The organism is Cupriavidus sp. 96C5-1, assembly GCF_057798855.1.
In genome coordinates this window covers 170,744-224,132 of record NZ_JBYOJU010000007.1, presented here as the reverse complement: position 1 = coordinate 224,132, position 53,389 = coordinate 170,744, and the positions used below count along the sequence as shown (strand labels likewise).

General features: G+C 66.8%; 60 protein-coding genes and 1 pseudogene (2 of these 61 cut by a window edge). 30 read left to right on the top strand and 31 right to left on the bottom strand.

All coding sequences use genetic code 11. The features are described from left to right. The 3 genes from AC3FOF_RS11830 to AC3FOF_RS11820 form a co-directional block, all read left to right on the top strand. Positions 1–277, top strand: part of the annotated coding region (locus AC3FOF_RS11830; protein WP_488726661.1) for a glucose-6-phosphate dehydrogenase (NADP(+)) (this coding region is incomplete at its 5' end). The annotated region extends 593 nt beyond the left edge of the window; 277 of its 870 annotated nt are in view. A gap of 78 nt (positions 278–355) precedes the next feature. Then, positions 356–1,996, top strand: coding sequence for a glucose-6-phosphate isomerase (gene pgi / locus AC3FOF_RS11825; RefSeq protein ID WP_488726660.1), 1,641 nt, complete (start codon positions 356–358; stop codon positions 1,994–1,996). A gap of 41 nt (positions 1,997–2,037) precedes the next feature. Then, a complete protein-coding gene (locus tag AC3FOF_RS11820; protein WP_488726659.1) occupies positions 2,038–2,967 on the top strand; it encodes a carbohydrate kinase family protein in 930 nt (309 codons plus the stop codon). A gap of 97 nt (positions 2,968–3,064) precedes the next feature. On the opposite strand, the gene AC3FOF_RS11815 is transcribed toward AC3FOF_RS11820, so the two are convergent. Next, complete coding sequence (locus AC3FOF_RS11815; protein ID WP_276267509.1) at positions 3,065–4,033, bottom strand: tripartite tricarboxylate transporter substrate binding protein BugE; 969 nt, start codon at positions 4,031–4,033, stop codon at positions 3,065–3,067. 138 nt (positions 4,034–4,171) lie between these two features. Then, positions 4,172–4,798 (bottom strand): chalcone isomerase family protein, encoded by a 627-nt coding sequence (locus tag AC3FOF_RS11810; RefSeq protein WP_017225209.1) that lies wholly within the window; start codon positions 4,796–4,798, stop codon positions 4,172–4,174. A 187-nt stretch (positions 4,799–4,985) separates the two neighbouring features. Between AC3FOF_RS11810 and AC3FOF_RS11805 the strand changes: the two genes are divergently transcribed. After that, positions 4,986–5,879 carry an AEC family transporter gene (locus AC3FOF_RS11805; RefSeq protein WP_276267510.1) on the top strand — a complete coding sequence of 298 codons (894 nt, stop codon included), beginning with the start codon at positions 4,986–4,988 and terminating at the stop codon, positions 5,877–5,879. Here AC3FOF_RS11805 and queG read toward each other — a convergent pair. Beyond that, positions 5,872–7,107 carry a tRNA epoxyqueuosine(34) reductase QueG gene (gene queG, locus AC3FOF_RS11800; RefSeq protein WP_488726658.1) on the bottom strand — a complete coding sequence of 412 codons (1,236 nt, stop codon included), beginning with the start codon at positions 7,105–7,107 and terminating at the stop codon, positions 5,872–5,874. The two genes, AC3FOF_RS11805 and queG, sit on opposite strands and share 8 nt — an antisense overlap. A 16-nt stretch (positions 7,108–7,123) precedes the next feature. Between queG and tsaE the strand changes: the two genes are divergently transcribed. Further along, the gene (tsaE, locus tag AC3FOF_RS11795; protein ID WP_488726657.1) at positions 7,124–7,636 is read left to right on the top strand and encodes a tRNA (adenosine(37)-N6)-threonylcarbamoyltransferase complex ATPase subunit type 1 TsaE; all 513 of its coding nucleotides are present in this window, start codon (positions 7,124–7,126) and stop codon (positions 7,634–7,636) included. Beyond that, the gene (locus AC3FOF_RS11790) at positions 7,630–9,120 is read left to right on the top strand and encodes an N-acetylmuramoyl-L-alanine amidase (RefSeq protein ID WP_276266688.1); all 1,491 of its coding nucleotides are present in this window, start codon (positions 7,630–7,632) and stop codon (positions 9,118–9,120) included. The genes tsaE and AC3FOF_RS11790 overlap by 7 nt, the downstream gene beginning before the upstream one ends. A gap of 65 nt (positions 9,121–9,185) precedes the next feature. Here the strand turns inward: AC3FOF_RS11790 and AC3FOF_RS11785 are convergent, their stop codons facing one another. Continuing rightward, a complete protein-coding gene (locus AC3FOF_RS11785; RefSeq protein WP_017226387.1) occupies positions 9,186–10,214 on the bottom strand; it encodes a bile acid:sodium symporter family protein in 1,029 nt (342 codons plus the stop codon). A gap of 95 nt (positions 10,215–10,309) precedes the next feature. Between AC3FOF_RS11785 and AC3FOF_RS11780 the strand changes: the two genes are divergently transcribed. Then, complete coding sequence (locus AC3FOF_RS11780) at positions 10,310–11,215, top strand: LysR family transcriptional regulator (protein WP_017226386.1); 906 nt, start codon at positions 10,310–10,312, stop codon at positions 11,213–11,215. Positions 11,216–11,231: 16 nt separating this feature from the next. On the opposite strand, the gene AC3FOF_RS11775 is transcribed toward AC3FOF_RS11780, so the two are convergent. Next, positions 11,232–11,990: a class I SAM-dependent methyltransferase gene (locus AC3FOF_RS11775; RefSeq protein ID WP_488726656.1), complete on the bottom strand. Its 759-nt coding sequence runs from the start codon at positions 11,988–11,990 to the stop codon at positions 11,232–11,234. A 193-nt stretch (positions 11,991–12,183) separates the two neighbouring features. Here AC3FOF_RS11775 and AC3FOF_RS11770 point away from each other — a divergent pair, with 193 nt between their 5' ends. After that, positions 12,184–13,026 carry a helix-turn-helix transcriptional regulator gene (locus AC3FOF_RS11770; protein WP_276266692.1) on the top strand — a complete coding sequence of 281 codons (843 nt, stop codon included), beginning with the start codon at positions 12,184–12,186 and terminating at the stop codon, positions 13,024–13,026. 32 nt (positions 13,027–13,058) lie between these two features. Here the strand turns inward: AC3FOF_RS11770 and AC3FOF_RS11765 are convergent, their stop codons facing one another. The 8 genes from AC3FOF_RS11765 to AC3FOF_RS11730 form a co-directional block, all read right to left on the bottom strand. Continuing rightward, positions 13,059–13,817, bottom strand: a complete 759-nt coding sequence (locus tag AC3FOF_RS11765; protein WP_276266693.1) for a 3-hydroxyacyl-CoA dehydrogenase — start codon at positions 13,815–13,817, stop codon at positions 13,059–13,061. Between the two features lie 216 nt (positions 13,818–14,033). Continuing rightward, the gene (gene adk, locus AC3FOF_RS11760) at positions 14,034–14,699 is read right to left on the bottom strand and encodes an adenylate kinase (RefSeq protein ID WP_017231383.1); all 666 of its coding nucleotides are present in this window, start codon (positions 14,697–14,699) and stop codon (positions 14,034–14,036) included. Between the two features lie 358 nt (positions 14,700–15,057). Then, complete coding sequence (gene kdsB / locus AC3FOF_RS11755) at positions 15,058–15,867, bottom strand: 3-deoxy-manno-octulosonate cytidylyltransferase (RefSeq protein ID WP_276266694.1); 810 nt, start codon at positions 15,865–15,867, stop codon at positions 15,058–15,060. A 12-nt stretch (positions 15,868–15,879) separates the two neighbouring features. Further along, positions 15,880–16,068 (bottom strand): Trm112 family protein, encoded by a 189-nt coding sequence (locus tag AC3FOF_RS11750; protein WP_276266695.1) that lies wholly within the window; start codon positions 16,066–16,068, stop codon positions 15,880–15,882. Continuing rightward, on the bottom strand, positions 16,049–17,158 hold the full coding sequence (gene lpxK, locus AC3FOF_RS11745) for a tetraacyldisaccharide 4'-kinase (RefSeq protein WP_276266696.1): 1,110 nt from the start codon (positions 17,156–17,158) through the stop codon (positions 16,049–16,051). The genes AC3FOF_RS11750 and lpxK overlap by 20 nt, the downstream gene beginning before the upstream one ends. Positions 17,159–17,346: 188 nt before the next feature. After that, positions 17,347–17,775 carry an ExbD/TolR family protein gene (locus AC3FOF_RS11740; protein WP_488726655.1) on the bottom strand — a complete coding sequence of 143 codons (429 nt, stop codon included), beginning with the start codon at positions 17,773–17,775 and terminating at the stop codon, positions 17,347–17,349. A 6-nt stretch (positions 17,776–17,781) separates the two neighbouring features. Then, the gene (locus AC3FOF_RS11735; protein WP_017224055.1) at positions 17,782–18,402 is read right to left on the bottom strand and encodes a MotA/TolQ/ExbB proton channel family protein; all 621 of its coding nucleotides are present in this window, start codon (positions 18,400–18,402) and stop codon (positions 17,782–17,784) included. A 746-nt stretch (positions 18,403–19,148) separates the two neighbouring features. Next, positions 19,149–19,544: a hypothetical protein gene (locus tag AC3FOF_RS11730; RefSeq protein WP_276266727.1), complete on the bottom strand. Its 396-nt coding sequence runs from the start codon at positions 19,542–19,544 to the stop codon at positions 19,149–19,151. Between AC3FOF_RS11730 and xseA the strand changes: the two genes are divergently transcribed. Next, positions 19,459–20,844 carry an exodeoxyribonuclease VII large subunit gene (gene xseA, locus AC3FOF_RS11725; RefSeq protein ID WP_488726654.1) on the top strand — a complete coding sequence of 462 codons (1,386 nt, stop codon included), beginning with the start codon at positions 19,459–19,461 and terminating at the stop codon, positions 20,842–20,844. The genes AC3FOF_RS11730 and xseA overlap by 86 nt on opposite strands. A gap of 153 nt (positions 20,845–20,997) precedes the next feature. Then, complete coding sequence (gene sodB, locus AC3FOF_RS11720; protein WP_017227741.1) at positions 20,998–21,579, top strand: superoxide dismutase [Fe]; 582 nt, start codon at positions 20,998–21,000, stop codon at positions 21,577–21,579. A gap of 260 nt (positions 21,580–21,839) precedes the next feature. On the opposite strand, the gene AC3FOF_RS11715 is transcribed toward sodB, so the two are convergent. Continuing rightward, entirely contained in the window at positions 21,840–22,136 is a 297-nt protein-coding gene (locus tag AC3FOF_RS11715) for a hypothetical protein (protein ID WP_017227742.1), read from the bottom strand. A 174-nt stretch (positions 22,137–22,310) separates the two neighbouring features. Between AC3FOF_RS11715 and AC3FOF_RS11710 the strand changes: the two are divergent. Together AC3FOF_RS11710 and AC3FOF_RS11705 are read left to right on the top strand one after the other, a co-directional pair. Further along, positions 22,311–22,940, top strand: a pseudogene (locus AC3FOF_RS11710) (alpha/beta fold hydrolase); the annotation flags it as partial. Between the two features lie 176 nt (positions 22,941–23,116). After that, positions 23,117–23,314, top strand: a complete 198-nt coding sequence (locus tag AC3FOF_RS11705) for a hypothetical protein (protein WP_017227744.1) — start codon at positions 23,117–23,119, stop codon at positions 23,312–23,314. Positions 23,315–23,351: 37 nt separating this feature from the next. Here AC3FOF_RS11705 and AC3FOF_RS11700 read toward each other — a convergent pair whose 3' ends face one another. Both AC3FOF_RS11700 and AC3FOF_RS11695 read right to left on the bottom strand, forming a co-directional pair. Then, the gene (locus tag AC3FOF_RS11700; RefSeq protein ID WP_017227745.1) at positions 23,352–24,230 is read right to left on the bottom strand and encodes a lipid A biosynthesis lauroyl acyltransferase; all 879 of its coding nucleotides are present in this window, start codon (positions 24,228–24,230) and stop codon (positions 23,352–23,354) included. 238 nt (positions 24,231–24,468) lie between these two features. Next, complete coding sequence (locus AC3FOF_RS11695) at positions 24,469–24,708, bottom strand: hypothetical protein (protein WP_017227746.1); 240 nt, start codon at positions 24,706–24,708, stop codon at positions 24,469–24,471. Between the two features lie 380 nt (positions 24,709–25,088). On the opposite strand from AC3FOF_RS11695, the gene AC3FOF_RS11690 reads away from it, so the two are divergent. The 6 genes from AC3FOF_RS11690 to AC3FOF_RS11665 all read left to right on the top strand — a co-directional run bounded on the left by AC3FOF_RS11690 (position 25,089) and on the right by AC3FOF_RS11665 (position 27,888). Further along, positions 25,089–25,292, top strand: a complete 204-nt coding sequence (locus tag AC3FOF_RS11690; protein WP_006157950.1) for a cold-shock protein — start codon at positions 25,089–25,091, stop codon at positions 25,290–25,292. 94 nt (positions 25,293–25,386) lie between these two features. Beyond that, the gene (locus tag AC3FOF_RS11685; RefSeq protein WP_488726653.1) at positions 25,387–26,226 is read left to right on the top strand and encodes a S1 family peptidase; all 840 of its coding nucleotides are present in this window, start codon (positions 25,387–25,389) and stop codon (positions 26,224–26,226) included. A gap of 59 nt (positions 26,227–26,285) precedes the next feature. Further along, entirely contained in the window at positions 26,286–26,570 is a 285-nt protein-coding gene (locus tag AC3FOF_RS11680; protein ID WP_017227748.1) for a hypothetical protein, read from the top strand. Between the two features lie 156 nt (positions 26,571–26,726). Further along, positions 26,727–27,050, top strand: coding sequence for a hypothetical protein (locus tag AC3FOF_RS11675; RefSeq protein ID WP_035812841.1), 324 nt, complete (start codon positions 26,727–26,729; stop codon positions 27,048–27,050). Between the two features lie 53 nt (positions 27,051–27,103). Then, positions 27,104–27,388: a hypothetical protein gene (locus AC3FOF_RS11670; RefSeq protein ID WP_017227750.1), complete on the top strand. Its 285-nt coding sequence runs from the start codon at positions 27,104–27,106 to the stop codon at positions 27,386–27,388. Between the two features lie 125 nt (positions 27,389–27,513). After that, on the top strand, positions 27,514–27,888 hold the full coding sequence (locus AC3FOF_RS11665; protein WP_017227751.1) for a hypothetical protein: 375 nt from the start codon (positions 27,514–27,516) through the stop codon (positions 27,886–27,888). Between the two features lie 71 nt (positions 27,889–27,959). Here the strand turns inward: AC3FOF_RS11665 and AC3FOF_RS11660 are convergent, their stop codons facing one another. The 3 genes from AC3FOF_RS11660 to AC3FOF_RS11650 all read right to left on the bottom strand — a co-directional run bounded on the left by AC3FOF_RS11660 (position 27,960) and on the right by AC3FOF_RS11650 (position 28,763). Continuing rightward, positions 27,960–28,214 (bottom strand): hypothetical protein, encoded by a 255-nt coding sequence (locus AC3FOF_RS11660; RefSeq protein ID WP_017227752.1) that lies wholly within the window; start codon positions 28,212–28,214, stop codon positions 27,960–27,962. Positions 28,215–28,305: 91 nt separating this feature from the next. Further along, positions 28,306–28,527, bottom strand: coding sequence for a translation initiation factor IF-1 (gene infA / locus AC3FOF_RS11655; protein WP_006157957.1), 222 nt, complete (start codon positions 28,525–28,527; stop codon positions 28,306–28,308). Between the two features lie 74 nt (positions 28,528–28,601). Continuing rightward, positions 28,602–28,763 (bottom strand): isochorismatase, encoded by a 162-nt coding sequence (locus AC3FOF_RS11650; RefSeq protein ID WP_346430287.1) that lies wholly within the window; start codon positions 28,761–28,763, stop codon positions 28,602–28,604. 583 nt (positions 28,764–29,346) lie between these two features. Between AC3FOF_RS11650 and AC3FOF_RS11645 the strand changes: the two genes are divergently transcribed. Further along, complete coding sequence (locus tag AC3FOF_RS11645; RefSeq protein WP_017227754.1) at positions 29,347–29,547, top strand: hypothetical protein; 201 nt, start codon at positions 29,347–29,349, stop codon at positions 29,545–29,547. A gap of 28 nt (positions 29,548–29,575) precedes the next feature. On the opposite strand, the gene AC3FOF_RS11640 is transcribed toward AC3FOF_RS11645, so the two are convergent. Both AC3FOF_RS11640 and AC3FOF_RS11635 read right to left on the bottom strand, forming a co-directional pair. After that, a complete protein-coding gene (locus tag AC3FOF_RS11640; RefSeq protein WP_017227755.1) occupies positions 29,576–29,818 on the bottom strand; it encodes a hypothetical protein in 243 nt (80 codons plus the stop codon). Between the two features lie 222 nt (positions 29,819–30,040). After that, positions 30,041–30,310: a hypothetical protein gene (locus tag AC3FOF_RS11635; RefSeq protein WP_017227756.1), complete on the bottom strand. Its 270-nt coding sequence runs from the start codon at positions 30,308–30,310 to the stop codon at positions 30,041–30,043. A 220-nt stretch (positions 30,311–30,530) separates the two neighbouring features. Between AC3FOF_RS11635 and AC3FOF_RS11630 the strand changes: the two genes are divergently transcribed. Together AC3FOF_RS11630 and AC3FOF_RS11625 are read left to right on the top strand one after the other, a co-directional pair. After that, the gene (locus AC3FOF_RS11630) at positions 30,531–30,668 is read left to right on the top strand and encodes a hypothetical protein (protein ID WP_017227757.1); all 138 of its coding nucleotides are present in this window, start codon (positions 30,531–30,533) and stop codon (positions 30,666–30,668) included. A 69-nt stretch (positions 30,669–30,737) separates the two neighbouring features. Next, positions 30,738–30,959 carry a hypothetical protein gene (locus tag AC3FOF_RS11625; RefSeq protein WP_017227758.1) on the top strand — a complete coding sequence of 74 codons (222 nt, stop codon included), beginning with the start codon at positions 30,738–30,740 and terminating at the stop codon, positions 30,957–30,959. 424 nt (positions 30,960–31,383) lie between these two features. On the opposite strand, the gene AC3FOF_RS11620 is transcribed toward AC3FOF_RS11625, so the two are convergent. From AC3FOF_RS11620 to AC3FOF_RS11605, 4 genes are all read right to left on the bottom strand, one after another. Then, positions 31,384–32,886, bottom strand: a complete 1,503-nt coding sequence (locus AC3FOF_RS11620; protein WP_276266703.1) for a tripartite tricarboxylate transporter permease — start codon at positions 32,884–32,886, stop codon at positions 31,384–31,386. 357 nt (positions 32,887–33,243) lie between these two features. After that, positions 33,244–33,522, bottom strand: a complete 279-nt coding sequence (locus AC3FOF_RS11615; RefSeq protein WP_488726652.1) for a pentapeptide MXKDX repeat protein — start codon at positions 33,520–33,522, stop codon at positions 33,244–33,246. A 66-nt stretch (positions 33,523–33,588) separates the two neighbouring features. Beyond that, positions 33,589–34,362: a molybdopterin-dependent oxidoreductase gene (locus AC3FOF_RS11610; RefSeq protein ID WP_017227762.1), complete on the bottom strand. Its 774-nt coding sequence runs from the start codon at positions 34,360–34,362 to the stop codon at positions 33,589–33,591. Positions 34,363–34,413: 51 nt separating this feature from the next. Next, positions 34,414–35,052 carry a cytochrome b/b6 domain-containing protein gene (locus tag AC3FOF_RS11605; protein WP_035812845.1) on the bottom strand — a complete coding sequence of 213 codons (639 nt, stop codon included), beginning with the start codon at positions 35,050–35,052 and terminating at the stop codon, positions 34,414–34,416. A gap of 425 nt (positions 35,053–35,477) precedes the next feature. Here AC3FOF_RS11605 and hisN point away from each other — a divergent pair, with 425 nt between their 5' ends. The 4 genes from hisN (at position 35,478) to ppk2 (ending at position 39,919) form a co-directional block, all read left to right on the top strand. Continuing rightward, positions 35,478–36,269, top strand: a complete 792-nt coding sequence (hisN, locus tag AC3FOF_RS11600) for a histidinol-phosphatase (RefSeq protein ID WP_488726651.1) — start codon at positions 35,478–35,480, stop codon at positions 36,267–36,269. Between the two features lie 233 nt (positions 36,270–36,502). Continuing rightward, complete coding sequence (locus AC3FOF_RS11595) at positions 36,503–37,756, top strand: Hsp70 family protein (RefSeq protein WP_276266706.1); 1,254 nt, start codon at positions 36,503–36,505, stop codon at positions 37,754–37,756. Positions 37,757–37,867: 111 nt separating this feature from the next. After that, positions 37,868–38,887, top strand: a complete 1,020-nt coding sequence (locus AC3FOF_RS11590; protein WP_017227766.1) for a transporter — start codon at positions 37,868–37,870, stop codon at positions 38,885–38,887. Positions 38,888–39,001: 114 nt separating this feature from the next. After that, positions 39,002–39,919, top strand: a complete 918-nt coding sequence (gene ppk2, locus AC3FOF_RS11585; RefSeq protein ID WP_017227767.1) for a polyphosphate kinase 2 — start codon at positions 39,002–39,004, stop codon at positions 39,917–39,919. A 57-nt stretch (positions 39,920–39,976) separates the two neighbouring features. Here the strand turns inward: ppk2 and AC3FOF_RS11580 are convergent, their stop codons facing one another. Next, positions 39,977–41,068, bottom strand: a complete 1,092-nt coding sequence (locus tag AC3FOF_RS11580) for a substrate-binding domain-containing protein (protein ID WP_017227768.1) — start codon at positions 41,066–41,068, stop codon at positions 39,977–39,979. A 276-nt stretch (positions 41,069–41,344) separates the two neighbouring features. Here AC3FOF_RS11580 and AC3FOF_RS11575 point away from each other — a divergent pair, with 276 nt between their 5' ends. The 5 genes from AC3FOF_RS11575 (at position 41,345) to AC3FOF_RS11555 (ending at position 47,421) form a co-directional block, all read left to right on the top strand. After that, complete coding sequence (locus AC3FOF_RS11575) at positions 41,345–41,854, top strand: formate dehydrogenase subunit gamma (RefSeq protein WP_276266708.1); 510 nt, start codon at positions 41,345–41,347, stop codon at positions 41,852–41,854. Further along, entirely contained in the window at positions 41,851–43,404 is a 1,554-nt protein-coding gene (locus tag AC3FOF_RS11570) for a formate dehydrogenase beta subunit (RefSeq protein WP_276266709.1), read from the top strand. Before AC3FOF_RS11575 ends, AC3FOF_RS11570 begins: the two co-directional genes overlap by 4 nt. Before the next feature lie 71 nt (positions 43,405–43,475). Further along, the gene (gene fdhF, locus AC3FOF_RS11565; protein ID WP_276266710.1) at positions 43,476–46,331 is read left to right on the top strand and encodes a formate dehydrogenase subunit alpha; all 2,856 of its coding nucleotides are present in this window, start codon (positions 43,476–43,478) and stop codon (positions 46,329–46,331) included. Continuing rightward, positions 46,328–47,197, top strand: coding sequence for a formate dehydrogenase accessory sulfurtransferase FdhD (fdhD, locus tag AC3FOF_RS11560; RefSeq protein ID WP_488726650.1), 870 nt, complete (start codon positions 46,328–46,330; stop codon positions 47,195–47,197). The genes fdhF and fdhD overlap by 4 nt, the downstream gene beginning before the upstream one ends. Next, the gene (locus tag AC3FOF_RS11555) at positions 47,194–47,421 is read left to right on the top strand and encodes a formate dehydrogenase subunit delta (protein WP_017225997.1); all 228 of its coding nucleotides are present in this window, start codon (positions 47,194–47,196) and stop codon (positions 47,419–47,421) included. The genes fdhD and AC3FOF_RS11555 overlap by 4 nt, the downstream gene beginning before the upstream one ends. A 92-nt stretch (positions 47,422–47,513) precedes the next feature. On the opposite strand, the gene AC3FOF_RS11550 is transcribed toward AC3FOF_RS11555, so the two are convergent. The 5 genes from AC3FOF_RS11550 to AC3FOF_RS11530 all read right to left on the bottom strand — a co-directional run. Beyond that, complete coding sequence (locus tag AC3FOF_RS11550) at positions 47,514–48,209, bottom strand: transglycosylase domain-containing protein (RefSeq protein WP_017225998.1); 696 nt, start codon at positions 48,207–48,209, stop codon at positions 47,514–47,516. Between the two features lie 45 nt (positions 48,210–48,254). After that, entirely contained in the window at positions 48,255–51,305 is a 3,051-nt protein-coding gene (locus AC3FOF_RS11545) for a DUF4132 domain-containing protein (protein ID WP_276266711.1), read from the bottom strand. Positions 51,306–51,317: 12 nt separating this feature from the next. Beyond that, positions 51,318–51,758, bottom strand: coding sequence for a hypothetical protein (locus AC3FOF_RS11540; protein ID WP_276266712.1), 441 nt, complete (start codon positions 51,756–51,758; stop codon positions 51,318–51,320). A gap of 174 nt (positions 51,759–51,932) precedes the next feature. Beyond that, a complete protein-coding gene (locus tag AC3FOF_RS11535; RefSeq protein ID WP_017228861.1) occupies positions 51,933–52,982 on the bottom strand; it encodes an Ldh family oxidoreductase in 1,050 nt (349 codons plus the stop codon). A gap of 19 nt (positions 52,983–53,001) precedes the next feature. Continuing rightward, positions 53,002–53,389 carry the final stretch of a DASS family sodium-coupled anion symporter gene (locus AC3FOF_RS11530; protein ID WP_017228862.1) on the bottom strand. It continues 1,133 nt past the right edge of the window, so the window shows 388 of its 1,521 coding nt (coding positions 1,134–1,521); its start codon lies off the right edge, out of view; the stop codon is at positions 53,002–53,004.

Sequence of the window (53,389 nt, the reverse complement as noted above, 5' to 3'; positions counted from 1 at the left end):
GGACCTGCAACGCATGCTGCCGCGCGGGCAGGGCGCACGGCATGAGCGCAAGACCGGTGCTTACGAGCGCCTGCTGCTCGATGTCATCCGCGGCCGGCTTGGCTTGTTCGTGCGGCGCGACGAGCAGGCCCAGGCCTGGCGCTGGGTCGCGCCCATCCAGCAAGCCTGGGAGCAGAGCAACTTCGCCCCCAAGCTGTACACCGCCGGCACCTGGGGCCCGGCTGCGTCGAGCGCGCTGCTGTCGCGCGATGGCGCGGTCTGGCACGAAGAGCTGTAAAGGCCGTCCGAAGCGCATTTGAAGCATAACGTTGCGCCGGTCCATGCCAGCGCGGCGGCGAGTACAGGAGTCGAACCGATGTCTCATTCCCCACCTTCCCTGCCTGCCTGGCAACGGCTGCAGGCGCATGCGCAAGGCATCCGCCATGCCCATCTGCGCGACTGGTTCGAAGGCCGGCAGGGCGAAGCCCGTGGTGCGGCATTCGTGCTGGAGGCCGCCGGCCTGACACTGGACTACGCCAAGAACCGCGTCACCGACACCACCATGGCGCTGCTGTTCGCGCTGGCCCGCGAGGCAGGCGTAGCCGCGCGGCGCGACGCGATGTACCGTGGCGAGGCGGTCAACACCACCGAGCGGCGCGCCGCGCTGCATATGGCGCTGCGCGCCTGGCCGGAGGATGGCTTCCATGCGCAGGGCGTGCCGGTGGCCGGCGAGGTGGCCGCGGTGCTGGCGCAGATGGAGCGCTTTGCCGACGCGGTGCGCGGCGGCGCGTGGCGCGGCTGGGACGGCCGCGTGATCACGGATGTGGTCAATATCGGCATCGGCGGCTCGGACCTGGGGCCGCGCATGGTTTGCCGCGCGCTTGCGCACCTGGACAGCGATGGGCCGCGCATGCATTTCGTCGCCAACGTGGACGGCAGCGATCTTGCCGCCGTGCTGCCGCGGCTGGATGCGGCCAGCACGCTGGTGGTGGTCTGCTCCAAGACCTTCACCACGCTCGAGACCATGGCCAATGCGCACACCGCGCGTACCTGGTTCCAGCGCCATGGCGTGCCGCAGGCGCAGCTGGCGCGCCATTTCGTCGCGGTCTCCACCAACCGGGAGGCGGTGGCTGCGTTCGGCATCGATCCCGCCAATATGTTTCCGTTCTGGGACTGGGTGGGCGGGCGCTTCTCGCTGTGGTCAGCGGTGGGGTTGTCGATCGCGCTGGCGGTCGGCTTCACGCGCTTCCGGCAACTGCTCGATGGAGCGCGCGCCATGGACCGGCATTTCGCCGAAGCGGACATCCCGCGCAACATGCCGGTGATCCTTGGCCTGCTCGACGTCTGGTACCGCAGCTTCCTCGGCACCGGCAGCCGCTGCGTGGCGCCGTACTGCGAGCCGCTGGAACTCCTGCCGGCCTTCCTGCAGCAACTCGAGATGGAGAGCAACGGCAAGTCCGTGCGGCTCGACGGCGGTGCGGCCGCGCAAGGCACCGCGCCGGTGGTATGGGGCACCACCGGCACCAACGGCCAGCACGCCTACTTCCAGATGGTGCATCAGGGCTCGCACTGGATGCCGGTGGACTTTATCGCCACGCTTGAACCGGTGCACCCGATGCCTGGCCACCACAGCAAGCTGCTCGCCAACTGCTTTGCCCAGGGCGAGGCGCTGCTGCGCGGCCGTACCGCGGAGGAGGTCAGGGCGCTGGGCGTGCAGGACGAGGCGCTGGTGCCGCACCTGGTGTTCGAGGGCAACCGCCCCAGCAACACGCTGTTGCTGGAGCGGCTGGACCCCTATCACCTCGGCGCACTGGTCGCGCTTTCGGAGCACCGCACCTTCGTGCAGGGGGTGCTGTGGCATATCAACTCCTTCGACCAGTGGGGCGTGGAGCTCGGCAAGCAATTGGCCGCGCCGATCGCCAGCGAGCTCGATGGCGGGCCGGTCCGGCAGCACGATGCGTCCACCGCGGGCCTGATCCGGCGCGCGCTGGCCGCCGCGTCGGCATGGCAAGGGTAAGGCGCGGCGCACGCCGACGCGCGAACACAACAGAGGATGCAATGACAACGACACCATGGCCCACGTATGTGGTCTTCGGCGAAGCGTTGACCGATATGGTTCACCAGGGCGGCAACGACTGGCTCGGCCTGCCCGGCGGCTCATGCTGGAACGTGGCCCGGGTGGGCGCGCGGCTGGGCGTGCCGACCGCCTTCGCCGGTGCGATCAGCCGCGACACGCTGGGCGACCAGCTGGCCCAGGCCAGCGCGGATGCAGGCCTGGACCTGCGTTTCCTGCAGCGCGCGGAACGCTCGCCGCTGCTGGCCTTTGTCGGCGCGCAGCATCCGCCACGGTATTTCTTCGTGGGTGACGACAGCGCCGATCTCTACTTCGATCCCGCCAGGCTGCCGGCGGGCTGGCGCCAGGCCGCGCGCACCGTGCATTTCGGCTCCCTGAGCCTGGCGCGCCAGCCGCTCGCCGCGCGCCTGTGCGAAGAAGCCACGCAGGCCGCGGCGGCGGGCCGGCGCATCGCCTTCGATCCCAATTTCCGTTCGCCCATGCGCGCGCCGGAGTACCAGGCCGTGTTTGCGCACATGGCCGGCCTGGCGGACTACATCAAGGTGTCGGACGAAGACCTGCGTGGCCTGTACCCGGCGCTGGACGAGCCCGCCGCGCTGGCCGCGCTGCGGGCGCTGGCGCCGCAAGCCCGCGTGCTGCTGACGCGCGGCGCGGCCGGCATGACGCTGTTGCACGGCGGCCAGGCGTGCGAGCAGCCGGTGTTTGCCGTCGATGTGGTCGACACCGTGGGCTGCGGCGATGCCGCCATGGGCGGCTGGATGGCTGGCTTGCTGCTGGATCCCGACGCGACGCTGGCGCGGCAGGCGCGCTGGGCGGCGGCGACAGCCGCCGTGGCCGCTACGCGCGCGGGCGCATACTCCCCCACCGTGGCGGAGGTGCGGGCGCTGCTGGAGCGGGCGGCGGTCGCGGCGTGAGGGGGCCGGCCGCGCTTGCGCACAAAAGAAAGAGCCCCGGAGCCTGGCTCCGGGGCTTTGGCGGGCGCAGGCTGGCATCAGGCCAGCCGGCACGGCATCACTGCTCCAGCTTGATGTTCTGCACCTTCACCAGGTTCTTCATCTTCTCGAATTCCTTCTTGATCTCGGCCGCGTGCTGCGCCGGGGTGTTGCCCGAAGGTTCGGCGCCGGCGGTGCGCAGGCGCTGCTGGAAGTCCTTGTCCTGCAGTGCCTTGACGGCGGCTTCGTTGAGCTTCCTGATGACGTCGTCGGGCGTGCCGGCCGGGGCTACCAGGCCGTACCAGGCCGGGTCGTTCGGCTCCTTCAGGCCCAGTTCGCCGAAGGTCGGCACGTTTGGCAGCGCGTCGATGCGCTTGTGCCACGCCACCACGATCGGGCGCAGCTTGCCGGCCTTGATATAGGGCATCGAGGAGGGCAGGTTGTCCACCATGATCGGCACCTGGCCGGCCAGCACGTCGTTCAGCGCCGGGCCCGCGCCGCGGTAGGGGATATGAACCATGAAGGTCTTGGTGGAGACCTTGAACTGCTCGCCCAGCATATGGCCAAAGGCGCAGGTGCCGGAGGTGGCGAACGAATACTTGCCCGGATTGGCCTTCAGCACGGCGAGGAATTCCTTGTAGTCCTTGGCCGGGAAGTTCGGGTTGACCGCGATCACGTTGGCCACGTTGGCCAGGTTGGTGATCGGCTTGAAGTCCTTGATGGGGTCGTACGACAGCTTGGGATTGCAGGCCGGGTTGACCGCCATCGTGGACACCGTGGAGATGCCGATGGTGTAGCCGTCCGGGGCGGCCTTGGCGATGGCATCGGCGCCGATCGAGCCGCCCCCGCCGGCGCGGTTTTCCACCACCACGGGCTGGCCCAGGATGCGGCTCATCTGGTCGGCAGCGCCGCGGCCCACGATATCGGTGGTGCCGCCGGGCGCGAACGGGATGATCAGCCGGATCGGCTTGCTCGGGAAATTGTCCGCCTGGGCTACGGAGGCGGCGGCTGCCAGGCTCAGGGCCAGGGCGATTTTGCTTGTCTGCATGAGATCGTGTCTCCCGTCAAAAGAGCGGGCGGGGATGTCCCGCCCGAAGTAAAGAACGCCGGCCGGGCCCCCGATGTGACGGGCGGCCTGGCCGGCGGCGTGAGTCCTGGCGGGCAGGCCGCGCGGGCCGTCCCGGGGTCAACCGCCCAGCAGTCCGCGCTTGAGATCCCGGTCGACCGGGTGGTCGCCCAGGAAAATGCGCAGCACCGCCTGGTAGAAGTCCTCGCCCGGGATCGGCTTGCCGCGCGGCGTGCCGTTGATGGCGACCACGGTGCCGCCATCGGGCGAAAAATCGAAATTGATCACGTCGCCCTTGCGGGCGGTACCCATCTGCTCCATGGTCTGTTCGAGCTGGAGCAGGCGGTCGGACAGTCTCAGGAACTGGGCCTCGCTGTGGTTTTCGCGAATCCCCTCGTTCAGGGCCTTGATAAACGCGTCGGACGCCACTTCGCGCAATGGCCGGATCTGCAGGCGCTTGGGCCCGTGGTCGCCCAGCACCACCGTGGCATTGCGGGCCTTTTCCGGCAGGTAGAGCGCGGCCACATAGCCCTTGATGATGAACATCGAGCGCAGGCCCGTGCCATTCAGTTGCAATTCCTTGCCGCCGACCCGGGTGGCATCGTCGATACGCATGCCCTCGATTTCGCTGGCGCGCGCGGAGCCCGGCGGCATGGCCATGAGCGCGCTCACGCAGAGGGTGAGTGCGAGCTGGCTGGCGCGGCGGCGCAGCGGGGCGCGCGCAAACGGGGTACGACGGGCAAACATGAAGGGTAGACGGTACGACGGAACGTGCGATGTTCGATGATTTCTGAAACAATACCAATCGGTATCTGCCCTAGTCTGCACTCCGTAGGGGCAAAGCCGGTTGTCCGCACTCGCCTGCCGGCGGGAGACAAGCGCAGCCCCAAGGCGCGGCGGTCATCTGAATACATAGAATAAACAGAACGAGACGATGTCTTCTGCCCTCCTGCTGGTGCCGGATTTCAGCCTGATCCTGATAGGCTGGCTGCTGGTGCGCTACACGCCGTTCGACCGTGCCTTCTGGTCAGGCGTGGAACGCCTGGTCTATTTCGTGCTGTTTCCCGCGCTGTTGCTGCAATCCACCAATAGTGCCAGGTTCGATTTCTCTTCCACTTCGGCGATGCTCGGCCTGGCGCTGCTGACCACGGCGTTCGGCATGGTCGGCGGCTACGCCGTCAAATGGGCGTTGCGGCCGGCTCCGCTGGATTTCGCCTCGGGCCTGCAAACCGCGTTCCGCTTCAATTCCTACATCGGGCTGGCGCTGGCCTCGCGCCTGGGCGGCAGCGAGGGACTCGCGATGATGGCGGTGATCGTCGGCTGCACGGTGCCGCTGTGCAACGTGGCGGCGGTATGGGCGCTGGCCCGTCACGGCGAAACCCGGCTGTGGCGCGAGCTGGCGCGCAATCCGCTGATCCTGGCCACTGCCGGCGGCTTGCTGACCAACCTGATCGGCCTGCATCCGCCCGAGGTGCTGGGCATGACGCTGGCCCGGCTGGGTTCCGCGTCCACCGCGCTGGGCCTGATGACGGTCGGCGCGGGCCTGCAGATGAGCGGCGCCACCGGCGCGGCGGGGCCGGTGGCATGGTGGAGCGGCGTGAAGCTGCTGGCCATGCCCTGCTTTGCCTGGGCGGTGGGGCGGCTGTTGCCGCTGACCGAACTGCAGTCGCAGATCGTCGTGCTGTTCGCCTCGCTGCCGACCGCGTCGAGCGCTTACATCCTGGCGGTGCGCATGGGCGGCAACGGGCCGATGGTGGCGGCCACCATTTCGGTGATGACCGTGGCGGCCATCGTCACCACGCCGTTCTGGCTGGCGCTGGTCAGCTAGCGGGGGCCGGTTTGGCGGCATCGGGTGCGCCGTCCTGCGCCAGCGCCCAGTCGATATGCTCGCGTACCAGCGGGCTGGCCCCGGCCTGGCGCGCGCCAAGCGCCGCGCGGATGCGGGCGGCGAGCGCCGTGTCGCCGCCGGCGCAGGCGGCGCGCAGGCTGTTGCCCAGGCCCACGGCCAGGTTGCGCAGCCAGCGTTCATGGCCGATGCGGCGGATCGGGCTGCCTTCCAGCCGCTGATTGAATTCCGCCTCCGTCCAGCCGAACAGCGCAGCCATGTCGGGCGCGTCGAAGCCGTTGCGCACATCGAAGTCGGGCAGCGTGGCGCGGTGGGCGAACTTGTTCCAGGGGCAGGCCAGCTGGCAGTCGTCGCAGCCGTACACGCGGTTGCCCATCGGCGCGCGCAGTGCCTCGGGGATGGCGCCCTTGTGCTCGATGGTCAGGTAGGAGATGCAGCGGCGCGCATCGATCCGGTACGGCTCCAGGATGGCCTGGGTCGGGCAGATATCGATGCAGCGGCGGCAATTGCCGCAATGGCCCGGCTCGGGCGCGTCGGCGGGAAAGGGCACATCGACCAGGATTTCGCCGAGGAAGAACATCGAGCCGCCTTCGCGGTCGAGCAGCAGCGTATGCTTGCCGCGCCAGCCGAGCCCGCCCTGGGCGGCCAGCGCCACCTCCATCACCGGTGCCGAGTCGGTAAAGACGCGGTAGCCGAACGGGCCGATGGCGGCTTCGATGCGGCTGGCAAGCTGCTGCAGGCGGTTGCGCAGCACCTTGTGGTAGTCGCGGCCACGGGCATAGAGCGAAATCATCGCGGTGGCGGGGTCGTCGAGCCGCGCGAACTCGTGGGCTCGCCAGTCATCCGGGCCCGCCGCCGGCAGGTAAGGCATGCGCGCCACGATGGCGCGCACCGTGCCGGGCACCAGTTCGGCGGGGCGGGCACGCCGTACGCCATGGTTCGCCATATAATCCATGTCGCCGTGGTAGCCCTGCGCCAGCCACGCCATCAATCCTGCCTCTGCCCGGCTGAGATCGACTTCGGCGATGCTGACCGCGTCGAAGCCTAGCTCCGCGCCCCAGGCCCGGATCGAGCGCGCCAGTGCCGCCAGCCCGGCGGCATCCGTGCCCGGACGTGCAAGGGGAGGGTCAAGGCGAGGCGCACCCTGCGGGGCGGCGCCGCAGGCAGGAGGGGGCGAGGCGGTTGGCGCCTGGGCTGCTCGGTCGATCATTCCCGAATTGTACGCAATGCCCCTGCTCGAAGAACGCACATTGAACCTGCCCGACGAAGCGGCCACCGCCAGGCTTGGCGCCGCCCTGGCCGGCGTCGTGCGCAACCTGCCGCCCCGGACGGTGCACCTGCAGCTCTCGGGCGACCTCGGTGCCGGCAAGACCACGCTGTCGCGCGCGATCCTGCGCGCGCTCGGCCACGCCGGCAAGGTGCGCAGCCCTACCTACACGCTGTGCGAGCCCTATTCGGTCACGCGCGCGGACGGTTCGCCGCTGACCGCCTATCACTTCGACCTGTACCGTTTCGCCGATCCGGAGGAGTGGGTCGATGCCGGTTTCCGCGATTGTTTTGCCGAGCCCGCTTTCAATCTGGTCGAATGGCCGGAGAAAGCCGGGCACCTGCTTGGGGAACCGGACCTTCACCTGTTGCTCCAATCGGACACAAGCGACGCCGACGATGCTGCTGAACGCCGAATCGTTACGCTTCGTGCCTATACTCAGACTGGACTTACCCTGCTTTGCGCATGCTGATCAAGCGACTCGCCACCGACCGACCCGACCAAATCCAGCTGGCCCGCCGCAAATGGCTGGGGCAGTGCCTCAAGGCCGGCGCCGGCACCGTGGTGCTCACGCTGGCGGGACCGCAAATCGCCTTTGGCGCCGGCATCGTCGCGGTACGGGTCTGGCCCGCCGAGGAATACACCCGCGTCACCATCGAATCCGATGAGCCGCTGGCCGCCGTCCACCAGATGGTCCACGGCCCCGACCGGCTGGTGGTGGACATCGATGGCCTCGACCTCTCGCCCACCTTGCGCGAGCTGGTGGCCAAGATCACCTCGAACGACCCCTATATCCAGACCGTGCGCGTGGGCCAGAACCGCCCGCGCGTGGTGCGGCTGGTGTTCGACCTGAAGGAAGACGTCTCGCCGCAGGTGTTCACGCTGGCGCCGATCGGCAGCTACCGCAACCGCCTGGTATTCGACCTTTACCCGGTCAACCCGCCCGACCCGCTGTGGAAGCTGGTGCGCGATACCGAGGACAAGCAGCGCCGCTTTGCCGCTGCCCCGGCGCCGGCCGGTGCCGACGGCGTGTCCGGCGCGCCCGCCACGGGCGAGGAAGACGCCATCGGCGCGCTGGTGCGCAAGTTCGAAGACAAGGGCCCCAATCCAGTGCCGGCCTTGCCGCCGATGGCCGCCACCCGGCCCAGGCCGCCGGCGCCTTCGGCCACGCCGCCCCTGGCGCAGAACAATCCGCCGCCGGCCCTGCCGGCCAACAACCCGCCGTCGGACCGTCCCTTCAAGATGCGCCGCCTGCTGACCGTGGCGATCGATCCCGGCCATGGCGGCGAGGATCCCGGCGCCACCGGCGCAGCCGGCTCGCGCGAGAAAGACGTGGTGCTGCAGATCGCGCAGCGGCTGCGTGCCAAGATCGATGCCCAGCCCAATATGCGGGCCATGATGACGCGCGACGCGGATTTCTTCGTGCCGCTCAATGTGCGCGTGCAGAAGGCACGCCGCGTGCAGGCGGACCTGTTCGTGTCGATCCACGCCGATGCCTTCCTGTCGCCGGAAGCCAAGGGCGCCTCGGTCTTCGCGCTGTCCGAGCGCGGCGCATCGAGCAGCGCGGCGCGCTGGATGGCCAACAAGGAAAACGCTTCCGACCTGATCGGCGGCGCCAATATGGGCAACAAGGATGCGCAGGTGGCGCGCGTACTGCTGGACCTCTCCACCACCGCGCAGATCAACGACAGCCTGCAGGTGGGCAAGGCGGTGCTGGCGGAGATCGGCGGCGTCAACCGGCTGCACAAGGGCAGCGTGGAACAGGCCGGCTTCGCCGTGCTGAAGGCGCCGGATATTCCGTCCATCCTGGTCGAGACCGCGTTCATCAGCAATCCGGAAGAGGAGCGCAAGCTCAACGACGAATCCCACCAGGACCAGCTGGCCAACGCCATCCTGCGCGGCATCAGGAACTACTTCGCGCGCAATCCGCCGCTGTCGAAGAATCCGTCGGTGTAGGCGGCGCGGGGAAAACAGAACGGCCGGCATTTTGCCGGCCGTTTTCATGCTGTGCTAGCGTGGCATCACGCTTGTGCGCGTGCCGTGGCGCCGCCGGGCAGCGCGTCGCGGCTGGCGTAGCGCGAGGCGATCACCGAGCACACGATCAGCTGCAACTGGTGGTAGACCATCAGCGGCAGCACCAGCAGGCCCAGCGCCGGATGGCCGGCGAACAGGATCTTGGCCATCGGGATGCCATTGGCCAGGCTCTTCTTGGAGCCGCAGAACACCGCGGTGATCTCGTCTTCCACCGAGAAGCCCATGCGGCGCGCGGCGAAGGTGGTGGTGGCCAGGATCACCAGCAGCAGCACGGCCGCCAGTACCATCACGGCGCCGATGGTCTCCCAGCTGTACTTGTGCCACAGCCCGGCCGCGGTCGCATCGCAGAAAGAGGAATAAACGATCAGCACGATCACGCCGCGGTCGATCTTGTTGGTGATCTGCTTCTTCCCGGCCAGCCAGCTGCCGATCAGCGGGCGGGCCAGCTGGCCCAGCGCGAACGGCAGCAGCAATTGCAGCGCAACGCCGGTCAGGGCCTTGCCCAGCGGCATCGAAGCGCCGCTGGCGCTGATGACCAGGCCGATCAGCAGCGGCGTCACCGCCATGCCGATCAGGCCGGAGATGGTGGCGTTGAAGATGGCGCCGGGCACATTGCCGCGCGCCATCGAGGTCATCGCCACCGATGAGGACACCGTCGAGGGCAGGGCGCACAGGTAGAACACGCCCAGCAGCAGTTCGGCCGGCAGGACCTTGCGCAGGCCGAACATCAGCGCCAGCCCGACCACCGGGAAGACGATATAGGTGAAGCTCTGGACGAAGGTATGCAGGCGCCAGTGGCGCGCGCCGGCCACCAGCTTGTCGCGCGACAGCGCGGCGCCGTGCAGGAAGAAGACCAGCGCTACGCCCAGGTTGGTGACCATGCCCAGGTGCAGCGGCCCGTCGCCGGCGCCGATTTCGGGCGCCAGCAGCGCGATGCCGATGGCGGCGAGCATGATCAATACGAACCCGTCGATCAGGTCGTAGATTTTCTTGAACGGTGAGAGGATGGCGGACATGAGGGCGAGCCTGGATGCGGATTTTGCCTAGTATTGGACTGCACCGAAGCCTAGAATGCAAATTCATTTATCGCATCCATTCATTTCCTAAACGCATGAATTACACCCTGCGCCAGTTGCGTGTTTTCCTGGCCGTGGTCGGGCATGGCAGCTTCAGCCGCGCGGCGGATGCCGTTGGCCTGACGCAGCCCGCGGTCAGCCGTGGCGTGGCAGAGCTTGAAGAAGCACTTGGCGTACGTCTGCTCGACCGCACCACGCGGGAAGTGGTGGTGACCGAAGCGGGCCAGGCGCTGGCGCCGGCGATCGAGCGCCTGCTCGGCCAGCTGGACGACACGCTGGAGGAAACGCGCCAGCTCGGCGAACGCTATCGCGGGCGCGTGGTGATCGCCAGCGCCCCCACGATTTCCGCGCGCCTGATGCCGCTCTATGTTGCCGCCTGCGCGCGTCAGTATCCGGACATCCGGCTCACCGTGCGCGACAACGTGCAGGCGGACGGGCTGGAGCAGATCCGCGCCGGGGCGGTGGATTTCGGCGTGCTGATCGACCCGCTGGCGCACGAGGGCCTGACCATCGTGCCGCTGGCCACCGATCCTTTTTGTTTTGTGTGCCGGCGGGATCACCCTTTGGCCGGCACCGGCCCGGTGCCCTGGTCCGCGCTGGATGGGATGCCGCTAGTGTTGCTGGATCTTGCCTCCGGCAGCCGGCCGCTGATCGATCGCATCTTCGCTAGTCACGGCGTGTCGCCCAGCGTGGTGCAGTCGCTGGGGCATTCGGCCAGTGTGTTCGGCATGGTCGAGGCCGGCATCGGCGCCTCGGTGCTGCCTTCGTTTTCGCTGCCGCTCCCGGCGGCGTCGCCGCTGGTCTGGCGGCCGTTGATACCGCGCGAAGAGCGCCGCATCGTCATGGTGTGCCGGGAAGACCGCTCCTTGTCGCCTTCGGCTGCGGCAGTCTGGCAGATGGTGCGGGGCTTGCCGCTGCCGGCCGAGCCGGCCATGCCGTAAGCCGCCGCCGCCGGGCTCAGGTGCGCGTTGCCGTCAGCATCAGTGCTTCCAGCGCAAAGCTGCCGTCGTCCTTGACCAGGTAGTGGTCGCGTACTTCGGCCGGCGCCACCTGCCACAGGTGCTGGATGGCGGCCACCGCCACTGCCGGCGTACGCATGCGCTGGACCCAGCTGGCAAATTCGATTTCGATGCGCCAGACCGGCGAGACGCTCGCGCTGAAACCCGCCGTCTCCAGCATGGCTTGCCATTCCGGTCCGGTGTAATCACGGATATGGGAAGGGTCGCGCAGCAGTTCCACCGATTGCAGCCAGGTGTCGAGCAGCGGGTCCTGCGCGCCCGCGATATCGATCAGCACGATCTTGCCGCCCGGCTTGAGCACACGGTGCATCTCCTCCAGCGCCGCCGGCACGTTGCGCCAGTGGTGGGCGCTCATGCGCGAGATCACGGCATCGAAGCTGGCATCGTCGAAGGGCAGCGATTCCGCCGCACCCTGGCGGGTGCGGATATTGACCAGACCCTTGGCGCGCGCCGCCGTCTCCACCACCGACAGCATTTCCGCCGACAGATCGTAAGCCGTCACTTCGGCCGCAACGCCTGCGGCGGCAAAGCTGGCGTGGCCGGCGCCGCAACCGAGGTCGAGCACCCGTGCCGCGGGCAGGGCGGCCAGTTCCTGCGCAAGCTGCTGCAGGTCGGCGCCCTGGGCATGGACGGCGCTGGTGAGGTAGGCGCTGGCAGTGGCGCCGAACTGGGCGGCAACGAGTTCTTGCTGTTGCATGAGGCTCTCCTGGCGGCGAGAGGCCGCTGGTGAATTCTAGTGAATGAAATAGTAGGGTTCGCGGGACCACCTGCGGGGCCCGGGGACTTGCCCGCGGGACGGGTTCGACGTACTGTAGCAGGCTGTTTTCCCGGTACAAGTCAGGGATTTATCCTGGTATAAAACGCACTAGTTTCGACACCCGCCTGCCCTCATGCGCGACCACGCCCTTCCATCCGAACCACCCGCTTCGCCGCTTGCGTCGCCCGGCACCGCTAACCCGCGCGAGCTGGCGCGCGAAGCCGTGCTCGGCCGTTTCCTGCGCGCGCACCGCGAGCGCCTGGCGCCGGCCGAAGTCGGACTGGCGCCGGGGCGCCGGCGCCGCACGCCGGGTTTGCGGCGCGAGGAACTGGCGCAACTGGCTGGTCTCAGCGCTACCTGGGTCACGTGGCTGGAGCAGGGCAGGCCGGTGGCGCTGTCGGCGCGCGCGCTGGCCAGCCTCGCCGGCGCCCTGCGGCTGTCGCGCGCCGAGCGGGCCTACCTCTTCGAGCTGGCGGGCCGGCGCGACCCCATGCAGGCGCAGGACGGACACGTACCTGCCACGGTCATGGCCAGCGTGGAGGCCATCAAAGGCCCGGCCTACCTGCTGGACCGGCAGTGGAACGCGCTGGCATGGAATGCGGCTGCCGCCGGGCTGTTCGTGGGCTGGCTGGATCCCGCCAGCGGCGAGCGCAACCTGCTGCGCAGCATGTTCCTGTCGCAGCCGTTGCAGGCGCTGGTGGAAGACTGGCCGCACCGGGCGGCACGCCTGGTGGCGGAATTCCGCGCCCACAGTATCCGCCATGCCGAAGACCCGCCGACGCGGGCGCTGGTGGAGGGCCTGCTTGCCGAGAGCCCGGCGTTTCGCGCCGACTGGCTCTCGCAGGATGTGGAGGAGCGGCAGGGTGGCCGCCGCGGCTTTCGCCATCCGCTGCACGGGCTGCTGCATTTCGAGCAGCTCACGCTGGTACCGGCTGCCGCGCCGGGACTGACGCTGGTGATGCTGATGCCGGCCTGAGGACTGGCCGGCGGGAGCGCGTCAGGGGGGCCTTACTTCGGCTGCATGCGGATGGCGCCGTCGAGGCGGATCACCTCGCCGTTGAGCATGGTGTTGCCGATGATGGCGGCGACCATCTTCGCGTACTCGGCGGGCCGGCCAAGGCGCGACGGGAACGGCACCATCTTGCCAAGTGCGTCCTGCACCTCTTGCGGCATGCCCAGCAGCATCGGAGTTTCGAAAATGCCCGGCGCGATCGTCATGCAGCGCACGCCGTCGCGCGCCAGGTCGCGGGCGATGGCCAGGGTCATGGCAACCACGCCGCCCTTGGACGCCGCGTAGGCCGCCTGCCCGATCTGGCCGTCGAAGGCCGCCACCGAGGCCGTATTGATGATCACGCCGCGCTCGCCCTCGGCATCGGGTGCGTTCTGCACCATGGCCGCGGCGGCGAGCCGGATCATGTTGAAGGTGCCGATCAGGTTGACACGGATGGTCTTGTCGAAGGCGTCGAGCGGGTGCGGGCCATTCTTGCCGACGGTCTTGCTGGCGGTGGCGATGCCCGCGCAGTTCACCAGTCCGGCCAGGCGGCCCAGCGCGGTGGCGGCGGCCACGACCGCCTGGCCGTCCGCCTCGGCGCTGACGTCGCAGCGGACGAAGCGCCCGCCCAGTTCCTCGGCCAGCGCATGGCCAGCGGTCTCGTTGAGATCGGCGATCACCACCTTGCCGCCGGCTGCGGCCAGCATGCGGGCACTGCCCTCGCCGAGCCCGGATGCGCCACCGGTGACGATGAATACGTTGTCGCGGATTTCCATGTTGTCTTCCTCGCTTGCGTTTGTGGTTCTTGCGTTGTTGCCGCCGCAGCTACCGCTATTGCCGCCATCGCTGCCGCCGCTGTCGTGAACGGGATGTTGGCATAACGTTTACGTAAACGTCAATCCGCGCGGCTGCAAAATTCTCCGGTGCCGGAAAACAAAAAGCGACCCGCAGGTCGCTTTTTTGTGTGCTGCAAGCCCTGCGGCTCGCGCGGCTTACTTCAGTGCGTCGAAGACGCGCGCGGTGATATCGTCCACGCTGCCAACGCCCGCGATCTTGCGGTACTGCGGCGGCGCAACCTTGGCCGAGGCGTCGCCTTCCGCGGCCCAACCGGAGTAGTAGTCCACCAGCGGACGGGTCTGCTGGGAATACACATCCAGGCGTTTCTTGACGGTTTCTTCCTTGTCGTCGTCGCGCTGGATCAGCGTTTCGCCGGTTTCGTCGTCCAGGCCTTCGGTCTTCGGCGGGTTGTACTTGACGTGATAGGTACGGCCCGATGCCACATGCACGCGGCGGCCGCTCATGCGTTCGATGATGGCGTCGAACGGCACGTCGATCTCCAGTACGTAGTCGATCGCCACGCCGGCTTCCTTCATGGCCTCGGCCTGCGGAATGGTGCGCGGGAAGCCGTCGAACAGGTAGCCATTCTTGCAGTCGGCGTCTTTCAGGCGGTCCTTGACCAGGCCGATGATGATGTCGTCCGACACCAGCCCGCCCGCGTCCATCACCTTCTTGGCGGCCACGCCGAGCGGCGTGCCTGCCTTGACCGCTGCGCGCAGCATGTCGCCGGTGGAGATTTGCGGGATGCCGAACTTCTCGCAGATGAACTTGGCTTGCGTGCCTTTGCCGGCGCCAGGTGCGCCCAACAGGATCAAACGCATTACGGGTCCTCAGAGTTTTGAATCTGGTATGGCGGGAGAATGGAAGGAGGGTAACGCCGAAACTTGACGCGAGGCTTACCGCGCCGTAGTGACGGCGCGCCCCGGATCGGAGTCTGGTCTGTTGACGGTCGGCACGCCTAAGCCACTGCCGCTGGCGGCGGGCGGGTACCGAACGGGCTCACTTTTCATCTCCCCACCGAGCCTTGGCCGGGCGCCCGGGCGTCCGACGGCTCTGTATCGTCGAGCATTATGCCATGATGCAGCGCGATTTCGGCTTGCCGCTGCGCTGACATCTGTCATGACTTATGTCCCTGCCTGTGCCGGAAGCGCTACCCGGCACAGCCGTGCCGGGGTGATGTCAGGGCCCTTCCTGCGCCATGGCCTGCGCCCACAACGCGCGTACCCGATCCAGGTCCGCTTGCGTATCGACGCCCGGCGCGGGAGCGGCGGCCGTCTCCAGCACGCCGATCCGCTCGCCATGCCACATCGCGCGCAATTGCTCCAGCGCCTCGGTCTGCTCCAGCGGGGCAGCCGCCAGCGTCGGGAAACGGCGCAGGAAGGCGGCGCGGTAGGCGTACAAGCCGATGTGGCGCAACACCGGCATGGGCGGCAATGCGACCTGGGCGGTGGCGGCCGCGGCGGCGGGCACGCCGGCCCAGGCGTCGCGCGCCCAGGGGATCGGCGCGCGGGAGAAATACAGTGCGCGCCCGGCGGCGTCGCACACCACCTTCACCACATTGGGATTGAACACCTCGGCGATATCGCCGATCGGATGGGCGGCGGTGGCAATGGCGCAGTCGGCATGGCGCGCCAGGTGCAGCGCTACCTCGTCGATCAGGCCTGGTTCGATCAACGGCTCGTCGCCCTGCACATTGACGACGATGGCATCGTCGGGCAAGGCCAGCAGCGTGGCCACCTCGGCCAGGCGGTCGGTGCCGGAGGGATGGTCGGCGCGCGTGAGCACGGCCTCGATGCCATGTGCCGCGCAGGCCGACGCCACTTCCGGCGCATCGGTGGCGACCACCGTGCGCTGTGCGGACGAGGCGTGGGCCCGCTCGGCAACGCGCACGATCATGGGTTTGCCGCCGATATCGGCCAGCGGCTTGTTGGGCAGCCGGGTCGAGGCCAGGCGCGCGGGGATGACGACGGTAAAGGCGGGCAGCGACATGATGCGTACCGCTTATTCCGGCGTGATCAGCCGGCCCGCCACGGTCTGGCGCGCTTCATCGGCGAGCATGATGGGAATGCCGTCGCGGATCGGATAGGCCAGCTTGTCGGTATGGCAGATCAGTTCCTGGGCGGCGCGGTCGTGTTCCAGCTTGCCCTTGCACAGCGGGCAGACCAGGATTTCAAGCAGCCGGTTGTCCATCTTGCGTTTCCTTGATGTGGCCGGCGGCGGCCGCGGCGCCCGCCGCGCCGGGCGCGGATCGGGCATGCGCGGCGACCGCGCGGCGAATTTTTTCGATCAGGCCCGCGTCGATCACGGGCGTGGTGGGGACGACCCAGATCCGCGGGTCCAGCGGGTCACTGAGGCGCTCGCATTTTACGGCATCCTTCTCGGTGATCAGGATGGCGTCGGCGGCGCGCGCCACGGGATCGCCGGCGAAGGGGTCTTCGGCGAAGTCGTAATGGTCCGGTAGCGGCATGGTGTCGGGCGCGAGTCCCACCGCGCGCAGGCTGGCGAAGAAGCGCTCGGGGTTGCCGATGCCGGCGGCGGCCAGCACGCGCTGCCCGGCGAAGGCGGATACGGGCTTTGCCATGGTCGGGTCGGCCAGTTGCCAGGCCTCGTCCAGTACCAGGCGCATGCCATACACGTCGGGCTGGCCCGGGTTGGCGCGGAAGTCCGGGTCATTGATCAGCGTCGCGTCGCGCCGGCGCGAGAGCGGTTCGCGCAGCGGACCCGCCGGCAGCAGGAAGCCATTGCCTCCCATGCGCGAATCGAACATCACGATCTCGAAGTCGCGTTGCAGCCGGTAGTGCTGCAAGCCATCGTCGAGCAGCAGCACATTGACGCCCGGGTGCGATACCAGCATGGTCTGGGCGCACAGCGCGCGGTCGGGAAAGACCCAGACCGGCACGTCGGCCGCGCGTGCGATCAGCAGCGGTTCGTCGCCGACATCGCTGGCCTTGGAGGTGGGCTTGACCCGGCGCGGATGCTTGAGCTTGACGCCATAGCCACGCGAGACCACGCCCGGGCGCAGGCCGGCTTCGGCCAGGGCATGGGCCAGCGCGATCACCGCCGGGGTCTTGCCGGTGCCACCCACGGTCACATTGCCGACCACCACCACCGGCATGGGCAAGCGTGTCGAGCGGTACCAGCCACGCTGGTACGCCAGGCGCCGCCAGCCGCTGACCAGGCCGAATACCCACGACAGGGGCAGCAGCAGCCAGGCGAACCAGCCGCGGCGCTGCCACTGGGCGGTCACGAAGTCGGCGAGGGCATGACGGGGAGCGGGCATGGGCGAGGTTGGCTGGGCTGGGCGGTAAGGTTGCGTTGGGAATGGCTGGGGGCGAGCCGGAGATAGCGTGACGGCCGCGCGGCGGGGCACCGACGGCCTGCCATCCGTTCATTATGGGCATCTTGCGGCGCCCGCTGCAAGTCGCGGCGAGCCGTGCAAGGATAGCGCGCGGATGGGTCGCGCCCCGCTCAGCGAGCCTGCGTGCTTTGCGTGGCGAAGGTCAGGCGCGGCAGCCCGGCCAGGCGGGCGGCTTCCATCACATTGATCACGGACTGGTGCGTGGCTTGTGCATCGGCGTTCACGATCAGCACCGGCGGCTGGCTGCCGGCGTGGCCGGCCACCTCGCGCAGCCGCACGGCCAGGCTGGTCACGTCCTGCTGCTCCATGACCTGCTTGTTGACCGAGTAAACCCCCTTGGCGGACACCGACACCACGATCTCGCCCGGGCGTTGCTGCGCCTTCTCGGCGTCGGCGGTCGGCAACTGGATCTGCAGCTCGGTATAGCGCGAATACGTGGTCGTGATCATCAGGAAGATCAGGATCACGAGCAGGACGTCGATCAACGGGATGAGGTTGATCTCCGGTTCTTCACGCCGCTGGCGGGATCGGAATTGCATGGCGGGTCAGGCGCGGCGCTGCGGCAGGATGGCGTCCAGGAAGGCAGTGGCGCGGAATTCCAGCTCCGCCACGTAATCGTCCACGCGGCGGCGGAAGTAACGCCAGAAGATCAGTGCCGGAATCGCGATGATCAGGCCGAAGGCAGTGTTATAGAGCGCCACGGAAATGCCGTGGGCCAGCTGTTCCGGGTTGGCGCCTGCGCCGCCCTGGCTGCCGAAGATCTCGATCATGCCGATCACGGTGCCCAGGAGCCCCATCAGCGGCGCCACCGAGGCGATCGTGCCGAGGGCGTTCAGGTAGCGTTCGAGCTCGTGCGCCACGGCGCGGCCGGCTTCTTCCACCACTTCCTTGGCGGCATCGCGCGAGGTCTGCGGCTGCAGCGCCACATGGCGCAGGCTGGCGGCCAGCACGCGGCCCAGCGGGGAATTCTGCTCCAGCGTATTGACCACCTCCGGCGTGGCACGGCGCTGCTGCGCCACCGACAGGGCTTCGTCATAGAGCTTGGGCGGCAGCACCTTGCTGCGCTTGAGGCTCGTGAAGCGTTCGACGATCAGCGCCAGGGCGATGACCGAGGCCAGCAACAAGGGCCAGATCGGCCAGCCGGCCGCTTGAATGATGGAAAACACGTGAAACCCCGATTCGACGGCTTGTCTGCATGCCAGCAGCGGCGGCCGTGCGCGCGCTGGCCATGTTTGAAAAAATCAGGCGCCACTCTAACCCGCAGCACCGGGCGCGGCAAGACGCAAGCCCCAGGTGTGTCCGCCGCGCATCGGTACCCGGCCACGCCTTTTTGCCCCGATCTGGCGGGATGTCCACATGGAACAGGGACAGTGCTGTGGATGAAGTGTGGACAGACGCCTGGCAAAGGGATCAAGTCATTGATTTTGAATGGTAATTTTCATTGCGCTTAAAAAATGGGCAGTCCGGGAGTGATGCGGACAGCTTCCGCTCGGGCGCAAACCGGTAGATTCCGGCCCCCGTGATGTCCACATTAAAACAGGACAGTGCTGTGGAGTGGTTGTGGACAGGCCTCTGGAATGCGTGCTAAGTCGTTGATTTGTAATGGTGATATTGGCTCTGCTCAAATAATGTGCAGAATGGGCCAGATGGGCCTTGCAAGCGCTTTCCGGGCCGCGCGGGCGATGAATTTCAGCAATGTCTCCCGCTTTCCACATTCCGCCGGGACAGTCTTGTGGACGGGTTGTGGACAACTGGCTGAGAAGAGAGCTAAGTCATTGATTGGACAACGATGGATTACCCCTGCCTAAAAAGCGGGCAGGGAACGCATTTCGCCCGTTTGCCCGCGGTTTGCGGCCGCCGCCCGGCCGGGTTGAACCCGGAGGTGGCCGGGGAGGCGTTCACCTCTCTTTTCTCAGCCTTTTGCACTGTCGCTCGGTGGCGCGGCGAAGTCATCCACAGGTTGGGCGTTCCGCCCCAGGTTGTCCAGAGTTCCTGTGGATAACTTTGTGAACAAGCCGGGGGCGCGTCCGGTAAGTCGTTGACGCATAAGGGGTTTGCTTACATTGCCTAAAAAATAAGACAGCGGAAAGGGCATAAGAATCAAAGGCTTGTATTCATTCATGCGGCATTGCGGGTTGACCGGCCCGTCGGGGCCAAGAGGCTTGACAGACGGGTTATGCTGTGGACATGTCCATTTCACGCCGCTTGCGCGGCCGTGCTCCATGTCAGAACCGCTGAATTTTTCGCGTGAATCCCAGTCTGTGGCGCCATCCGGAACGCGCGAGGCGATCCCGGTGGGCGAACTCAATCACGCCATTTCCCAGGTGCTGGAACGCAGCTTCCCGCTGACCTGGGTCCGTGGCGAGATCTCCAATTTCACCCGTGCCGCCAGTGGTCACTGGTATTTCTCCCTGAAGGATGCGCGCGCCCAGATCCGCTGCGTGATGTTCCGCGGCCGTAACCAGCATGTCGACTTCGCGCCGCGCGAGGGCGAGGCGGTCGAGGTCCGGGCGCTGGTGTCGATGTACGAAGCGCGCGGCGAACTGCAACTGGGCGTGGAGGCCATGCGCCGCGCTGGCCTGGGGAACCTGTACGAGGCCTTCCTGCGCCTGAAGGAAAAGCTGGCCCAGGCCGGCCTGTTCGCGCCCGAGCGCAAGCGTCCGGTGCCCGCCCATGCGCGCGCCATCGGCGTGGTCACTTCCCTGCAGGCCGCGGCTCTGCGTGACGTGCTCAGCACCTTGCGCCGGCGTGCGCCGCACGTGCCGGTGGTGGTTTACCCGGTACCCGTCCAGGGCGCAGGCGCCGCGGCCAGGATCGCCGCGATGATCGATACCGCCAGCGAGCGCAACGAGTGCGATGTGCTGATCCTGTGCCGCGGCGGTGGCAGCATCGAGGACCTGTGGTCGTTCAACGAGGAGAGCGTGGCGCAGGCGATCGCGCGTTGCGCCGTACCCGTGGTATCCGGGGTCGGCCATGAGACCGACTTCACCATCGCCGATTTCGTCGCCGACGTGCGTGCGCCCACGCCTACCGGCGCGGCCGAACTGGTCAGCCCGGACCGGGCGCATATGCTGCTGCAGGCGGGCCGCGCGCGCGACGCGCTGGCCCAGTGCATGCAGCGCCAGCTCGACCGGTACGCGCAGAACGTCGACTGGCTGGCCCGCCGGCTGCGCAGCCCGCAGGCGCAGTTGCAGGAGCGCCGCCTGCAGGTCGACAACCTGATGCGGCACCTGCGTTCCGCGCTGCGCGATACCGTGGCCGCCCAGCGTCACCGGCAGCAGGTGCTGGCAATGCGCTGGGCGGCCGGACGCCCCGACCTGGCGCTGGCCCAGGCCGAGCTGCGCCGCACTGCGCTGCGCCTGCGCGACGCCACGCAGCGCCAGCACGAGCGTGCCAGCCAGCGCTGGCAGCGTGCCGCCGGATCCCTCGAACTGCTGGCGCCGCAGCGCACCCTGGAGCGGGGCTACGCCGTGCTGCTGGACCAGCGCGGACGCGCCCTGCGCTCGCCGGCCGAACTGCGCGTGGGGTCCGTGATCGAGGTCCACCTGGCCGAGGGCGTGGCCGACGCCGGCATTGCCAGCGTGCAGCCGCGGCTGGCGGAGCTGTAAGCGCTGCTGGCGCCGGCGGCTTGCCCGCAGCGCTCGCATATCGATCAAACTAATATGATCGAGGGGGCTTTATTTCCCGCGTTTGCACGGGTCTGGCAAGTCCCCTACAATCGACAATTCCTGATCTTCAACCCCACAGACAGAGACAGAACAATGGAACATACTCTCCCCCCGCTGCCCTACGCTCACGATGCGCTCGCTCCGCACATCTCCAAGGAGACCCTGGAGTTCCATCATGACAAGCATCACCAGACCTACGTCACCAACCTGAACAACCTGATCAAGGGCACCGAGTTCGAAAACTCGACGCTCGAAGAAATCGTCAAGAAGTCCTCCGGCGGCATCTTCAACAACGCCGCGCAGGTGTGGAACCACACTTTCTACTGGGATTCGCTGAAGCCCAACGGCGGTGGCCAGCCGACCGGCGCACTGGCCGATGCCATCAACGCCAAGTGGGGCTCCTTCGACAAGTTCAAGGAAGAGTTCACCAAGACCGCTGTCGGCACCTTCGGTTCGGGCTGGGCCTGGCTGGTGAAGAAGGCCGATGGTTCGCTGGACCTGGTCTCGACCTCCAACGCCGCCACCCCGCTGACCACCGACGCCAAGCCGCTGCTGACCTGCGACGTGTGGGAACATGCCTACTACATCGACTACCGCAATGCCCGTCCGAAGTATGTCGAGGCATTCTGGAATGTGGTGAACTGGGACTTCGCCGGCAAGAACTTCGCAGCCTGAATTCGCGCTGCCGGGGAGAATCAAGGCTCGAACAAACATTAAAGTTTGAAACGGCCGGTCTTTCCAGATAGAAAAGCTTTAAAACAAAAAGGGCCTTGAGGCCCTTTTTGTTTTTTGTGCTGGATCGCTTGGGTTTGCGTAGCTGCACCAAGGCTTTCCGTCCCGGATGGGCGTCGCCCGGTGCTGACGACTTCGGCGAAGCCGGATGAGGGCTGGATGCCTCTCCCGCTTGTCCATCCTGTCAACTGCCCATTGCTTCCTTAGAGATGCCCGCCATCGGTGAACGCATCGCGCCGGTCCGTGACCCGTGCACCATCCGTGAAGACGTCGAACTTCGATGACTTGGCGCCATCGGTAAAGACGTCGAACTTCGATGATTTCGCGCCGTCGGTGTAGACATCGAACTTCGTTGCTTTCCCTCCATCGGTATAGACATCGCGCGGCGCCAGCGTGTTGGCGCCATCCGAGTAAACATCCCGCGTGCCGTTGCCGGCATAAGCCACTGCTGCGCCGAGTGCGGCCCCTGTCATCGCGAGCAGTGCAATTTTCTTCAGCATTTTCCACCTCCTTTATTCAGGTGGTTATTGGTTCCCCCGGGCCAGTAAAAGACTGGATTGAGTATAGGTTTGCAGGGCTGGCTTGTGCGCCGCAAAAACAATACTTTCGTTATTAGGCTTATGACTTTCGGATATTTTCCATGGGGCTCGGGTGGCCGTCCCGGCAGCCGGATGTCCATCGGCGTCGGCCAGGCCACGGTGATCGGCCACTCGACGGGCGGCATGCTGGCGATGCGCTATGCGCTGATGTACCCGCAGCAGACGGCGCAGCTCGCGCTGGTCAACCCGATCGGTCTGGAGGACTGGAAGGCGAAGGGCGTGCCTTCGCTGTCCGTCGATCAGTGGTACGCGCGGGAACTGGCTACCAGCGCCGACAAGATTCGCAGCTACGAGCGGGCAACCTACTATGTCGGCACCTGGCGCCCCGAGTACGAGCGCTGGGTGCAGATGCTGGCCGGGCTGAACCGGGGCCCGGGCAAGCCGCAGGTCGCATGGAACTCGGCGCTGATCTACGACATGATCTTTACGCAGCCCGTGGTGTATGAGCTGGGCGCGCTGAAGACGCCGACCTTGCTGCTGATCGGCGACAAGGACATCACGGCGATCGCCAAGGATGCCGCACCGCCCGAGGTGCGTGCCAGGGTCGGCAACTATGCCGTGCTGGGGAAGCTGACCGCGAAGACGCTGCCTGACGCGAAGCTGGTCGAGTTTCCCGAGCTTGGGCATGCTCCCCAGATCCAGGATCCGCAGGCTTTTCACAAGGCATTGCTGGACGGCCTGGCAGCATTGCCGGCGGGCCGCTGACAGCCGCCGGCGGCGTTGGAGGATAGCCGGGGCCAGGGCTTGCCGGCGCCGGCCATGCTCCGGGCACGCTTCGCCATTCCCCGGCAGGCAAGGCGCTGGTGCTACCATTCGCGCTGCTTGCCGTGCCAGGCATGAGGCCTGGCCGCATAAACCGACTTTTTTGCAGGGGAATCTTGATGGATCCGACCGTAGTGATCAGCACCTTCGAGCGCATTGCCACCGACGAGACCGTCGAACTGTCGGTGGACGACGCCGTGGCCGGCCTGGCCGCGCTGCTTGCCAGCGAGACGTTTTCCGACGCGGCGCGTGCGCTGCTGGAGAAGGTGGGCGCCACGCTCTACCGCGTGGGGCTGGATGGCAACTACGAGGACTGAGCGCCGCGCGGGCGGCGTCTCGCCTCAATGCACTCACTCAATAAACGGGTGCCTCGCCCTCGGGGCGATGCTTGAAGCGGCGATGCACCCAGTAGTATTGCTCTGGCATCGCACGGACCTGCGTTTCCAGGAACGCGTTCATGCGCAGCGCGTCGGCCTTCTCGTCGCCGGAGGGATAGCCCGCCAGCGCGTCGAAAATCTTCAGCTTGTAGCCGCGGTAGCCTGGCAGGACCGAGGTGGTGAACGGCACCACGCGCGCACCGCTGAGCGCGGCCAGGCGCGACACCGAGGTCAGCGTGCAGGCCTGCACGTTGAAGAACGGGACGAACACGGAATCGCGCAAGCCAAAGTCCATGTCGGCGGCAAGCATCAGCGGCGTGCCAGCCTTGAGCGCGCGCAGCGCCTGCCGCACGCTGCCGTTGCGGGCGATCATCTCGGTGCCGAACCTGCCGCGTTGTTGCCTGGCGAGTTGTTCGAGCAAGGGGTTCGACATCTTTGAGTAAAGCGAAGCCACCGGATGCCTGATCGAATAGAACATGCAGCCGGCTTCGATCGCCACGAAGTGGAATCCCAGGAAAATGGTGGGGCCGGCATCGGCCTTGCCGAGTTCGATGGCGCTATCCAGTTCCACCAGCCGGTTCAGCTTGCCGGCGTCGCCGAACCATTGCACGCCGCGCTCCAGATAGCTACGTATGACATGGCTGAAGTGCGCTTCGCCCAACGCATGCCTGTGCGCTTCGCTCTTCTCGGGAAAGCACAGCCGCAGATTGGTCTGCACGATGCGGCGGCGCTTGCTGGGGATGCGATAGAGCAGGGCGCCCATGCCCATGCCGATGCGTGCGCACAGGCTGTACGGCAGGGCAGCGAGCAAGCGCAGCAGGCTGGTGGTGAAGAGTAGACCGATGCGCTGCATCATCCGGTTCCTGAAAGAGTTGCTGCCTGGGCGCTTCGCATCACCGTCACCATGTGCGCCGGCGAAAGTGCGTGCGGCGCGGTCTCATGGACGAGGTGCGGCAGCCGATGGCGATGGTGGCGTGGATCGCGGGACAATCCCGTGCGCGCGCTGGCTGGCGCGCGCGCATCGGCTGGCTTGCTGGGAGTGGCGCTACTGCGCCGCGTTCATGCGGGAGTGGGAACGGCGGCAGGAACCGACATCATTGCGGATCCGCGGCCAGCGCAGTTTGCGGGGCGGGTTGCCAGCCCTGCGTATCGGTGTTTTTCTCGTCCCGGTAAATCCAGCCAGTGCCGCAGTCCTGGCAGACGAAGGTGCTGACGGTCATGGCGGGCTGGCGCGGCACCTTGATCCGCTGCGTATCGGTGATCCTGAGCAAGGTATGGCCTGGCGCACCACTCCGGTTGGTTTCGATGGCGAGGCAGGCTGGGCAAGGCGACATGCGGAATCCGGCGGCGGGAGGTGGGTGACTGTAGCACGTTCATGTTGCAGCAAACTGCAGTATCGCCGGTATCGCACGCATGGCGGCGCCAAGCCAGCGTGCGCCGCGGCGATTGCGGTGGACAAGGCGCCCGGCGCGCCGGAGCCTGTCGGCAAAGGGAGCCGCCCGCCATGTATCACGCACTTTTTTTGCCTGCGCGTTGACATGCCATCTCCTGACCTGTATAACCATCAGTGCAGGATCTTTCAAGCGGTTACTCAGATGTTATGGGTCGTCCCCTCCAAGCGGCGACTTAATTGGCTCCATGTTCCTTCCTTGATCGTCATGCCTGGTGAGCATCAGGCTCATCCAGAACTTTTAAGGTTTAAAGGATATCCAACATGGAAACCGGTACCGTCAAGTGGTTCAACGACTCCAAGGGCTTCGGCTTCATCACCCCTGACGCAGGCGGCAACGACCTGTTCGCGCATTTCTCGGAAATTCAAGGCGGCGGTTTCAAGTCGCTGCAAGAAGGCCAGAAAGTGCGTTACGTCGCAGGCGTTGGCCAAAAGGGCCCCGCAGCGACCAAGATCGAGCCGATCTGATCGAGCCGATTCGAATCGCGTAAAAAAGCCCCGCCTAGCGGGGCTTTTTTTATTCCGACCGGGAGTTATTGCCGCGCGTGTGCGCCAATCCATCATGCCTGTGGTCGAATCCATTCTACTTGCCGCCGTGCGGGTTTCCTCGTTCGAGGGCCGGCAGCCGCTTACCAATGCTAGCGGGTTCTTTTTTGAGCGCGAGGGCCGGCTGTTCGTGGTGACCAGCCGCCATGTCGTGTTCGATGAGCCCAGCAAGCATCACCCCGACCGCATCGAGATCGAGCTTCACAGCCAGCCGGACAATATGGCCGACTCGATCGGCTTTTCGATCCCCTTGTACCAGAATGGCCTTGCGGTATGGCGCGAAGGGGAGGACGGCGGGGGAGCGGTCGATGTCGCCGCGGTGGAGATCAAGCGTGAGGCGTTGCCGCCAAAGCTGGTCTACCGGGCATTCACGCCGGCGCATCTGGCGCAGCCTTCCGATCAGGTCGAAGTGGGCGATTCGCTGCTGATCGTGGGTTTTCCGCTGGGCTTCCATGATGCCCTGCATCACCTGCCGGTAGCGCGCCAGGCCGTGGTCGCGTCCGCCTACGGATTGCGTTTCCAGGGCCAGGGATTTTTCCTGACCGATGCCAGGACCCATCGCGGCACCAGCGGCGCGCCGGTCGTCATGCGCATGCGCGAGCGCAGGGGCGATAAGCTGGACTTGCCATGGCTGCTGCTCGGCATCCATTCCGCGCGCTTCGACGTGGGTTCGCGCGATCTGGCTGAAGACGAGGTGCTGGGGCTGAACTCGGCCTGGTATGCGGACATGCTGCTTACCTTGACCGGGCCAGCGCCCGCACCGGCTCCCTCCGCCCCCAGGGCCGCTGCGTCCGTGGCTGCCCCGGCTGCCCCGGCCGAGGCAGCGCCGTCCACGCCGCCCTTGCGGACAAAATAAAGGCGCTGGCGCCGCGCCTATAGGAGTAGAGTGGGCAACGTGGAACTGTGGAGCGCATCATGGACGCCAACCCGATTGCCAGCTACAAGGGGTTCGACTTATATCCCCTCGTGTACAAACATGCGGTCGTACGTAACTGGCCCGAGCGCAGGCCGGACCGGACCTTCGATGCCGCGGTGGTGATCTGCCGCGAAGGCGGGGAGCCGGAAGGCGAGCAGGCTCGCACCTTCCGCCTGGATGCCACGCCGTGGGACAACATTGGCGCCGCACGCCGCGGCGTGGTGCGCTATGCCGAGGACATCATCAACGGCGCGATCCCCGGGCAGTCCGTCGTATCGCTCTGATGCCGTTCCAGAGATGGGCTGCGGTCAGGTGCATCGCATGGGCGTGGCGGGTTCTCCTGCCGTGTCCCGGGCTGCGCCCCGCGGGGCAAGGCGACCGCCCGCGGCCGTCTTGCCGCGGATCGCAGCGACCCTCAAGCGGTCTTGCCCGCCAGGATCATGATAGATCTCGTCGCCTTCGTTAAGCCGGTCCTCGACGAAATCACCGGGCAGGATGTCAGGATCTGGCTGGCCGGGCAGCGCGTGGTGAATGCCAACTGGCAGATCCCGGATTCCAGAAGCCGCGCCTGGTCCGATAGGGCACTTGAAATCGAGATGGCGCACGAAGTCGCTGAGCAGTTGAATCATGCGGACCAGCGCGCCTTGTATCAACTACAACGCAGCCTCGACCGGTTTCTGCGCGAACGCCTTGGCGTCCATTGCAAGCAGGACAAGCCAGGAAAGGCGATCGTGATCGTCGTCGATCGCCTGACGGCTACCTAGCTTGCGCGAACCGGCTCCGGGCAGCGGCGGCATTCAGCCGCATGGAGCACTGCATGAACACCACGCCTACCGCCAGCTACAAGGGATTCGACCTCTACCCCCTGGTCTACAGGATCCAGCCCGCGCAGTCCTGGCCCCGCGTCAAGCCGGACCGCAGCTTCAATGCCTCGGTCGTCATCTGCCGCGAGGGCCATCGCCCCGGCAGCGAGCGGACACGCGTGTTCCGCCTGGAAAGCACGCCTTGGGAGAATATCGGCACGGCCCGCAGGGGAGCCGTGAAATTCGGTGAGGACATCATCAATGGGCTTGTTCCCGGGGAGTCGGTGACGACGCTGTAAGACGCGTGTCATCACCGTTCCGGTACGCTGTGTCGTGCTGCCGGAGCTTGCCGCATCGCGTGCGGTCCGGCGATGCATGCCCGCCGCGCCGGCCCACCAGTCGAATCCTGTCGAGCACATAACCCATGAACAAGGTCGCCGCACCGTCGAATTTCCTCTGCACCCTGCCGGGGCAGGGCAAGGGCATTGCCTACCACGTGGCTGTCAGCTTTCTCGATTCCAGCCATCCGAGCGGCGTCCGCTTCACCAGTTTTGTCGGCGATGGGCGGCGTTCCTTTGGCGTGCAGGCAGGGGCGGTGGTATTGACAGGCGAGTTTGCCGACAGCTGCGAGGCGCTGTGCCGCCTGGCGATCGGGCAGGCGATCCGGGACCATCTGTATGACAAGGCCGGCGAAGGGGATTTCGTGCTGGACCTGGGGGCGGTGCCGTGGGAGGGTGAGTTGCGGCCAGTCGGCTCCCGCGTCGGCGCCAGCATGCCGCGCATGCGTTTTCCGGGCTGAGCCGCGGCGATCCGGCACCGTGCGCGGGCGCTGGATGCGCCCGGGCAGTGCGGTCGTGATCCCGCTTGGGGCTAGACCTCGAACGCCGGATTGCCGTAGCGAGCCAGCAGGGTTTCGATCAACAGCATGTCTTCTGTTTGCGGGGTCCGGTCCTCGGTCGCGCGCGACGGACCGCAGTACGTGGCGGCCACATGCCGTCGTACCGTCAGCACCTCGTCGGCAGGCCGCTCCACGATGACCTCGGGCCCCGGTTCGTGGCGGTAGCTGCCACCTACCCAGCCGCTCGGCGTCAGGTGCATCTCTTCCCATTCTTCGCTGATCGACATGTTTCTTCCTTTCGTATGAGGGGTGGGGAGGCAGCCGCGCGTCAATGCTGCATTGGGCTGACGGCGCGGCAGTGGGTCCGGACGTCCGCGATCAGTATTTATGGCGGTAGTTGATGCGGCCCTTGGTGAGGTCATAGGGCGACATTTCCAGCGTAACGCGATCGCCGGCCAGGATGCGGATACGATTTTTCTTCAGGCGGCCGGACGAGTACGCCCATACCTGGAAACCATTTTCCAGGATGACGCGAAAGCGGTTGTCCGGCAGGACTTCCGATACCTGTCCACCAAATTCCACCAGTTCTTCTTTAGCCAAGGATGATCCTTTTGCAGCATGATCTGCTGCACAGTAGGTTGAGGCGCATGCGGGGTGCGATTGTGTGGCTGGCCTTATTGCAGGCGCATGCCGGCAGCGGCACTCTCGGCCGCGCGCCGGGCGGCCTGTTTGGCCTGTGCTTCGGTGCCATGCGTGGCATGGCGCAGCGAAACATTGGCGACGATGTACTCGGAGCCATTCTTGTATTCGGCGATCAGGTAGGTCGCAAACCACACGCCTGGCTCTTGTTGTATCGGGTACACCGACACTGTGTACGGATTGCTGCGGTTGCTGCGATTATTGCGATTGATGCTTTGTTTCAAAAGTAATGCCCTTGTGCGGGCGGACGATCCGAGGCAACGTTAAGCGCATCTCATGCGGCGCCGCGTGCTCTCTTGGGGCGATCGGTCGCCGTGATTGCGTTGCCCAGCGGTATCCAGGCCTGCGCTGTTGCGCGGGGAAGGCAGCTGGTGATGAGTGGACCGTGCTTGCGCAGGCTGATGCGCCAGGTACATGCGCACAGGTTACGGAGCGGACATGCCGCCGGTCGGGAGGGTGATGGGCGTTTGTCGCCCTGAACGAATCGGGTGTACGCCCGACGGGCCGCCAGTAATGTTCTGATGATGTTTGGCGGCCGGCACGCTTGCGCCGACGCGAGGGTCGGCAAACGGCCAAGACCGGCAATGATACCATTTTCCGTCAATCGACGCTGGCGGCCAGGATTTGGGCGTACGATAGGTCAGGTTTCGCCCGCAACGCAGCTGCCGTACCGCTGCGGCGAGGCGCTGCCGGGCAGGCCGCAGCAGTGCGAGGTGACCGATGGCGGAGAGTTATTTCTACAAGGGCCACTACGTCAATATCGAGTTGACGCAGCGCACCTTTGGTCATTGGAACTGGGTCTACACGCTGGACAAGCACGGCTCTTTCGAGAACCAGGGCAGCCCATTCGGCTCGCGCGCGCTGGCCATGGCGGATGCCCTGGAGAACGCCAGGGCACGCATCGAACGCCTCTGCGATTAGACGATCGGATGTCTCCGATGTGCCTGTCCTATCTGCTCTCGCCGGGAATGTTGTAACGCTCGCGCAGCGACAGGGTGAAGGGCAGGATTTTTTCCACGCAGGCTGCGCTGTCGCCGCCCTCCATGGTGGAGAGCTTCCAGTTGCAGCCGTCGGCGTCCGGTGCGTGCCAGCATATGTCGCCGAAGCAGGCGCCCTTGCATTCCGTCCATTTTTCCTGCTCCGCGCGAATCATCGCGCGCAGTTCCGCCTTGTTCTTGATCTGTCTTTCCATCTTTGTCTCCTGCATGTTTTCGTGAGGAAGTCTTGCCGGACGTGCCTGCATCGGGCCGGCACCGGGTGGCCGGGAAGTGGGCCGTGATTCCGGGCGAACAGACAGGCGCAACCGTGCGCGATGAAACGGAGTTGAAGCGCGCTGGCACCGTACTGCGGAAACAATCGCGGGTAACCGGATTAATCAGGGATTGCTGGACTGCAGGACTGCGGCGTAACGGAACTACTTGCGTTTGACGAAGGTGGACAAGTCATCGATGACGGTCCTGGCGTAGGACACGGCAAGGTCGATGGCATCGTGCGGCGTTTGCGCAATATGTTGCAGCAGGGGTGGCACCAGCCTGAGCGAGCCGCTGTCGCCACTGACCTGGGTGATGGTCACGGTGGCCAGGAAACGGGTCCGGGCGAGTTCGGCGTTGGGGTTGTCGTCGGGCGAACGGCGTACGTTGGCCGATACCTTGAAGCCCTTGTAGATCGCATGATTTTGAGACATGTTGATCTCCTTTCCCCGATGAGCATACGCTGTTTGCCTGGTGGTGTCCGATTTACTTTCTGGCTGCGGGCCGGCCCGCAGCGCCTTGTGCAGCCGTCGTCGGCCGCGGTGGTGCCGGCCCCGTCCCCGCGCGCGATAATTCCCTGAACGCCGGCGTTAGCGCGTATGCTGGTTCTGCCGCCTGGCAAGCAACGCAGCAATTCATTCCTGGAGCATTCCCATGGCCAAAGGTCAACTACGCGGCAATCGCGAAGCCAAGAAACCGAAGCAGCCGAAGAAACCGGTCGCGCCAGCGGCCCCGTTCGGCGCTGTGCAGTCGCGCGTCGGCAATGACGGTACGGCGGGCAAGAAGAAGTAAGCCGGGAGTTTCCATCGCGGCATTCCATGGCTGCTGTCGACATACCGGGAGCGCAAGATGAGGCGTGACATGTCCTTCGCGGACCGCGTGCTGCTGGCGCTGCGCTCCGATAGCCAGGCCATGATGTCCGACCTTCAACTGGCCAAGGCGCTGGGCAATGCCGATGCATCCAAACTCAGCCATCATCTGCTGTTGCTTCAGGATGCGGGACTGGTGGCAAAGACGGCCACCTCCGGATGGCGCCTTACCTGGGCCGGGCACGACCGCGCCGAAGCATACAGCGCGGCCTAGCGGCCAGCAGGCGCCAGGCGGCAATGCGCCGCCCATCGTGCGATCCTGCGGACCCGTTCGGGTCCAACAGCCTGAAGAACCCCAAAAGCGAAAGAGCCAGGGATCACGAAGCCTGTTGCCATTGCGGCACGGGCCGTGCCGCGCCGTGCGCTATTTCTTATCGGCGGGTTGCTCGGACTGCGGGTCGAACTGGCCGGGCTGGGAGGTCCGGCGCTTCTCGCCGGGTTGCTGGAAGTGCGTCTTCCAGGGTGTGGCCGGCACCTTCCGCTGACCAGGCTGCCTGGGACAATAGTGCATTGGGTTACCCCCTGTGAGTGTCCGTCAGTGCCGGACCGGCACGCTGGGAGTGTAGGCTTTCGCCTGCCCTTTCCCTAGCGCTGTTACCGATCGGGCATGACGGGCACCACAGGGGCCACATCGTTCCTCATTCCTCCTGGAAGGCTTCTTCGCGCTTGGCCTTGATCGACGGCAGCGCGACAACGGCGACCAGCGCGGCGGCGGCGATCAGCAGGCCGAGCGACAGCGGGCGGGTCAGGAAGACAGTGAACGTCCCACGCGACAGCAACAGCGCGCGGCGGAAGTTCTCTTCCATCATCGGCCCCAGCACGAAACCCAGCAGCAGCGGCGCCGGCTCGCACTTGAGCTTGATGAACAGGTAGCCGACCACGCCGAAGGCAGCCGCGGTGAAGACGTCGAAGGTCTGGTTGTTGACGGAGAAGACACCGATGCAGCAGAACACCAGGATGGCCGGGTACAGGTAGCGATAGGGCACTTGCAGCAGCTTCACCCAGATCCCGATCAGCGGCAGGTTCAGGATGATCAGCATCAGGTTGCCGATCCACATCGAGGCGATCAGGCCCCAGAACAGCGCGGGGTTGCTGGTCATGACCTGCGGGCCCGGCTGGATGTTGTGGATGGTCATCGCGCCCACCATCAGCGCCATCACGGCGTTGGGCGGAATGCCCAGCGTCAGCAGCGGGATGAAGGAGGTCTGCGCGGCGGCGTTGTTGGCCGATTCCGGACCGGCCACGCCTTCGATGGCGCCCTTGCCGAATTCATGCGAGTACTTCGAGGTCTTCTTTTCCAGCGAGTAGGCCGCGAAGGAGGCCAGCGCCGCGCCGCCGCCAGGCAGGATGCCCAGGATCGAGCCTAGCGCGGTGCCGCGCAGCACTGCCGGCGCCATCCGTTTGAAGTCCGCCCTGGAGGGCCACAGGTTGGTGACGTGATCGGTGAAGGTCTCGCGGTTTTCCTTCTGTTCCAGGTTGGCGACGATCTCGGCGAAGCCGAACATGCCCATGGCCAGTGCGACAAAATCGACGCCATCGGTGAGTTCGGGCACATCGAAGGAGAAGCGCGCGGCGCCCGAGTTCACGTCGGTACCGACCAGGCCCAGCAGCAGCCCGAGCACGATCATCGACACCGCCTTCGGGAGCGAACCGGATGCCAGCACCACGGCGCCGATCAGGCCCAGGCACATCAGCGAGAAATACTCGGCGGGACCGAACTTGAAGGCCAGTTCCGACAGCGGCGTGGCGAAGGCGGCCAGGATCAGCGTGGACACGCAGCCGGCGAAGAACGAGCCCAGGCCGGCGGTCGCCAATGCCACCCCCGCTCGTCCTCGCCGCGCCATCTGGTAGCCATCGATGGTAGTGACCACCGACGACGATTCACCCGGCAGGTTGACCAGGATGGCGGTGGTGGAGCCGCCGTACTGCGCGCCGTAGTAGATGCCGGCCAGCATGATGAGCGCGGCCACCGGCGGCAGCGTGTAGGTCACCGGCAGCAGCATGGCGATGGTGGCGAGCGGCCCGATGCCCGGCAGCACGCCGATCAGCGTGCCAAGCACGCAGCCGAGGAAGCAGTAGGCAAGGTTCTGCAGGGTCAGCGCCGTGGAGAATCCAAGCGCCAGGTGTTCGAATAGTTCCATGAGGCTGTCTCCCTCGCCTGCAGTGAAACCTGGCCGGCGTACCGGCCGGAGGGCCGATGCCGCAGACCAGGCCGCGCTCGATTCTTGTGCGAATGTGCGCGAACCGGCGAATCCGGGCGCGTCTTGCACCGCCGCGCGGGGTTCCGCCACAGATCGTCATCGACAGCGGGCGCGCGTGCAGGCGGCCCCAATGGCTTACCAGGCACAGTAGGCTCAGGTGCTTTCATCCGCCTTTCAGTGGTGGCGCTTTCGGGTATGTCCCGATACGCCGGGCATGCCGGAAAAGCAACGCCCCGCACGAAAGGCGGGGCGCCGGCATATCGCCTGCCGCGAAAGACGGCCGGCAGGGAAGCAGCCTTACGGCTTCATGGTGTCCTTGCCCATCGTGTCCTTACCCATCGCGTCCTTGCCCATGGAGTCCTTACCCATGGCGTTCTTGTCCTTGCTCATCTTGTCGTGGCTCTTCTTCATCTTGTCCTTGCTCATCGTGTCCTTGCCCATGGCATCCTTGCCCATGGTGTCTTTGGCCATGCTGCTGTCATTGCTCATGGCGTCCTTCTTCATGGCATCCTGGGCGAAAGCGTGGCCGGTAAGAAGGACCGCGGTCGAGAGCAGGCCTGCAAACAGTTTGTTCATGGAGTTCTCCTTGGGGGGTGATAGTCAGCGTGCGAGCCGGCACCATGCCGGCCAATTTCAGGCGGATCAGGATCCGCCGAACCAGTTGTACCCCTGGTCTTCCCAGTAACCGCCGGGGTACTTGTTGGTGACGTAAAGCGCCATGATGTGCTTGGGATTCTTGTAGCCGAGCTTGGTCGGCATGCGCAGCTTCATGGGAAAGCCGTACTTGGGCGGCAGCGTTTCCCCGTCGTAGGTAAAGGTGAGCAGCGTCTGCGGATGCAGCGCGGTGGGCATGTCGATGCTGGTGTAGTAATCGTCGGCGCAGCGAAAACCCACATACTTCGCGCTGGTGTCGGCACCCACGCGATGCAGGAACTCGGAGAAGGGTGTGCCGCCCCACTTGCCGATGGCGCTCCAGCCCTCCACGCAGATATGGCGGGTAACCTGGGAGGTCTGCGGCAGGGCATAGAGCTGATCGAGCGTCCAGGAAGCCTTGCTGGCCACCATGCCGCCGACTTCCAGGCGGAAACTGCTGGCGTCGACCTCGGGCACCTCGTCCTCGCCGTAGAAGGCATTGAACGGGAAGGGGCGGGTCATCCGGGACTCATCGTAAGTCGGTGCCAGCCGCTTGGGATCGAACAGCGCGCCCTGCACGCGGTCGTTGAAGCGCGACACCGCCATCAGGAAGCGCTCCACCGAGTCGTTGTCGGTCAGGCTGCAGCCGGTCAGCATCGACAGGCCGCCGAGCGTGATGGCGCGCTTGGCGAACAGGCGGCGCGAAGGCATGTCGAGTTCGCGCACGGCGTCGCGCAGGATCAGGCGGCGATCCAGTTGGACGATGGATCCGGGTTTGTTCATGGCGAGTCTCCGCGGCGCGGTTTGGTGGCTGTGAATCGGGCGGGTTGGCGCTTAGCGGCCGCGCAGCATGATCAGCAAGGTGCGCGGCACCAGCGCCACCATTGCCACATGGACCACGGTGAACAGCACGATGGCGCTCATGCACAGGAAGTGAACCCAGCGTGCGGCGTCATAGCCACCCATCAGGTCGCGCAGCAGCGGGAACTGCACTGATTTCCAGATTGCCAGCCCGGACAGCACGGTCAGCACGATGACCAGCACCACGCCCAGGTACATGGCCTTCTGCGCCGCGTTGTATTCGGACAGGTCAGGATGCGCGAGGCGTCCGCGCAGCGCCGCGGCAACGTCGCGCAGGGCGGCCGGCACCGACAGCGGCAGGAAGCGCCGGCGGAACCGGCCGGTCAGTGCGTTCATCAGCAGGTAGAACAGCCCGTTGGCCACCAGCAGCCACATTGCCGCAAAGTGCCATTGCAGCGCGCCGCCCAGCCACCCGCCCAGCGTGATGGCGCTGGGAAAGCGCAGGCCGAACAGCGGCGACGCGTCATAGATGCGCCAGCCGCTCAACACCATCAGGATGACGGCGATGGCGTTGAGCCAGTGCGTCACGCGTACCCATGCCGGCTGGATAGGTGCTGACGCACGTTCGTGGCGGCCCGGGGCGGGCCGCGGTAGCTGGGAAGCAGTATCCACCGTCTTTCTCCAATGTCGCGTTGGTGGTCGCAGGTACTGCGCAACCGTTTCATGTGCCTTTGTCGACGGCGGTGGCACGAACTTACATGCGAACTGGAGAATTCTTTCCAGGCTCGCGAGCACATCGGCAACGGGTACCCCCGGCGTCACTCAGCGAGCTCGGCGAGAAATGGAACGGACTGTTGGGCGACGCATGAACGGCTACCCGTGCCTTGACATTAGCACCCCGCCGGCAAGACGCCAAAGTGAATCGGCGGCGATGGCCCCCGGCCGGCCGGACCCACGCCGGGGCCGCTACAATGCAGGCGTGCAGGGGGGCGCCCCCCGCCTGCCTCGCCCCGAGCCGCCTGTCGACACAGGCAGGCGTCGAGGGCGCCGTCATTTTCCCCGCCTCAGGACACAACCCACGGAACCAGGATCCGCGCATGCCTCTGACCGCCGAGCAACTCACCGAATACATGGATTTCGCCGGGCATCTCGCACAGGCGGCCGGCAGCGCCAGCCTGCCGTACTTCCGCAGCGCCCCGGCGGTCGCGGACAAGGGCGGCCGCCGCTTCGACCCCGTCACCGAGGCTGACAGGGCCGCCGAGCGCGCCATGCGCGACCTGATCCTTGCCCGCTATCCGGAGCACGGCATCCTGGGCGAGGAGGAAGACCGGGTGGCCGGCAGTTCACCGCTGACCTGGGTGCTCGATCCGATCGACGGCACCCGTGCCTTCATCACCGGACTGCCGCTATGGGGCACGCTGATCGCGCTCAACGACGGCCAGCGCCCGGTGCTCGGCGTGATGGACCAGCCGTTCACGCGCGAGCGCTTCAGTGGCGATGGCCGGCAAGCCTGGCTCAATGGCCAGCCCTTGCGCACGCGGCCGTGCGAAGACCTGGCGCAGGCCAAGCTGATGTGCACCACGCCGGAGATGTTCGAGGACGAGGCGCAATGGGCGGCGTTCCGCCGCGTGGCGGACGGCGCCAGGATGCAGCGCTATGGCGGCGACTGCTATGCCTATTGCATGGTCGCCGCGGGCCATGTCGACGCGGTGGTGGAGGCTGGGTTGAAGGCCTATGACGTGCAGGCGCTGATTCCCATCGTCGAGGGCGCCGGCGGCATCATGACCAGCTGGAGCGGCGGCGACGCGCAACAGGGCGGTACCGTGGTCGCCTGTGGCGACAAGCGGCTGCATGCGCAGATACTTGCGCTGCTGAAAGCGCCGGCCTGAGCACACCGGGGCTGCCGTCCGGAGGTCGGGGCGAGCGTTGCCCGCGCCGGGCTTGCTATGATGCTGGCCGCAGCGTCCGGGGTGCAAGGCGCTTTTCCCAGGTATCGAGGTATTACGCGCGCAGGCCATGTCCCGCGCGCGGCCGGCAATGGCGCATCCCGTGGGAAAAGGAAAAGGCCTGGCATGGCCCGGACTTAACTTTTGCAGTAGCCGGTAGGGAAGAAACAAGAAACATGATGTCAAACGCATGCGGCCTCGATTTCGGCACGTCCAATTCCACGGTTGGCTGGTGCCGCCCGGGACAACCTACGTTGTTGCCGCTGGAAGATGGCAAGCTGACGCTGCCTTCGGTGATTTTTTTCCATGCGGAGGACCCGCTGGTCAGCTATGGCCGCGCCGCGCTCCAGGACTACCTGGCGGGCTATGAAGGCCGGCTGATGCGCTCGCTCAAGAGCCTGCTGGGTACCTCCATGATGGAAGACAGCACTGAGGTGATGGGCCAGGCCATGCCGTTCCGCAAGCTGCTTTCGCATTTCATCGGCGAACTCAAGCAGCGTGCCGAGGCCTCCGCGGGCGCGGGTTTCGACAAGGTGGTGATGGGCCGCCCGGTATTCTTTATCGACGAAGACCCGAAGGCCGACCAGCTGGCCGAGCAGACGCTGCGCGAGATCGCCGCGGATGCCGGTTTCAAGGACATCGAATTCCAGTATGAGCCGATCGCCGCGGCTTTCGACTACGAAGCCACGATCTCCCGCGAGGAACTGGTGCTGGTGGCCGACATCGGCGGCGGTACCTCGGACTTCTCGCTGGTGCGCCTGTCGCCGCAGCGTGCCGGCAAGACCGACCGCCGCGGCGACATCCTCGCCAATGGCGGCGTGCATATCGGCGGTACGGATTTCGACAAGAGCCTCAGCCTGGCCAGCGTGATGCCTTTCCTGGGCCTGGGCAGCGAACTGCGCAACGGCAAGGCGATGCCCTCGGGTCAGTACTTCGACCTGGCGAGCTGGCACACCATCAACCTGGTGTACACACGCAAGGCCTGGTCGCATGTCATGGACAACTATCGCGACGCGGCGGACAAAGCAAAGCTCGACCGCCTGATCAGCCTGATCAAGCAGCGCGCCGGCCACTGGCTTGCCATCCAGGTGGAAGCCGCCAAGATTGCCTTGTCGGCCGAGCCGCAGACGCAGCTCGACCTGGGCCGCATCGCGCCGGGCGAGACCATGCCGATCAGCCGGGACGATTTCGACCAGTCCATCGGCAAGCTGGTCGGCAAGACCGAGCAGACGGTGCAGGCCCTGCTGCGCGACGCGGGCGTGCAGGCCGATGCGATCGACACCGTGCTGTTTACCGGCGGCTCCAGCAGCGTGCCCTTGCTGCGCGAGCGGCTCTCCGAACTGATCCCGGGCGCCCAGCGCATCGAAGGCGATCTGTTCGGTGGCATCGGTTCCGGTCTGGCGCTGGACGCGCGGCGCAAGTTTGCCTGAGGTATCGGGGTAGCGTGGCTCGCATCGCGCGATGCCATGCCATGCGCCGGCCTTCACACCATCATGCTAATGTGCCGATTTCGCGAGTTCGCGTTTTCAAAGAGGCACTACATGCATGCGGCTATCGTCGAGGCCAGCTACGGCTCCGATCCGGTTGGCCTGGTCAGCGGCTTCCGCTTCCTGCCTGGCGAGCCGGGGCAACCCATCGATTCCGCCGGCGCGGCCACGTGGCTCAGGCAGCCACCGCCGGGAGACGAGTTTCTCTGGCTGCACTTCAATCTGTCGCACAGCGCATGCGAGCGCTGGCTCAAGGGCCAGCTTGACCTGCCCGAAGGATTCTTCGAGGCATTGCGCCAGGGCTCGCGTTCCACGCGCATCGAGCGGCTCGATATCGCCTTGCTCGCCGTCGTCAACGACGTGATCTACAACTTCGGCGTGACCACGACCGATATCTCCACGCTGTGGGCCTGTGCCGACCGCCGCATCCTGGTGACGGCGCGCCTCAAGCCCTTGCGCTCGGTCGACCAGTTGCGGGCGTCGGTGCGGCAGGGCGAGCTGTTCCACACGCCACTGGCGCTGCTGGTGCACTTGCTGCGCGACCAGGCCGACGTGCTGGTGCGCATCGTGCGCGAGACCAGCGCGACCGTGGACCAGGTCGAGGATCGCCTGCTGTCGCAGCGCCTGCACGGCAACCGCGCCGAACTGGGCTCGATGCGGCGCGGCCTGGTGCGGCTGCAGCGCCTGCTTGCGCCCGAGCCCGGCGCGCTGTTCCGCCTGCTCAACCGTCCGCCGGCGTGGATGCAGGAGCAGGATATCCAGGACCTGCGCGATTCGACCGAAGAGTTCTCGCTGGTGTTGAACGACCTTGCGGCGCTGGTCGAGCGCATCAAGCTCCTGCAGGAAGAGATCGCCGCCAAGCTCAACGAGCAGACCAACCGCACGCTGTTCACGCTGACGCTGGTGACCGTGCTGGCCTTGCCGATCAATATCGTGGCGGGCTTCTTCGGCATGAACGTGGGCGGCATCCCGTTGTCGGACCATCCGCACGGGTTCTGGGTGCTGGTGGTGCTGGTGGCCAGCTTTACCGTGCTTGCCGGGCGCTGGGCTTTCCGCAAGCAGGGCGACTATTGAGGTGGCCCCGGGGCGTTCCTTGCGCGTCCCCGCTTGCGCACGGGGGTGTCACGCTGGCGTCACTTCCTGCTGTTAGCCTGCCATGCAGCGCGTTGTTGCCAACAGGAGTGAGCTATGAGGCCAGACGAGAATGAGCTGATCCGGCGTATCCACCGCGAGGTGGCCGATCACTATGACGAAGAGCTCGAACTGGAGCTGGAAGACCACCATGTCGACACGCTCTTCGGCGAGGCCGGCGGCGGCCTGGACGACGCCGAGCGCGCCGCGCGGCGCCAGTATTTCCGCGAGCTGTTCCGTCTGCAGGGCGAGCTCGTCAAGCTGCAGAGCTGGGTGGTGGAGACCGGCCACAAGGTGGTGATCCTGTTCGAGGGGCGCGACGCCGCCGGCAAGGGCGGCGTGATCAAGCGCATCACCCAGCGGCTCAACCCGCGCGTGGCGCGCGTGGCCGCGTTGCCCGCCCCCAACGATCGCGAACGCACCCAGTGGTATTTCCAGCGCTATGTCTCCCACCTGCCGGCGGCGGGCGAGATCGTGCTGTTCGACCGCAGCTGGTACAACCGCGCCGGGGTGGAGCGCGTGATGGGTTTTTGCACCGACGACCAGTACGAAGAGTTCTTCCGCTCCGTGCCCGAGTTCGAGCGGATGCTGGTGCGTTCCGGCATCCAGGTCATCAAGTACTGGTTCTCGATCTCGGACGAGGAGCAGCACCTGCGCTTTCTCAGCCGCATCCATGACCCTCTCAAGCAGTGGAAGCTCAGCCCCATGGATCTCGAATCCCGCCGGCGCTGGGAGGACTACACCCGCGCCAAGGAAGTCATGCTGGAGCGCACCCATATCGCCGAGGCGCCGTGGTGGGTGGTGCAGGCGGTAGACAAGAAGAAGGCGCGCCTGAACTGCATCCATCATCTGCTGCAGCAGATGCCGTACGAAGAGCGCGCCCAGCCGCCCGTGGTGTTGCCGCAGCGCGAACGGCACGACGACTACACGCGCCAGCCGGTGCCGGACAATATGATCGTGCCGGAAGTCTACTGAGACCGATCGTCCGGGCCGGACGCATCGCAGCAGGAGCCATCGCGCTGGTGGATCATCCTAGCCGCCCGCGTCTTCCGGAAACGCCTCTTCCAGCGTCAGCACCGTTCCTGTCAGGCTGCCGTCGTAGCCTGGCAGTGCGTCCACCACCTGCCGGAAACTGCCGCTGCGCAGTGCGGCCACGGCGCCGGCCAGCGCCGGGCTTTGCAGGCGCTCGCGCTCGATCGCGAAGAAATAGCGCTCCTTGAGCACCGGCACGAAATCCAGGCCGAAGCGCCGCGCCGCGGTTTCCACGCCAAATCCCGCATCCGCCATGCCGCTGCCGATATAAGCCGCTACCGCGGCGTGGGTGAACTCGCCGTTGCTGTAGCCCTCGATCCGGCTGCTGTCGATGCCGCGCGCCGCCAGGATCAGGTCCAGCAGCAGCCGCGTGCCGGAGCCGGGCTGGCGGTTGACGAAGCGCACGTCGGCGCGGCACAGGTCCTGCAGTGTGGTGACCTGCTTCGGATTGCCCGGCCGCACAAAGATACCTTGCGAGCGCACGGCGAGATGGATCAGCAGGTGCTTCTCGGGACGGATCCAGGCGGCGAAGCCGGCCAGCGTGCTTTGCTCGAACTCGCCGATCGGCACATGGAAGCCGGCAATGTCGCAGGCGCCCTGCGCCAGCGCGGCAACCGCCTCGAGACTGCCGCAGTACTTCAGGTCGTGGCGCACCTGGTGCGCATCCAGGAAGTCGTGCAGCGCCGCCACCGCGAAGCCATGGCTGGCGTGCAGGCGCAGCGTGGGGCCGCTCTGGTCCACCAGCTTCTTCAGCTCGATCTCCAGCTCCGACGCCAGGCTCTCCAGGGTGGGCGAGAGCCGCGCGGCTATGCGCTTGCTGGCCCACACCAGTTGCTGCGCCAGCGGCGAGAGCGCGCTGCCGCGCCCGCGGGTCTTGGCGATCAGCGCGCCGCCGAAGAGGCTTTCCGCGTCGCGCAGGATGCCCCAGGCATAGCGGTAGGACAAGCCAGCGGCCTGGGCCGACTGGCTGATGCTGCCGGTGCTTTCGATATGGCCGAGCAAGGTCACCAGGCGTGAGACGTCGAGCCCCGGCCCGGCGTCGGGGCCGTCGTCGCGAATTTGCAGGTGAGGCAGGATTGCGATGCGGATCATATGAGAAAAATAGCATATTGCTCGAATCCGGCCAACTGCCTATAGTCCGCTCAAAGCGGCACGGAAACCGGAAAAGCCTGCGGAAACAGCGGTCAATCAGGGGAGGTGCCCGGTTTGATGCCCCTAAATATATGAAAAAAATAGCATATAAAGCGGTTGCCAGAAGACGGCATGCCGCGCCCCGCAGCCATTCCTGGCAAGACGCGCAAGCCGATGCGCCACACCGTCTGCCGCCGGCCTCGCTCGCCGGCCCGCGCTGCGCCACCAGGAGACCAGATGTCCATACCCGCTGCTGAACCCGTACGCGAGCGTGTCGCGCGCATCGTTGCCGCGCGCCGCGATATGCCGGGCGCCTTGCTGCCGATCCTGCACGAGATCCAGGATGCCGTCGGCTACGTGCCCGCCGATGCCTTGCCCGAAATCGCCCGCGCGCTCAACCTGTCGCGTGCCGAGGTGCATGGCGTGGTCACCTTCTACCATCACTTTCGCGACAGCAAGCCCGGCCGGCACGTGGTCCAGGTCTGCCGCGCCGAAGCTTGCCAGGCGGTGGGCAGCGAGGCCCTGGCCGCCCACGCGGAGCGCGCGCTCGGCTGCGCCTTCCACGAGACCACGGCCGACGGCGGGTTCACGCTGGAGCCGGTGTATTGCCTGGGCCAGTGCGCCTGCGGCCCGGCCGTGACGATCGACGGGCAACTGGCTGGCCGCGTGACGCCACAGCGTTTCGATGCCCTGGTGAAGGCCTGCGCCGACGCGTCGCGCGATCAGCCGGCGGAGGTGGAGGCATGAGCATTACCGTTTTCGTTCCCCGCGATTCCAGTGCGCTCGCCATGGGCGCCGACGAGGTGGCGCGCGCCATTGCGCGCGAGGCGGCGGCGCGCGGCGCCAGCGTGACGCTGGTGCGCAATGGCTCGCGCGGCATGTTCTGGCTGGAGCCGCTGGTGGAGGTGCAGACTCCCGCGGGGCGCGTGGCCTACGGTCCGGTGGACACGGAGGATGTCGCCGCGCTGTTCGACGCTGACTTCCTGGCTGGCGGCGAGCACGCCCTCGGCCTCGGCCTTACCGAGGAAATCCCTTTCCTGAAAAGGCAGGAACGCCTGACCTTCGCCCGCATGGGCATCACCGATCCGCTGTCCCTCGATGACTACGTCGCGCACCAGGGCTACGCCGGCCTGACCCGGGCGCTGGCGCTGGACGGCGCGCGGATCGTGCAGGAAGTCACCGACTCCGGCCTGCGCGGCCGCGGCGGCGCGGCCTTTCCCACCGGCATCAAGTGGCAGACGGTGCTGAAGGCGGAGGCGCCGGTCAAGTACGTGGTCTGCAACGCGGACGAGGGCGATTCCGGCACCTTCTCGGATCGCATGGTGATGGAAGGCGATCCCTTCATGCTGATCGAAGGCATGACCATCGCCGGCCTCGCGGTGGGCGCGCAGCAGGGCTATATCTACGTGCGCTCGGAATATCCGCACGCCATCGCCATGCTGGAGGCGGCCATCGGCATCGCCCGGGCCGGCGGCTGGCTCGGCGATGACATTCGCGGCAGCGGCAGGCGCTTCCACCTGGAGGTGCGCAAGGGCGCCGGCGCCTATGTGTGCGGCGAGGAAACCGCGCTGCTGGAGAGCCTGGAAGGCAAGCGCGGCGTGGTGCGCGCCAAGCCGCCGCTGCCGGCGATCGAAGGCCTGTTCGGCCAGCCCACCATCATCAACAACGTGATCTCGCTGGCCACCGTGCCCCTGATCCTCTCGCGCGGCGCGGCGTTCTACCGCGACTACGGCATGGGCCGCTCGCGCGGCACGCTGCCGTTCCAGCTGGCCGGCAACGTGCGGCAGGGAGGGCTGGTGGAGAAGGCCTTTGGCGTGACCCTGCGCGAGCTGCTGCAGGATTACGGCCAGGGCACGCGCAGCGGCCGCCCCATTCGCGCGGTGCAGGTGGGCGGGCCGCTGGGCGCTTACCTGCCGGAGTCGCGGCTCGATACGCCGATGGACTACGAAGCCTTCGCCGCCTTCGGCGCGGTGCTGGGACATGGCGGCATCGTGGTGTTCGACGACACCGTGGACATGGCGAAGCAGGCCCGCTATGCCATGGCGTTCTGCGCCATCGAGTCCTGCGGCAAGTGCACGCCGTGCCGGATCGGCTCGACCCGCGGCGTCGAGGTGATCGACAAGATCATCGCCGGCGATCAGCCGGTGAAGCACGTGAAGCTGGTGCGCGACCTGTGCGACACCATGCTGGGCGGCTCGCTGTGCGCCATGGGCGGCATGACGCCGTACCCGGTGCTGTCGGCGCTGAACGAATTCCCGGAAGACTTCGGCGTGGCCGCACCCGCCAAGGCTGCCTGATTGCCGGGCACGCGCCACCGGCGCTTCACTGAACCAGTACGCGGTCCCCGAGGCCGCAGCGGGAGTCCGCCTTGAATACACGCAACGAAATCGATTTCGGTACGCCGCCCAGCGATTCGCAGCAGCAGGTCACGCTGGAGATCGACGGCGTCGATGTGACCGTGCCGGCCGGCACCTCGCTCATGCGCGCCGCCGTGCAGGCTGGGGTCAACGTGCCCAAGCTGTGCGCCACCGACAGCCTCAAGTCCTTCGGCTCCTGCCGCCTGTGCCTGGTCGAGATCGAAGGGCGCCGCGGTTATCCGGCGTCGTGCACCACGCCGGCCGAAACCGGCATGAAGGTCAGGACGCAGAGCGACAAGCTGGCCGATCTGCGCCGCGGGGTGATGGAGCTCTATATCTCCGACCATCCGCTGGACTGCCTGACCTGTCCCACCAACGGCAATTGCGAGCTGCAGGACATGGCCGGCGTGGTGGGCCTGCGCGAGGTGCGCTACGGCTACGACGGCGCCAATCACCGTGCCGAGGCCAAGGACGAATCCAACCCGTATTTCACCTACGACCCCTCCAAGTGCATCGTGTGCAACCGCTGCGTGCGCGCCTGCGAGGAAACCCAGGGCACCTTCGCGCTCACCATCAGCGGCCGCGGCTTCGATGCGCGCGTGACGGCGGGGCAGGGCGACAGCTTCATGGATTCCGACTGCGTGTCGTGCGGCGCCTGCGTGCAGGCATGCCCCACCGCCACGCTGGCCGAGACCTCCATCATCCGCATGGGGCAGCCCGAGCACAGCACTGTCACCACCTGCGCCTACTGCGGCGTGGGCTGCGCCTTCAAGGCGGAGATGAAGGGCAATGAAGTGGTGCGCATGGTGCCGTACAAGAACGGGCAGGCCAACGAAGGGCACTCGTGCGTGAAGGGGCGTTTCGCGTGGGGCTACGCCACCCACAAGGACCGCATCCTGAACCCGATGATCCGCGCGAAGATCACCGATCCGTGGCGCGAAGTGTCGTGGGAAGAAGCCATCGGCTACGCCGCTTCCGAGTTCAAGCGTATCCAGGCCGGACATGGCCGCGAGTCGATCGGCGGCATCGTGTCGTCGCGCTGTACCAACGAGGAAGGCTACCTGGTGCAGAAGCTGGTGCGTGCCGCCTTCGGCAACAACAACGTCGACACCTGCGCGCGGGTCTGCCACTCGCCGACCGGCTACGGCCTCAAGCAGACGCTGGGCGAATCGGCCGGCACGCAGACCTTCCGCTCGGTGGAGAAGGCCGACGTGATCCTGGTGATGGGCGCCAACCCCACCGACGGCCATCCGGTATTTGCCTCGCGCATGAAGAAGCGGCTGCGCGCCGGCGCCAGGCTGATCGTGATCGATCCGCGCCGCATCGACCTGGTCGAATCGCCTCACGTGCGGGCCGATTTCCACCTGCAATTGCGTCCGGGCACCAATGTGGCCGTGGTGACCTCGCTGGCGCACGTGATCGTCACCGAAGGCCTGATGAACGAAGCCTTCATCGCCGAGCGCTGCGAGGACCGCGCCTTCCAGCAATGGCGCGACTTCGTCTCGTTGCCGGAGAATTCGCCTGAAGCCATGGCGGAGATCACAGGCATTCCGGCCGGCCAGTTGCGGGGCGCCGCGCGCCTGTACGCCACCGGTGGCAACGCGGCGATCTACTACGGCCTCGGCGTGACCGAGCATGCGCAGGGTTCGACCACCGTGATGGGTATCGCCAACCTCGCCATGTGCACCGGCAATATCGGCCGCGAAGGCGTGGGCGTGAACCCGCTGCGCGGGCAGAACAATGTGCAGGGTTCCTGCGATATCGGCTCCTTCCCGCACGAACTGCCGGGTTACCGCCATGTGTCGGACTCGACCACGCGCGGGCTGTTCGAATCGGCGTGGAACGTGGAGATCAGCCCGGAACCCGGCCTGCGCATCCCCAATATGTTCGAGGCCGCGCTGTCGGGCAGTTTCAAGGGCCTGTACTGCCAGGGCGAGGACATCGTGCAGTCCGACCCCAACACGCAGCACGTGGCGGCTGCGCTGTCGGCCATGGAATGCATCGTGGTGCAGGACATCTTCCTCAACGAGACCGCCAAGTACGCGCACGTCTTCCTGCCGGGCTCGTCCTTCCTGGAGAAGGACGGCACCTTCACCAACGCCGAGCGCCGCATCTCGCGCGTGCGCAAGGTGATGCCGCCCAAGGCCCGCTACGCCGACTGGGAAGCCACGGTGCTGCTGTCCAATGCGCTGGGCTATCCGATGGAATACAAGCACCCGTCCGAGATCATGGACGAGATCGCGCGCCTCACGCCCACCTTCAGCGGCGTCAGCTACCAGCGCCTCGAAGAGCTCGGCAGCATCCAGTGGCCGTGCAACGATGCGGCGCCGGAAGGCACGCCCACCATGCATATCGACGCCTTCGTGCGCGGCAAGGGCAAGTTCATCATCACCCGCTACGTGCCCACCAACGAGCGCGTCAACCGCAAGTTCCCGCTGATCCTCACCACCGGGCGCATCCTGTCGCAGTACAACGTGGGCGCGCAGACGCGCCGCACCGAGAACGTGATGTGGCACGACGAGGACCGCCTGGAGATCCATCCGCACGACGCCGAGGAACGCGGCATCAAGGACGGCGACTGGGTCGGCGTGCAGAGCCGCGCAGGCGAGACCGTGCTGCGCGCCATCGTCAGCGAACGCATGCAGCCGGGCGTGGTGTACACCACCTTCCACTTCCCGGAATCCGGCGCCAACGTGATCACCACCGACAACTCGGACTGGGCCACCAACTGCCCCGAGTACAAGGTCACCGCGGTGCAGGTGACGCCGGTGGCGCAGCCGTCCGAATGGCAGCGCCAGTATCGCGATTTCCACGACCAGCAGATGCAGCTGCTGCAGGCGGCCAGCGCCGAGGCGGGGTCGGCATGACGGCCTGCGAACTCGCCATGGCCAGGTTCGCTGCGGTGCCAGACACCGACGCCGAGCCGCCCACGCACAGCACCTTCGCGGTCAGCCGCTGCCGCCTGGGGGAGTTGGCGCTGGAGGACGACGAGATCGCCGAGGAAGTGCCGGTCGCGCTCGAGTACAACGGCATCTCGCACGCGGTGATGCTGGCGTCGCCGGCCGATCTTGAAGACTTCGCGCTGGGCTTCAGCCTGAGCGAAGGGCTGGTGGCCAGCCCGCGCGACGTCTATGAGATCGACACCGAGGTCCGCCCCGAGGGCATTGCGGTGAAGCTGCGCATCGCGGCGCAAGCCTTCGCCGCGCTCAAGGACCGGCGCCGCGCCATGACGGGCCGCACCGGCTGCGGGTTGTGCGGCACCGAATCGCTGCAGGAGGTCATGCGCGCGCCGGCGCCGGTGGGCAGCAGCGCCAGCTTCAGCGCCGCAGTGCTGTACGCCGCGTTCGCGCAGTTGCAGACCCGGCAGGAACTGCTGCGCCACACCGGCTCCACGCACGCCGCCGCTTGGCTGCGCGCCGACGGCCAGGTAGCGCTGGTGCGCGAAGACGTGGGCCGCCATAACGCGCTCGACAAACTGATCGGGGCGCTGGCGCGCAGCGGCGAAGACCGCTCGCGCGGCGCCGTGCTGGTCACCAGCCGCGCCAGCTACGAAATGGTGCTGAAGACCGCCAGCGCCGGCGTCGGCGTGCTGGCCGCCGTTTCGGGCCCGACCGCGCTGGCGGTGCGGCTGGCGCTCGATGCCGGCGTCACGCTGGCCGGCTTTGTGCGCGCCGGCCGCCACGTGGTCTACTCCCACCCCCAACGTTTGCACAGCAGGACGGAACAGGCATGAACTCCGACAATCTCGTCAAGATGGCGAACCAGATCGGCACCTTCTTCGAGGCCATGCCCGATCGCGAGGAAGCGCTGGCGGATATCGCCGGGCATATCAAGCGTTTCTGGGAGCCGCGCATGCGGCGTGCGCTGCTGGCACGGCTGGACGAACGCAGCGAGGATGCCGGCCTGGACGAGATCGTGCTGCAGGCGGTGTCGCGCCATCGCGCGCTGCTGCAGTGACGTGACAGGATGCGGCGCGACTCGCGTCTCCAGCGCCGCAGCATTTCCGGTATCGGCGCGGACGCACGCCGCGGGGGGTGTCGGACGGGCGGTCAGCGTAGCCGCAACGGCTCCAGCAGCGCCGCATCATACTGCCCCCGGTCGATCTTCCCCAGTTCCAGCATCCGCCGCAGGATATACGTCTGCCGCTGCCGGGCCCGCCGCGGATTGACCACGGGGTTATTGGCCGAAGGCGCCTTGGGCAATCCTGCGAGCATCGCGCATTCGGCCAGCGTCAGGTCGGACACCGGCTTGCCGAAGTAGGTCTCGGCGGCTTCGGCGAAGCCATAGGCGCCCTGCCCAAGGTAGATCTTGTTCATATAGAGCTCCAGGATCTCGTCCTTGCCCATGGCGTGCTCGATGCGGTAGGCCATCAGCACCTCGTAGAGCTTGCGGGTATAGGTCTTCTGGCGCGACAGGAAGAAGTTGCGCGCCACCTGCATGGTGATGGTGGAGGCGCCCTGGGACAGCTCGTCGGACAGGTTGGCCACGCCGGCGCGGATCACGCCGACGTAGTCGATACCGTCGTGCAGGTAGAAGCGCTCGTCCTCGATCGCCACCACCGCCTGCGTGAGCGTGGGCGGTATCTGGCTGATCGGGACATAGCCGGGAGACTGGCGGAAGGCGGTGAGCGCGTCCAGCGTCGGCAACTGGCGCTGGGCCACGAGGACGGCCAGCGTGCCGAGCAGGGCGCCGCCCAGCACCAGCAGGACCACCAGCTTGAGGAAATTCGACCAGAGACGTTTCATGGCCAGTATTGTATTGCCAAGGACCTGGTGCGCCGGATTCCGCCTTCAGTCTTGCCCTGCGCCCTGCCGGATCTGCCCGGTGATGGCAGGATCGGTGATCTGGTCGTCGTCGAGCAGCAGCAGCACCTTGCTGACAATCTCCGCGGTCCGCGCATCGTCCTCCTCGAACGGCAGCCGCAGCGGCTTGCCTGCGGCGGCGCGCGCATCCGGGATGACGCACAGGTAGGCGCCCGGCTCCAGGTGGATATGCGCGCTGGCCAGGTGGATGCGGTATTGGGCCAGCTTGCCCCGTACGTGCACATGGCGCTCGTCGACCTCGATGCGATCCGCTCCCAGCGCGGGCGCCAGCGCCTGCAGCAGTGCCCGCCGTCCCGCCAGCGATTCGGCCGAGCTGTAGTGCTCGCCGCCTTCGGCAATGGCCCGCGCGATCAGCAGGTCGAGATCGCGCATGGTTTCGGAGAACACGATGGGCGGGACCTCGGCCAGGGCGATGGCGCTGCCGTCACGGTCGAAGGTGACGGCGCCCGTGGTGAGCTCCGGCAGTTCGGTGAAGAAGTGCGGGTCGAAGTCGAAATCGAAACGCGCCACCGTGCCGTCGGCAAAGCGGCGATGATGCTCGGCGCATCCGCCCCCGTCTGACGGCCGCCAGTTGCGCGTCTTGAATATGCCCTGAGCGGGCACCGTGCGTGCGCGCCTGCCGGCGTAGCGGCCCGACGCGTAGCCGGCCTCGCGCTCGGCCGGGGTGGGTACGTACAGCTCGCGGAATACCTGCTTGACCGGCTGCACCAGCCCGCGCGCCACGGCCCATGCCTGCCATTGCGCCAGCACGCCCGCCGCCAGCCAGCCATGGGGATGCACCAGCCGCAAGGCGCCATGCGGCGGCTGCGCGTCGTCCGGGCCTTCCAGGCCTTGCGCGCTCAGCAGGCCCTGCCGGCCGCTTTCGTCCTGCCATACCAGCCGTGCCACCAGGTCCGCCATCAGCGGATGCCGCAGCGCCTCGCCGGCCTGCGCCGGGCTCATCGGGGTCTGCGCCACCAGCCGGTGTTCCAGCGCCCGGACAAAGCGGCGGCGCTGCGCTTTGAGCGCGTCCCAGGCCGCCTTGAGCGCCAGCCATTCGGGTACCTTCTTCAACGCGGCCGGCGCGTTCGCCAGGCGCTTGCCCCTGGCGTTGATCACCACCGGCCCGGCGGGCTCCGCCGCCATGTCGATATAGGCGCTGTAGCCACCCATGGCCTGCGGCGTAAACCAGGCTTGCAGCGCCGCGCCTTGCCGCGCTTCCATCGCCCATTCGAGCTCGCCCAGTTCGGCGTAGCCTGCCGACACGGCCAGGTTGCGCAGGCCGATGATGGCGGCAGCGCGCTGGTTGGCCTGGCGCAGGGCGCCATAGCGGGTGGCCTCCTGGCCTACCTGCTGCAATTGCACATAGCGTTCGATGCAGGCAGCCTCGCCTTCGGCACCCGCGGGCAAGGGCAGCAGTCCCAGGGCCTTGATCGGGACGTGCGCGTGCTTGGTCAGTGCCGACTTCACCAGCGCCGCGGCGTTCTCGCCAAGGAGGGCGCCCAGCAGCCTGGCGGTTTCGTCGCGGGCGTGAAGCTCGCTGCCGTGCGCGAGATAGACATCGCGGAACCAGTGCCATGCGGGGGTGGGCAGCGCCTGCAGGATGGGCAGCACGGCGGCCGGTTCGATCACACCGAGCGGTGGCTCGCTGTCGGCGCTGTGCTCGCGCAGGTAGCCGTGGGTCCATGCCAGCAGGGGGAGGAGCGCAGCGTGCCCCAGTGCCTCGAAGATCAGGCTGTCGGCGGCCGCGCTGCAATGCTGCAGCGCGCGCTCGAGCGCCAATGGGCCGCAGTGGCGCAGGGCGGCCACCACGTCCGCGCGTTGTTCCTGCGTATCCAGGCAGCGCAGGTCGAGGAAGTCCTGATGGGCGAACTTCCGCCAGAAGGGGACGCCGTCCCACGTATTGCCCGCCAGCCAGGCGCAGGCCCGCAGCAGCGGTGCGCTGCCCACCATGGCCAGCGTCGGCGAGTAGCCCCAGCGATCGGAACCGGACGGCGAGACCGGCCGGGCGACGAACTTGCCATGCTCGGTCTGGGCCGGCACCTGGTCCAGTTGCTCCGCCAGGGCGGTGTGCCGCTCGCGAAGATAGGCCACGGTGTCCAGCAGCGCGGGGCCGTGACGCATGCCGGCTAGTTCGGCCTGCGTATGGCACAGCAACTGGAACGGTGCGCAGTAGTCGCTCTGCCGCGACAGGCGGATGGCCGCGTGCGCGCCGATCCAGCCCTCGCGCAGCGCCAGCGCAAGCAGGCCGCGCACATGCAGCGCGTACAGCCAGGACAGCGGCGGCAGTTCGCCGACCGGGCCGGTCTCGCCCTCGCCGGGCAGTTGTACCGGCAACGCCAGGCCCTGGCCGGGCACCGGCTGGAACATGCCGTCGGCATCCAGGTGAAGCGCGCCGGCCGCGAGCTGGCCGGCCAGCGCGCGCAAGCCGGCCGGCTGCCGCGACGCAAGGTCCTCCCAGTCTTGTGGAGGATGGGTCGGGTAGGCTGGCGGTGTCTGCGTATCGCCCAGCAACGCCAGCGCGAATTGCGAGAGCATCAGCGCATCGGCCTCCTCGCATGGCAGTGGCGCATCCGGCGCGGTTTGAGGCGCGCCGCCGATGGCGCTCTCGTTCTCCTTGCCGGAGGAGGCAAGCGCCGCGTCGTACATGACTTGTTCCGCCAGCCTGCTTGCCACCTGGAACAGCGCTTGTTCGCGCGTGACACAGGCCAGGATTTCCGCCTCGCCCGGCGCCGACCCCGGGAACAAGCGCTGCAGCCAGCGCTGCCGGTGCAGTATCAGCAGGGCCAGGCAACGCGGCAGCGCAGGCGCGGGCAGCGCGGCCGCAAGACGGTTGTACCAGTCGCGGGCGCTTTGGGTGGCGATGCCATCCCGGGCTTCGCAGGCAAGCCTTTCCCAGTCGCGCGAGCGGCTGCCCGCGCCCAGGCCCTGGCGTTGCGCCGCGGCATCGAGTTCAGCCCAATGCGCGGTGGCCTGCGCCAGGGCGGGCCAGTGCTGCTCGATGCCGTCGAGCGCGAAATGGCTGGCGGGAAGCATCATGACTGCCATGCCTCAGCCCCCCACCAGCGGCACCAGCCGCACGAAAGCGATCTGGGTGTCCCGCGCCAGCTGGATGGTGTCGTCCAGACTGTGCATGCGCTGCCCTTGTACCGTCAGCAGGAAGCGCCGCTTGCCGAAGCCAGCCAGCGCGCAAGCGACCTCGGCCTCAGGCTCGGGCGCCGCCGGCGAGCCCGCCGCCTGCAAGGCGACGCGTCCGTGCGCCGAGAGTTGCGCGATCTCTTCGTCGGTGAGGTATTGGCGGGCCACGCGGGCAGCGGCTTCGGCCGCGCCGATCGCGGCGCGTAGCGCCAGGCGCGCGCATTGCTCGCGCACCACGTCGCCGATCAGTTGCCGCACGGTCAGGGTGCGCTGGGGGTAGGCCAGCCGCATGGGCGGCTCGGACGGGCAAGCGCTCGCCAGCGTGGAGGCGAACTGGATTTCAATATGCTGCATCGGCAAGCCGGTCTCCGACGTGGGTGGGTGGATAGCCGGGCCGGAAGCGCAGGGGAGCACTGCCGCCAGCCAAATGGCAGAAATGGCCAAAGTGGCTAGCGTATCAAAAATGGCCTGCACCGTGGGGGAAGCCTGCGCCGGACCACGGGCAGGTCCGGCGCAGGGCACGCCGGGTCAGGCCGCTGGCAGCGCTACGCCAAGTTCCTGCGCCAGCGCCGCCAGGTTGCGCCAGATGGCTGGATTGACCTCCAGATGGGTGGTGGCGAGCGCGCGGTTGGCGGCTTCGAACTCACCCGGGTATTGCACGCCATCGAAGCCCGGCGCGGGCGGGGTGTCGTGCAGGTAGTTGACGAAGGCTTCCACCTCGGCGCTCTGCCAGCTCAGCCCCAGGTCGAGCGCCGGGTTCATCAGCACCGCGAACATATTGTTGGTGGCCACGCCGCCGCGCGGGTTCTCCGGCTGGATGGTGCCGCCGCCCGACAGCACGCCGGCCAGCAACTCGGCCACCACCCCTAGCGCATAGCCCTTGTGGCCGCCGAAGGGCAGCAGCGCCCCCGGGCGCTCGCCGAACATGGTGGCGGCATCGGTGGTGGGATTGCCGTCGGCGTCGATGATGCTGTGCTCCGGCGCCGGCTCGCCTTTCTCGGCCAGCACGCGCGCCTTGTTGATGGCGATCGCGCTGGTGGCGATGTCCACCACCAGCGGCGGCCTGCCGTTCGGCATCGGCCCGGCGAAGCATAGCGGGTTGGTGGTCAGCCGCGCGGCGCGGCCGCCATAGGGCGCCACCGCGGGCGCGCGGTTGATCACATTGGTGAAGCTCAGCAGTACATAGCCTTCTTTGGCCACCATCTCGCCGAAGTGCCCCATGCGGCCGAGATGGTGCGAGCGGCGCAGCGTGACGATGCAGTGGCCGTGCCGGCGCACCCGCTCGATGGCGGTCTCGATGACGGTCTTGCCGACGTGCTGGCCGAAGCCGCCGTTGCCGTCGAACACCAGCAGGCTATCGCGGTCGAGCACGCATTCGGCGCGGCCGGCGGGATTGACGTTGCCGGTGGCAAGCGAGCGCCGGTAATTTGGCAGGATCGACAGGCCGTGGCTGGCATAGCCGCAGCGATCGGCCTCGACCAGGTGTTCGGCCACGTCGTTGGCGATGTCGGCGGGTACGCCCTGCGCGGCCAGCAGGTCGCGCGCCAGTTGGGTGGCGGCTTGCAGTGTGATGTGCATGATGCGTGTTCTCCCCGGCTCAGATCCAGCCCAGCCAGCGCCAGTAGGTGGCGGCGAACAGCAGCATCATGGCGTAGCCGATCAGCGTGACGGGGATGCCGACCCTGGCGAACTGCTTGCCATTGAAGGTGTCGGTGCCCAGGCACACCATGTTCTGCGGCGCGTTGATCGGCAGGATGAAGCCGAAGCTGACGGTAAAGCCCAGCAGCATGGTCAGGCCGATCTTGTTGACGTCGCCCGGCAGGGTCTGCAGCACCGAGATCAGGATCGGCAGCAGCGCGGCGGTGAGCGCGGTGGCGCTGGCGAAGCCGAGATGGATCAGGATCAGGAAGGCCGCCAGGATGGCGAACACCAGGATCGGTCCCTGCGTGGCGAGCCCGGAATGCGCCACCACGAACTTGCCCAGC

What these genes read in the sequence shown, in the direction of transcription:
- pgi (WP_488726660.1), top strand. Translation starts at nt 356, where the DNA reads ATGTCTCATTCCCCACCTTCCCTGCCTGCCTGGCAACGGCTGCAGGCG.
- AC3FOF_RS11820 (WP_488726659.1), top strand. Translation starts at nt 2,038, where the DNA reads ATGACAACGACACCATGGCCCACGTATGTGGTCTTCGGCGAAGCGTTG.
- AC3FOF_RS11815 (WP_276267509.1), bottom strand. Translation starts at nt 4,033, where the DNA reads ATGCAGACAAGCAAAATCGCCCTGGCCCTGAGCCTGGCAGCCGCCGCC.
- AC3FOF_RS11810 (WP_017225209.1), bottom strand. Translation starts at nt 4,798, where the DNA reads ATGTTTGCCCGTCGTACCCCGTTTGCGCGCGCCCCGCTGCGCCGCCGC.
- AC3FOF_RS11805 (WP_276267510.1), top strand. Translation starts at nt 4,986, where the DNA reads ATGTCTTCTGCCCTCCTGCTGGTGCCGGATTTCAGCCTGATCCTGATA.
- queG (WP_488726658.1), bottom strand. Translation starts at nt 7,107, where the DNA reads ATGATCGACCGAGCAGCCCAGGCGCCAACCGCCTCGCCCCCTCCTGCC.
- tsaE (WP_488726657.1), top strand. Translation starts at nt 7,124, where the DNA reads ATGCCCCTGCTCGAAGAACGCACATTGAACCTGCCCGACGAAGCGGCC.
- AC3FOF_RS11790 (WP_276266688.1), top strand. Translation starts at nt 7,630, where the DNA reads ATGCTGATCAAGCGACTCGCCACCGACCGACCCGACCAAATCCAGCTG.
- AC3FOF_RS11785 (WP_017226387.1), bottom strand. Translation starts at nt 10,214, where the DNA reads ATGTCCGCCATCCTCTCACCGTTCAAGAAAATCTACGACCTGATCGAC.
- AC3FOF_RS11780 (WP_017226386.1), top strand. Translation starts at nt 10,310, where the DNA reads ATGAATTACACCCTGCGCCAGTTGCGTGTTTTCCTGGCCGTGGTCGGG.
- AC3FOF_RS11775 (WP_488726656.1), bottom strand. Translation starts at nt 11,990, where the DNA reads ATGCAACAGCAAGAACTCGTTGCCGCCCAGTTCGGCGCCACTGCCAGC.
- AC3FOF_RS11770 (WP_276266692.1), top strand. Translation starts at nt 12,184, where the DNA reads ATGCGCGACCACGCCCTTCCATCCGAACCACCCGCTTCGCCGCTTGCG.
- AC3FOF_RS11765 (WP_276266693.1), bottom strand. Translation starts at nt 13,817, where the DNA reads ATGGAAATCCGCGACAACGTATTCATCGTCACCGGTGGCGCATCCGGG.
- adk (WP_017231383.1), bottom strand. Translation starts at nt 14,699, where the DNA reads ATGCGTTTGATCCTGTTGGGCGCACCTGGCGCCGGCAAAGGCACGCAA.
- kdsB (WP_276266694.1), bottom strand. Translation starts at nt 15,867, where the DNA reads ATGTCGCTGCCCGCCTTTACCGTCGTCATCCCCGCGCGCCTGGCCTCG.
- AC3FOF_RS11750 (WP_276266695.1), bottom strand. Translation starts at nt 16,068, where the DNA reads ATGGACAACCGGCTGCTTGAAATCCTGGTCTGCCCGCTGTGCAAGGGC.
- lpxK (WP_276266696.1), bottom strand. Translation starts at nt 17,158, where the DNA reads ATGCCCGCTCCCCGTCATGCCCTCGCCGACTTCGTGACCGCCCAGTGG.
- AC3FOF_RS11740 (WP_488726655.1), bottom strand. Translation starts at nt 17,775, where the DNA reads ATGCAATTCCGATCCCGCCAGCGGCGTGAAGAACCGGAGATCAACCTC.
- xseA (WP_488726654.1), top strand. Translation starts at nt 19,459, where the DNA reads ATGTCAGAACCGCTGAATTTTTCGCGTGAATCCCAGTCTGTGGCGCCA.
- sodB (WP_017227741.1), top strand. Translation starts at nt 20,998, where the DNA reads ATGGAACATACTCTCCCCCCGCTGCCCTACGCTCACGATGCGCTCGCT.
- AC3FOF_RS11715 (WP_017227742.1), bottom strand. Translation starts at nt 22,136, where the DNA reads ATGCTGAAGAAAATTGCACTGCTCGCGATGACAGGGGCCGCACTCGGC.
- AC3FOF_RS11705 (WP_017227744.1), top strand. Translation starts at nt 23,117, where the DNA reads ATGGATCCGACCGTAGTGATCAGCACCTTCGAGCGCATTGCCACCGAC.
- AC3FOF_RS11700 (WP_017227745.1), bottom strand. Translation starts at nt 24,230, where the DNA reads ATGATGCAGCGCATCGGTCTACTCTTCACCACCAGCCTGCTGCGCTTG.
- AC3FOF_RS11695 (WP_017227746.1), bottom strand. Translation starts at nt 24,708, where the DNA reads ATGTCGCCTTGCCCAGCCTGCCTCGCCATCGAAACCAACCGGAGTGGT.
- AC3FOF_RS11690 (WP_006157950.1), top strand. Translation starts at nt 25,089, where the DNA reads ATGGAAACCGGTACCGTCAAGTGGTTCAACGACTCCAAGGGCTTCGGC.
- AC3FOF_RS11685 (WP_488726653.1), top strand. Translation starts at nt 25,387, where the DNA reads ATGCCTGTGGTCGAATCCATTCTACTTGCCGCCGTGCGGGTTTCCTCG.
- AC3FOF_RS11680 (WP_017227748.1), top strand. Translation starts at nt 26,286, where the DNA reads ATGGACGCCAACCCGATTGCCAGCTACAAGGGGTTCGACTTATATCCC.
- AC3FOF_RS11675 (WP_035812841.1), top strand. Translation starts at nt 26,727, where the DNA reads ATGATAGATCTCGTCGCCTTCGTTAAGCCGGTCCTCGACGAAATCACC.
- AC3FOF_RS11670 (WP_017227750.1), top strand. Translation starts at nt 27,104, where the DNA reads ATGAACACCACGCCTACCGCCAGCTACAAGGGATTCGACCTCTACCCC.
- AC3FOF_RS11665 (WP_017227751.1), top strand. Translation starts at nt 27,514, where the DNA reads ATGAACAAGGTCGCCGCACCGTCGAATTTCCTCTGCACCCTGCCGGGG.
- AC3FOF_RS11660 (WP_017227752.1), bottom strand. Translation starts at nt 28,214, where the DNA reads ATGTCGATCAGCGAAGAATGGGAAGAGATGCACCTGACGCCGAGCGGC.
- AC3FOF_RS11645 (WP_017227754.1), top strand. Translation starts at nt 29,347, where the DNA reads ATGGCGGAGAGTTATTTCTACAAGGGCCACTACGTCAATATCGAGTTG.
- AC3FOF_RS11640 (WP_017227755.1), bottom strand. Translation starts at nt 29,818, where the DNA reads ATGGAAAGACAGATCAAGAACAAGGCGGAACTGCGCGCGATGATTCGC.
- AC3FOF_RS11635 (WP_017227756.1), bottom strand. Translation starts at nt 30,310, where the DNA reads ATGTCTCAAAATCATGCGATCTACAAGGGCTTCAAGGTATCGGCCAAC.
- AC3FOF_RS11630 (WP_017227757.1), top strand. Translation starts at nt 30,531, where the DNA reads ATGGCCAAAGGTCAACTACGCGGCAATCGCGAAGCCAAGAAACCGAAG.
- AC3FOF_RS11625 (WP_017227758.1), top strand. Translation starts at nt 30,738, where the DNA reads ATGTCCTTCGCGGACCGCGTGCTGCTGGCGCTGCGCTCCGATAGCCAG.
- AC3FOF_RS11620 (WP_276266703.1), bottom strand. Translation starts at nt 32,886, where the DNA reads ATGGAACTATTCGAACACCTGGCGCTTGGATTCTCCACGGCGCTGACC.
- AC3FOF_RS11615 (WP_488726652.1), bottom strand. Translation starts at nt 33,522, where the DNA reads ATGAACAAACTGTTTGCAGGCCTGCTCTCGACCGCGGTCCTTCTTACC.
- AC3FOF_RS11610 (WP_017227762.1), bottom strand. Translation starts at nt 34,362, where the DNA reads ATGAACAAACCCGGATCCATCGTCCAACTGGATCGCCGCCTGATCCTG.
- hisN (WP_488726651.1), top strand. Translation starts at nt 35,478, where the DNA reads ATGCCTCTGACCGCCGAGCAACTCACCGAATACATGGATTTCGCCGGG.
- AC3FOF_RS11595 (WP_276266706.1), top strand. Translation starts at nt 36,503, where the DNA reads ATGATGTCAAACGCATGCGGCCTCGATTTCGGCACGTCCAATTCCACG.
- AC3FOF_RS11590 (WP_017227766.1), top strand. Translation starts at nt 37,868, where the DNA reads ATGCATGCGGCTATCGTCGAGGCCAGCTACGGCTCCGATCCGGTTGGC.
- ppk2 (WP_017227767.1), top strand. Translation starts at nt 39,002, where the DNA reads ATGAGGCCAGACGAGAATGAGCTGATCCGGCGTATCCACCGCGAGGTG.
- AC3FOF_RS11580 (WP_017227768.1), bottom strand. Translation starts at nt 41,068, where the DNA reads ATGATCCGCATCGCAATCCTGCCTCACCTGCAAATTCGCGACGACGGC.
- AC3FOF_RS11575 (WP_276266708.1), top strand. Translation starts at nt 41,345, where the DNA reads ATGTCCATACCCGCTGCTGAACCCGTACGCGAGCGTGTCGCGCGCATC.
- AC3FOF_RS11570 (WP_276266709.1), top strand. Translation starts at nt 41,851, where the DNA reads ATGAGCATTACCGTTTTCGTTCCCCGCGATTCCAGTGCGCTCGCCATG.
- fdhD (WP_488726650.1), top strand. Translation starts at nt 46,328, where the DNA reads ATGACGGCCTGCGAACTCGCCATGGCCAGGTTCGCTGCGGTGCCAGAC.
- AC3FOF_RS11555 (WP_017225997.1), top strand. Translation starts at nt 47,194, where the DNA reads ATGAACTCCGACAATCTCGTCAAGATGGCGAACCAGATCGGCACCTTC.
- AC3FOF_RS11550 (WP_017225998.1), bottom strand. Translation starts at nt 48,209, where the DNA reads ATGAAACGTCTCTGGTCGAATTTCCTCAAGCTGGTGGTCCTGCTGGTG.
- AC3FOF_RS11545 (WP_276266711.1), bottom strand. Translation starts at nt 51,305, where the DNA reads ATGATGCTTCCCGCCAGCCATTTCGCGCTCGACGGCATCGAGCAGCAC.
- AC3FOF_RS11540 (WP_276266712.1), bottom strand. Translation starts at nt 51,758, where the DNA reads ATGCAGCATATTGAAATCCAGTTCGCCTCCACGCTGGCGAGCGCTTGC.
- AC3FOF_RS11535 (WP_017228861.1), bottom strand. Translation starts at nt 52,982, where the DNA reads ATGCACATCACACTGCAAGCCGCCACCCAACTGGCGCGCGACCTGCTG.